This is a genomic window from Lentzea nigeriaca (assembly GCF_016907955.1).
Lineage (GTDB): Bacteria > Actinomycetota > Actinomycetes > Mycobacteriales > Pseudonocardiaceae > Lentzea > Lentzea nigeriaca.
On sequence record NZ_JAFBCX010000001.1, the window covers coordinates 1,094,248 to 1,149,966 of the forward strand.

Annotated in this window: 56 protein-coding genes and 1 pseudogene (2 of these 57 cut by a window edge); 30 read left to right on the plus strand and 27 right to left on the minus strand. The window is 69.6% G+C overall.

From position 1 onward, the window contains the following. Positions 1 to 796: the 3' portion of a M24 family metallopeptidase gene (locus JOD27_RS04300; RefSeq protein WP_204760735.1), read on the plus strand. It extends 326 nt beyond the left edge of the window; 796 of the gene's 1,122 nt are visible here — the last part of the coding sequence; its start codon lies beyond the left edge, outside the window; its stop codon occupies positions 794 to 796. Next, entirely contained in the window at positions 793 to 1,239 is a 447-nt protein-coding gene (locus JOD27_RS04305) for an Lrp/AsnC family transcriptional regulator (RefSeq protein WP_204760736.1), read from the plus strand. Before JOD27_RS04300 ends, JOD27_RS04305 begins: the two co-directional genes overlap by 4 nt. A gap of 4 nt (positions 1,240 to 1,243) precedes the next feature. On the opposite strand, the gene JOD27_RS04310 is transcribed toward JOD27_RS04305, so the two are convergent. Next, positions 1,244 to 1,807 carry a hypothetical protein gene (locus JOD27_RS04310; RefSeq protein WP_239566312.1) on the minus strand — a complete coding sequence of 188 codons (564 nt, stop codon included), beginning with the start codon at positions 1,805 to 1,807 and terminating at the stop codon, positions 1,244 to 1,246. 27 nt (positions 1,808 to 1,834) lie between these two features. On the opposite strand from JOD27_RS04310, the gene JOD27_RS04315 reads away from it, so the two are divergent. Continuing rightward, positions 1,835 to 2,227 carry a winged helix-turn-helix transcriptional regulator gene (locus tag JOD27_RS04315; protein WP_239566313.1) on the plus strand — a complete coding sequence of 131 codons (393 nt, stop codon included), beginning with the start codon at positions 1,835 to 1,837 and terminating at the stop codon, positions 2,225 to 2,227. Here JOD27_RS04315 and JOD27_RS04320 read toward each other — a convergent pair. Genes JOD27_RS04320 through JOD27_RS04370 form a run of 11 tightly spaced genes read right to left on the minus strand, consistent with a single transcriptional unit; the run spans position 2,218 to position 12,331 of the window. After that, complete coding sequence (locus tag JOD27_RS04320) at positions 2,218 to 2,838, minus strand: ATP-binding cassette domain-containing protein (RefSeq protein ID WP_307829883.1); 621 nt, start codon at positions 2,836 to 2,838, stop codon at positions 2,218 to 2,220. The two genes, JOD27_RS04315 and JOD27_RS04320, sit on opposite strands and share 10 nt — an antisense overlap. Next, on the minus strand, positions 2,814 to 3,413 hold the full coding sequence (locus tag JOD27_RS04325; protein WP_307829884.1) for an ABC transporter ATP-binding protein: 600 nt from the start codon (positions 3,411 to 3,413) through the stop codon (positions 2,814 to 2,816). Before JOD27_RS04325 ends, JOD27_RS04320 begins: the two co-directional genes overlap by 25 nt. Then, positions 3,410 to 5,854, minus strand: coding sequence for an ABC transporter permease (locus tag JOD27_RS04330; protein WP_204760738.1), 2,445 nt, complete (start codon positions 5,852 to 5,854; stop codon positions 3,410 to 3,412). Before JOD27_RS04330 ends, JOD27_RS04325 begins: the two co-directional genes overlap by 4 nt. 39 nt (positions 5,855 to 5,893) lie before the next feature. Next, entirely contained in the window at positions 5,894 to 6,544 is a 651-nt protein-coding gene (locus JOD27_RS04335; protein ID WP_204760739.1) for a VOC family protein, read from the minus strand. Beyond that, positions 6,541 to 7,401: a hypothetical protein gene (locus JOD27_RS04340; protein ID WP_204760740.1), complete on the minus strand. Its 861-nt coding sequence runs from the start codon at positions 7,399 to 7,401 to the stop codon at positions 6,541 to 6,543. Before JOD27_RS04340 ends, JOD27_RS04335 begins: the two co-directional genes overlap by 4 nt. Positions 7,402 to 7,418: 17 nt before the next feature. Then, positions 7,419 to 8,411, minus strand: a complete 993-nt coding sequence (locus JOD27_RS04345) for a proline racemase family protein (RefSeq protein WP_204760741.1) — start codon at positions 8,409 to 8,411, stop codon at positions 7,419 to 7,421. Then, on the minus strand, positions 8,408 to 9,316 hold the full coding sequence (locus tag JOD27_RS04350; protein ID WP_204760742.1) for a dihydrodipicolinate synthase family protein: 909 nt from the start codon (positions 9,314 to 9,316) through the stop codon (positions 8,408 to 8,410). Before JOD27_RS04350 ends, JOD27_RS04345 begins: the two co-directional genes overlap by 4 nt. Next, positions 9,313 to 10,503, minus strand: coding sequence for an NAD(P)/FAD-dependent oxidoreductase (locus JOD27_RS04355; protein WP_204760743.1), 1,191 nt, complete (start codon positions 10,501 to 10,503; stop codon positions 9,313 to 9,315). Before JOD27_RS04355 ends, JOD27_RS04350 begins: the two co-directional genes overlap by 4 nt. Next, positions 10,500 to 10,682: a 2Fe-2S iron-sulfur cluster-binding protein gene (locus JOD27_RS47115; protein ID WP_204760744.1), complete on the minus strand. Its 183-nt coding sequence runs from the start codon at positions 10,680 to 10,682 to the stop codon at positions 10,500 to 10,502. The genes JOD27_RS04355 and JOD27_RS47115 overlap by 4 nt, the downstream gene beginning before the upstream one ends. Next, the gene (locus JOD27_RS04365; RefSeq protein ID WP_204760745.1) at positions 10,679 to 11,758 is read right to left on the minus strand and encodes an NAD(P)/FAD-dependent oxidoreductase; all 1,080 of its coding nucleotides are present in this window, start codon (positions 11,756 to 11,758) and stop codon (positions 10,679 to 10,681) included. Before JOD27_RS04365 ends, JOD27_RS47115 begins: the two co-directional genes overlap by 4 nt. A 27-nt stretch (positions 11,759 to 11,785) precedes the next feature. Continuing rightward, complete coding sequence (locus JOD27_RS04370; protein ID WP_204760746.1) at positions 11,786 to 12,331, minus strand: helix-turn-helix domain-containing protein; 546 nt, start codon at positions 12,329 to 12,331, stop codon at positions 11,786 to 11,788. 30 nt (positions 12,332 to 12,361) lie between these two features. Here JOD27_RS04370 and JOD27_RS04375 point away from each other — a divergent pair, with 30 nt between their 5' ends. Next, positions 12,362 to 12,748: a TerB family tellurite resistance protein gene (locus JOD27_RS04375; RefSeq protein ID WP_204760747.1), complete on the plus strand. Its 387-nt coding sequence runs from the start codon at positions 12,362 to 12,364 to the stop codon at positions 12,746 to 12,748. Between the two features lie 38 nt (positions 12,749 to 12,786). Continuing rightward, entirely contained in the window at positions 12,787 to 12,981 is a 195-nt protein-coding gene (locus JOD27_RS04380) for a hypothetical protein (protein WP_204760748.1), read from the plus strand. A gap of 91 nt (positions 12,982 to 13,072) precedes the next feature. On the opposite strand, the gene JOD27_RS04385 is transcribed toward JOD27_RS04380, so the two are convergent. Together JOD27_RS04385 and JOD27_RS04390 are read right to left on the minus strand one after the other, a co-directional pair. Then, positions 13,073 to 14,404 (minus strand): tetratricopeptide repeat-containing protein, encoded by a 1,332-nt coding sequence (locus JOD27_RS04385; RefSeq protein WP_204760749.1) that lies wholly within the window; start codon positions 14,402 to 14,404, stop codon positions 13,073 to 13,075. Positions 14,405 to 14,414: 10 nt separating this feature from the next. Further along, complete coding sequence (locus tag JOD27_RS04390) at positions 14,415 to 15,281, minus strand: DUF4231 domain-containing protein (protein WP_204760750.1); 867 nt, start codon at positions 15,279 to 15,281, stop codon at positions 14,415 to 14,417. A 132-nt stretch (positions 15,282 to 15,413) separates the two neighbouring features. Between JOD27_RS04390 and JOD27_RS04395 the strand changes: the two genes are divergently transcribed. From JOD27_RS04395 to JOD27_RS04415, 5 genes are all read left to right on the plus strand, one after another. Continuing rightward, positions 15,414 to 18,077 carry a TIR domain-containing protein gene (locus tag JOD27_RS04395; protein WP_204760751.1) on the plus strand — a complete coding sequence of 888 codons (2,664 nt, stop codon included), beginning with the start codon at positions 15,414 to 15,416 and terminating at the stop codon, positions 18,075 to 18,077. A gap of 10 nt (positions 18,078 to 18,087) precedes the next feature. After that, positions 18,088 to 18,738 carry a hypothetical protein gene (locus tag JOD27_RS04400; RefSeq protein ID WP_204760752.1) on the plus strand — a complete coding sequence of 217 codons (651 nt, stop codon included), beginning with the start codon at positions 18,088 to 18,090 and terminating at the stop codon, positions 18,736 to 18,738. 102 nt (positions 18,739 to 18,840) lie between these two features. Then, on the plus strand, positions 18,841 to 21,729 hold the full coding sequence (locus JOD27_RS04405) for an alpha-L-fucosidase (RefSeq protein ID WP_372441664.1): 2,889 nt from the start codon (positions 18,841 to 18,843) through the stop codon (positions 21,727 to 21,729). Positions 21,730 to 21,775: 46 nt separating this feature from the next. Next, positions 21,776 to 22,732, plus strand: coding sequence for an ankyrin repeat domain-containing protein (locus JOD27_RS04410; protein ID WP_204760754.1), 957 nt, complete (start codon positions 21,776 to 21,778; stop codon positions 22,730 to 22,732). A 7-nt stretch (positions 22,733 to 22,739) separates the two neighbouring features. Then, positions 22,740 to 23,570, plus strand: a complete 831-nt coding sequence (locus tag JOD27_RS04415) for an oxygenase MpaB family protein (RefSeq protein WP_204760755.1) — start codon at positions 22,740 to 22,742, stop codon at positions 23,568 to 23,570. On the opposite strand, the gene JOD27_RS04420 is transcribed toward JOD27_RS04415, so the two are convergent. Continuing rightward, entirely contained in the window at positions 23,560 to 24,324 is a 765-nt protein-coding gene (locus JOD27_RS04420; protein ID WP_204760756.1) for an alpha/beta fold hydrolase, read from the minus strand. The two genes, JOD27_RS04415 and JOD27_RS04420, sit on opposite strands and share 11 nt — an antisense overlap. A 98-nt stretch (positions 24,325 to 24,422) precedes the next feature. Here JOD27_RS04420 and JOD27_RS04425 point away from each other — a divergent pair, with 98 nt between their 5' ends. Next, positions 24,423 to 25,889 carry a chitinase gene (locus tag JOD27_RS04425; RefSeq protein ID WP_239566314.1) on the plus strand — a complete coding sequence of 489 codons (1,467 nt, stop codon included), beginning with the start codon at positions 24,423 to 24,425 and terminating at the stop codon, positions 25,887 to 25,889. Between the two features lie 93 nt (positions 25,890 to 25,982). Here JOD27_RS04425 and JOD27_RS04430 read toward each other — a convergent pair whose 3' ends face one another. Next, positions 25,983 to 26,771 carry an SDR family NAD(P)-dependent oxidoreductase gene (locus tag JOD27_RS04430; protein ID WP_204760758.1) on the minus strand — a complete coding sequence of 263 codons (789 nt, stop codon included), beginning with the start codon at positions 26,769 to 26,771 and terminating at the stop codon, positions 25,983 to 25,985. A 107-nt stretch (positions 26,772 to 26,878) separates the two neighbouring features. Here JOD27_RS04430 and JOD27_RS04435 point away from each other — a divergent pair, with 107 nt between their 5' ends. Next, positions 26,879 to 27,478 carry a TetR/AcrR family transcriptional regulator gene (locus JOD27_RS04435; RefSeq protein WP_204760759.1) on the plus strand — a complete coding sequence of 200 codons (600 nt, stop codon included), beginning with the start codon at positions 26,879 to 26,881 and terminating at the stop codon, positions 27,476 to 27,478. Positions 27,479 to 27,510: 32 nt separating this feature from the next. Here the strand turns inward: JOD27_RS04435 and JOD27_RS04440 are convergent, their stop codons facing one another. Further along, on the minus strand, positions 27,511 to 28,152 hold the full coding sequence (locus JOD27_RS04440; RefSeq protein ID WP_204760760.1) for a thiaminase II/PqqC family protein: 642 nt from the start codon (positions 28,150 to 28,152) through the stop codon (positions 27,511 to 27,513). A gap of 70 nt (positions 28,153 to 28,222) precedes the next feature. Here JOD27_RS04440 and JOD27_RS04445 point away from each other — a divergent pair, with 70 nt between their 5' ends. Continuing rightward, positions 28,223 to 28,549 (plus strand): DUF6204 family protein, encoded by a 327-nt coding sequence (locus JOD27_RS04445; protein ID WP_204760761.1) that lies wholly within the window; start codon positions 28,223 to 28,225, stop codon positions 28,547 to 28,549. On the opposite strand, the gene JOD27_RS04450 is transcribed toward JOD27_RS04445, so the two are convergent. Both JOD27_RS04450 and JOD27_RS04455 read right to left on the minus strand, forming a co-directional pair. Then, positions 28,524 to 29,774, minus strand: coding sequence for an amidase family protein (locus JOD27_RS04450; RefSeq protein WP_204760762.1), 1,251 nt, complete (start codon positions 29,772 to 29,774; stop codon positions 28,524 to 28,526). The two genes, JOD27_RS04445 and JOD27_RS04450, sit on opposite strands and share 26 nt — an antisense overlap. A gap of 92 nt (positions 29,775 to 29,866) precedes the next feature. Beyond that, positions 29,867 to 31,990 (minus strand): pectate lyase-like domain-containing protein, encoded by a 2,124-nt coding sequence (locus tag JOD27_RS04455; protein WP_307829888.1) that lies wholly within the window; start codon positions 31,988 to 31,990, stop codon positions 29,867 to 29,869. A gap of 97 nt (positions 31,991 to 32,087) precedes the next feature. On the opposite strand from JOD27_RS04455, the gene JOD27_RS04460 reads away from it, so the two are divergent. From JOD27_RS04460 to JOD27_RS04470, 3 genes are read left to right on the plus strand one after another with little or no spacing between them, the layout of a single operon-like run. Then, a complete protein-coding gene (locus JOD27_RS04460) occupies positions 32,088 to 32,597 on the plus strand; it encodes an ArsR/SmtB family transcription factor (protein WP_204760763.1) in 510 nt (169 codons plus the stop codon). Then, positions 32,587 to 33,150: an SRPBCC family protein gene (locus JOD27_RS04465; RefSeq protein WP_204760764.1), complete on the plus strand. Its 564-nt coding sequence runs from the start codon at positions 32,587 to 32,589 to the stop codon at positions 33,148 to 33,150. The genes JOD27_RS04460 and JOD27_RS04465 overlap by 11 nt, the downstream gene beginning before the upstream one ends. Positions 33,151 to 33,180: 30 nt before the next feature. Beyond that, the gene (locus JOD27_RS04470; RefSeq protein WP_204760765.1) at positions 33,181 to 33,342 is read left to right on the plus strand and encodes a hypothetical protein; all 162 of its coding nucleotides are present in this window, start codon (positions 33,181 to 33,183) and stop codon (positions 33,340 to 33,342) included. Here JOD27_RS04470 and JOD27_RS04475 read toward each other — a convergent pair. Next, positions 33,315 to 34,517 (minus strand): FAD-binding protein, encoded by a 1,203-nt coding sequence (locus JOD27_RS04475; RefSeq protein ID WP_239566315.1) that lies wholly within the window; start codon positions 34,515 to 34,517, stop codon positions 33,315 to 33,317. The two genes, JOD27_RS04470 and JOD27_RS04475, sit on opposite strands and share 28 nt — an antisense overlap. Positions 34,518 to 34,613: 96 nt before the next feature. Here JOD27_RS04475 and JOD27_RS04480 point away from each other — a divergent pair, with 96 nt between their 5' ends. Further along, positions 34,614 to 35,594 carry a methyltransferase gene (locus JOD27_RS04480; protein WP_204760767.1) on the plus strand — a complete coding sequence of 327 codons (981 nt, stop codon included), beginning with the start codon at positions 34,614 to 34,616 and terminating at the stop codon, positions 35,592 to 35,594. A gap of 37 nt (positions 35,595 to 35,631) precedes the next feature. Next, the gene (locus JOD27_RS04485) at positions 35,632 to 36,966 is read left to right on the plus strand and encodes a hypothetical protein (RefSeq protein WP_204760768.1); all 1,335 of its coding nucleotides are present in this window, start codon (positions 35,632 to 35,634) and stop codon (positions 36,964 to 36,966) included. Here the strand turns inward: JOD27_RS04485 and JOD27_RS04490 are convergent. Next, positions 36,956 to 37,738: a siderophore-interacting protein gene (locus JOD27_RS04490; RefSeq protein ID WP_204760769.1), complete on the minus strand. Its 783-nt coding sequence runs from the start codon at positions 37,736 to 37,738 to the stop codon at positions 36,956 to 36,958. The genes JOD27_RS04485 and JOD27_RS04490 overlap by 11 nt on opposite strands. Continuing rightward, positions 37,735 to 39,993 carry an ATP-binding cassette domain-containing protein gene (locus JOD27_RS04495; protein ID WP_204760770.1) on the minus strand — a complete coding sequence of 753 codons (2,259 nt, stop codon included), beginning with the start codon at positions 39,991 to 39,993 and terminating at the stop codon, positions 37,735 to 37,737. The genes JOD27_RS04490 and JOD27_RS04495 overlap by 4 nt, the downstream gene beginning before the upstream one ends. Before the next feature lie 82 nt (positions 39,994 to 40,075). On the opposite strand from JOD27_RS04495, the gene JOD27_RS04500 reads away from it, so the two are divergent. The 4 genes from JOD27_RS04500 (at position 40,076) to JOD27_RS04515 (ending at position 43,989) form a co-directional block, all read left to right on the plus strand. Continuing rightward, complete coding sequence (locus JOD27_RS04500; protein WP_204760771.1) at positions 40,076 to 40,849, plus strand: TetR/AcrR family transcriptional regulator C-terminal domain-containing protein; 774 nt, start codon at positions 40,076 to 40,078, stop codon at positions 40,847 to 40,849. 46 nt (positions 40,850 to 40,895) lie between these two features. Next, positions 40,896 to 41,270, plus strand: coding sequence for a hypothetical protein (locus JOD27_RS04505; RefSeq protein WP_204760772.1), 375 nt, complete (start codon positions 40,896 to 40,898; stop codon positions 41,268 to 41,270). Between the two features lie 45 nt (positions 41,271 to 41,315). Next, complete coding sequence (locus tag JOD27_RS04510; RefSeq protein WP_204760773.1) at positions 41,316 to 42,368, plus strand: alpha/beta hydrolase family protein; 1,053 nt, start codon at positions 41,316 to 41,318, stop codon at positions 42,366 to 42,368. Positions 42,369 to 42,441: 73 nt separating this feature from the next. Further along, on the plus strand, positions 42,442 to 43,989 hold the full coding sequence (locus JOD27_RS04515; protein WP_204760774.1) for an outer membrane protein assembly factor BamB family protein: 1,548 nt from the start codon (positions 42,442 to 42,444) through the stop codon (positions 43,987 to 43,989). Here JOD27_RS04515 and JOD27_RS04520 read toward each other — a convergent pair. Next, complete coding sequence (locus JOD27_RS04520) at positions 43,969 to 46,578, minus strand: AfsR/SARP family transcriptional regulator (RefSeq protein WP_204760775.1); 2,610 nt, start codon at positions 46,576 to 46,578, stop codon at positions 43,969 to 43,971. The two genes, JOD27_RS04515 and JOD27_RS04520, sit on opposite strands and share 21 nt — an antisense overlap. 226 nt (positions 46,579 to 46,804) lie before the next feature. Here JOD27_RS04520 and JOD27_RS04525 point away from each other — a divergent pair, with 226 nt between their 5' ends. Further along, positions 46,805 to 47,449 carry a PP2C family protein-serine/threonine phosphatase gene (locus tag JOD27_RS04525; protein WP_239566316.1) on the plus strand — a complete coding sequence of 215 codons (645 nt, stop codon included), beginning with the start codon at positions 46,805 to 46,807 and terminating at the stop codon, positions 47,447 to 47,449. 8 nt (positions 47,450 to 47,457) lie between these two features. On the opposite strand, the pseudogene ku reads toward JOD27_RS04525, so the two are convergent. Next, positions 47,458 to 48,249, minus strand: a pseudogene (gene ku / locus JOD27_RS04530) (non-homologous end joining protein Ku); the annotation flags it as partial. Between the two features lie 56 nt (positions 48,250 to 48,305). Between ku and JOD27_RS04535 the strand changes: the two are divergent. Beyond that, positions 48,306 to 48,827, plus strand: coding sequence for a metallophosphoesterase family protein (locus JOD27_RS04535; RefSeq protein ID WP_204760777.1), 522 nt, complete (start codon positions 48,306 to 48,308; stop codon positions 48,825 to 48,827). Here the strand turns inward: JOD27_RS04535 and JOD27_RS04540 are convergent. Continuing rightward, on the minus strand, positions 48,719 to 49,501 hold the full coding sequence (locus tag JOD27_RS04540) for an alpha/beta fold hydrolase (RefSeq protein ID WP_307829889.1): 783 nt from the start codon (positions 49,499 to 49,501) through the stop codon (positions 48,719 to 48,721). The genes JOD27_RS04535 and JOD27_RS04540 overlap by 109 nt on opposite strands. A 259-nt stretch (positions 49,502 to 49,760) precedes the next feature. Here JOD27_RS04540 and JOD27_RS04545 point away from each other — a divergent pair, with 259 nt between their 5' ends. Continuing rightward, positions 49,761 to 50,003 (plus strand): hypothetical protein, encoded by a 243-nt coding sequence (locus JOD27_RS04545; protein ID WP_204760779.1) that lies wholly within the window; start codon positions 49,761 to 49,763, stop codon positions 50,001 to 50,003. On the opposite strand, the gene JOD27_RS04550 is transcribed toward JOD27_RS04545, so the two are convergent. After that, positions 49,993 to 50,604, minus strand: a complete 612-nt coding sequence (locus tag JOD27_RS04550; RefSeq protein ID WP_204760780.1) for a hypothetical protein — start codon at positions 50,602 to 50,604, stop codon at positions 49,993 to 49,995. The two genes, JOD27_RS04545 and JOD27_RS04550, sit on opposite strands and share 11 nt — an antisense overlap. A 19-nt stretch (positions 50,605 to 50,623) precedes the next feature. On the opposite strand from JOD27_RS04550, the gene JOD27_RS04555 reads away from it, so the two are divergent. Continuing rightward, entirely contained in the window at positions 50,624 to 50,788 is a 165-nt protein-coding gene (locus tag JOD27_RS04555; protein ID WP_204760781.1) for a hypothetical protein, read from the plus strand. Here the strand turns inward: JOD27_RS04555 and JOD27_RS04560 are convergent. Continuing rightward, complete coding sequence (locus JOD27_RS04560) at positions 50,733 to 51,665, minus strand: alpha/beta hydrolase (RefSeq protein ID WP_204760782.1); 933 nt, start codon at positions 51,663 to 51,665, stop codon at positions 50,733 to 50,735. The genes JOD27_RS04555 and JOD27_RS04560 overlap by 56 nt on opposite strands. A 40-nt stretch (positions 51,666 to 51,705) precedes the next feature. Here JOD27_RS04560 and JOD27_RS04565 point away from each other — a divergent pair, with 40 nt between their 5' ends. From JOD27_RS04565 to JOD27_RS04580, 4 genes are all read left to right on the plus strand, one after another. Further along, entirely contained in the window at positions 51,706 to 52,173 is a 468-nt protein-coding gene (locus tag JOD27_RS04565) for a MarR family winged helix-turn-helix transcriptional regulator (protein ID WP_307829890.1), read from the plus strand. Between the two features lie 273 nt (positions 52,174 to 52,446). Beyond that, positions 52,447 to 53,367, plus strand: coding sequence for an ArsR/SmtB family transcription factor (locus JOD27_RS04570; protein ID WP_204760784.1), 921 nt, complete (start codon positions 52,447 to 52,449; stop codon positions 53,365 to 53,367). Between the two features lie 15 nt (positions 53,368 to 53,382). After that, positions 53,383 to 54,768, plus strand: coding sequence for a tetratricopeptide repeat protein (locus JOD27_RS04575; protein ID WP_204760785.1), 1,386 nt, complete (start codon positions 53,383 to 53,385; stop codon positions 54,766 to 54,768). A 575-nt stretch (positions 54,769 to 55,343) separates the two neighbouring features. Next, a protein-coding gene (locus JOD27_RS04580; protein WP_204760786.1) for a hypothetical protein crosses the window boundary here: on the plus strand, positions 55,344 to 55,719 show its 5' portion. Its footprint extends 35 nt past the window's final position; 376 of the gene's 411 nt are visible here — the first part of the coding sequence; it begins with the start codon at positions 55,344 to 55,346; the stop codon falls past the right edge of the window.

Sequence of the window (55,719 nt, forward strand, 5' to 3'; positions counted from 1 at the left end):
GAGCACGGCCGTGGCGGACATGATGCCCGCCCTGCACACGATCAAGCTCGGCAACGCCATCGGCGGGCCGCAGAGCCTCGCGGGGCCCATCATCCGCGAGCTGCGCATGCGCAAGGACGCCAGTGAGATCGCGGCGTTGCGCAAGGCAGGCCAGGCGATCGACCGGGTGCACGCGCGCATGGGCGAGTTCCTGCGCGTGGGCCGCACCGAGCGCGAGGTCGCCCAGGACATCGCCGCCGCGATCGTCGAGGAAGGCCACACCGTCGCCGACTTCGTGATCGTCGGCTCCGGGCCGAACGGCGCGTCGCCGCACCACCGCGACTCCGACCGCGTGATCGAGGCGGGCGAGGTCGTGGTCATCGACATCGGCGGCCCGGTCGCCGAGGGCTACAACTCCGACTCGACCCGCACCTACGTGATGGGTGAGCCGACCCATGACGACGTGTGGGACACCTACGCCGTCCTGCAGGCCGCGCAGCAGGCCGCCGTCGAGGCCGTGAAGCCGGGCGTCACGTGCGAGGAGATCGACAACGTCGCCCGCAAGGTCATCACCGACGCGGGCTTCGGCGAGTACTTCGTGCACCGCACCGGGCACGGCATCGGCCTCGACGTGCACGAGGAGCCCTACATCGTCAGCGGCAACGCGCTGCCGCTCGAGGCCGGCATGGCCTTCAGCGTCGAGCCCGGCATCTACCTGCCCGGCCGCTGGGGCGCGCGCATCGAGGACATCGTCGTCGCCACCGAGCACGGCGTCGAGTCCTTCAACAACCGACCTCACGAGCTGGTGGTGCTTTGACCCTCGAGCAGATCGACCGAGCGATACTGAGGGAACTCGCCTCGGACGGCCGGTGCAGCTTCACCGACCTGGCCGAGCGGGTGGGCCTGTCGGTGTCGGCCGTGCACCAGCGCGTGAAGCGGCTGGAGCAGCGCGGCATCCTGAAGGGCTACGCCGCGCGGCTGGACGGCGCCGAGATCGGCCTGCCGATGTCGGCGTTCATCTCGCTCTTCCCGATCAACCCCGCCGAGCCGGACGACTACCCGAAGCGCCTCGAGCACCTGCCGGAGATCGAGGCCTGCTACTCGGTGGCGGGCGACGCGTCGTACGTGCTGCGCGTGCGCGTCGCCTCACCGACGGCGCTGGAGGAGCTGCTCCAGAAGATCAGGGAGTCGGCCAACGTGTCGACGCGCACGACGGTCGTGCTGTCGACGCCTTACGAGGACAGGCCTCCCGCGGTCTGAGCTCTCAGGTGCGGCGGTCGACCGCGATCCAGTTGGTCTCCCAGGACTTACCACCGTCCTGGGAGAACGCCTGCTCGAACGTCGCGCAGTCCTTGCCCTGCCGGTGGATGAGGAAACGCACCCTGATCGGGCGGCCGCCGAGCTGGTCGTCGCCGTAGAACTCGCCGACGCCGTCGTGGAACCCGCCGTACACCGACGGCGTGAGCAGGCCGTCGCGCATGTTGACGAACGTCAGGCTCCAGCGCTGCGCCTGCGGCTCGTGGAGGCGCATGTTGAGGCCCTCGATCCGTCCTGCCGGTCCGGTGACGTTCAGCTCGACGACGTTCGCCCGCCGGTCCATCAGCGGCCGCACGACCGACGTGCCGCTGAACTGGAGCCACTGGTCCTCGGTGTCCGACAACGGATCGGCGAGCACTCGCACGTCCGTGTGCCACGTCCCGAGCTCCCAGTCGAAGTCCCGTTGCCCGTCGGCGGTGTCCGCCGACGCAGAGCCGGTCAGTGTGAGAAACACGAGGCACGCGACCAAAACGCGGACGTGTGGCACGGTGAGCAGTCTGCGCATGTTCATGATTCGACTGTCGACGGAGCCACCACCATGAACAAGAAGGCACCTGCAGGTAACCTCGCGCGGCCCAACCCGCTGCCCGGCTGCCCGATGGCGGCGGCGTTCGCGGCGATCGGCGGGAAGTGGAAGCTGACGCTGGTGTACTGGCTCGCGCACGGCCAGTCGCACTTCGCCGGTCTGCGCCGCCGGGCCGAGCCGATCACGCCGAAGGTCCTCGCCGAGCAGCTGCGGGAGCTGGAGGCGGACGGGCTCGTCGAGCGCCTGGAGACCGGACCGGTGCCGGCGCCCGTGATCTACCGGCTCACGCCTTACGGGACAACGGTTCTGCCCGTCGTGGAGAGCGTCCGCGTGTGGGGCGAGACGCACCTGCAACACACCAACGGTGAAGTGATGAGCTGCGCACTGCCCACCGGTCAGCCCTGAACCTGACCGTCCACCAGCTCCAGCACCCGATCCGCGACGGCGTGCACCGCGTCGTGGTGCGTGGCGATCAGCACCGCGGCACCCTCGTCGGCGACCCGCCGCAGCAACCCCACCGCCGCCACCGCACTGGCAGCGTCCAGGTGCGCCGTGGGTTCATCGGCGAGCAACGCCGCGGGCCGTGCCACCACGGCACGAGCCAGCGCCGCCCGTTGCTGCTGCCCGAACGACACCTGCCCGGGATACCGCGCCCCCAGCCCGTCGATCCCCAGTTCGGCCAGCAGCCCGGACACCCCGTCCACCGCCCGTCCGGCCAACCGCAACGGCAGCGCGACGTTCTCCTCCAGCGTCAGCTCCGACGCGAGCCCCAGCGACTGCGGCAGCACAGCGCAGTCCGACCACGAGGCGAGCCCTGGCGAGACGGTCCCGCTGTCCGGGGAGTCGAAGCCGCACAACAACGACAGCAGCGCCGTCTTCCCTGACCCGGACGGCCCGCTCAGCGTCACGAGCTCCCCGGCGGACACCGCGAGATCCACCCCGCGCAGCACCGAAACGCCGTCGAAGGACCGGTGCACCCCGGCCGCCCGGATCACGACGCCACCAGCGGAACGCACAGATCCGCCAGCTCGACCAACCGCGGATCGTGCGACGCCACCACGGCCGGCACCGGCAACGACGCCAGCGTCTCCAGCACCAGGTCAGCGGACCGCACGTCCAGCTGTGAGGTCGGCTCGTCCGCAACGACCACGGAAGCCCCGCGCGCCAGCGCACAGCCGAACGCGAGCCGCTGCTGCTGCCCGCCGGACAACGCGCCGATCCGCCACGTCCCGGATCCGCCCAGTCCCAACCGGTCCAGAATGGACAGATCCGCCGCCCCGGCCGCCCGCAGGTTCTCCCCGACGGTCAGGTGCGAGATCAGGTTGTCGGACGGGTTCTGGAAGACGATCGCGATCTCCTTGCGCCGCAACGACCTGAGCTGCGCCCACGACAGCCCGGACGTCGGCCGGTCGTGCACGAAGACCTCACCCACCGAAGGCCGTTCGACCAACGACAGCACCCGCAGCAGCGTCGACTTGCCCGACCCGGATGGCCCGGACAGCACGGTGAGGCCGGGCGCGATCGTCAGCGACACGTCCGAGACGGCACGCACCGGCCCGTAGGACACCCCGACGCCATGAGCGCGGATCACCTGAGCAGTTCTCCCATCCGCGCGGTGCGGACACCCCGCAACGCCAGCCATGCCGCCACGACGACGACCACGAACCCGCCCAGCACCATCGAGCCCAGCAACGGTGTCAGGTCGGGCAGCATCGGGGCGGGGTTGAGCCACGGCGCGGGATCCAGCCGCGGCACCGCGAACCCGGCGCTCACGAACGAAGCCACCGCGCCGATCGCCACGGCCACCAACGCCAGTGCGCCCACCTCCAGCAGATGGCTCGTCCACAACACGGACGGCCGCATGCCCATCCGCGCCGACAACGCGCCGGAGACCGCGTTCTGCCGCCGCCGCACCTCGATCGCCAGCAGCAGCGCCACCGCGGCCACCACTGCCAGCACCACGCCGATCGCGGCCACGAAGGCGAACGTCCACTCCACGGTCAGGAACGGCAGCCCGTCGAGGACCCGCGTCCTCTCCTCGACGTTCGTGTAGTGGATGCCCGCCGCCTGCAACGAGGAAGTCAAGGCGGGCAACGGCAATGACGACCACAGGTGCCATGACCCCACCTGGTCCACCGCGGGCACGGACTCCCGCGCGACGACGTAGCCCCGTGTGCCCAGCTTCGGGAACGACGGCAGCGACGCCACCGGCTTCACCAGCGGCAGCCCCGCGATCTGGATCTCCCGGTCCGCCGCGCGCCCGATCCGCACGGCGGGAGCGACCTCGCCGGTGCGGCGAAGCCCGGACAGCAGCGAGCGCACCGAAGCAGCGTCGTCCACGAGCGCCGCGTCCGTGAACGTCGCGGGATCCACGATCAACGCGCCCGTGCTCACGCCCACGAGAGTTGTGTTGCCCCGCAACGACGACGGCAGCGCCACCCGTCCGAGAGCGATGTCCTGGGACACCTGCGCCGTGCTGTTGGCGCCGACGAACACACCCGACTTCGAGTCGAGCGCCGACTTCTGCGCCCCCGCCACCGCACTGCCCACCGCGATCGTCCCGACGGCCAGCACACCGACCAGCACCACACCGGTCACCGGGCCCACCGCGGCCGCGAGCCGGCGCAGCGCGAACTGCGCGGCGGGAACCCGCCACCACTGCACGCGATGCGACCAGGCGAGCGACCACCGCAGCAGCCGCGTCGCGACCAGCGCCGCCGCCAGCACGACCAGCAGCGGGAACGTCAGCGCGGCCACGTCGACCCGCGGCAGCTCGCTCGATTTCACCACCGTGCCCAACCCGTTGCGGGACAGGCGAAGCCACGCCAGTACAGCCAGTGCGACAACGACGAGTTCCCACGGCACCACAGAAAGCCGCCACGAACGGGCGCGCCGCTGGAACGTCCGGTGCACCCGCCAGGAGGCCACCAGCACCGTCACCGCCAACGATGCGACGACCACGGCGAGAACGAAGCCCATCGCCACCCAGAGCGTTCCAGGAGCCAACGCGACCCCGGGTGCGTAGAGCGGCAGCAACAGCCGAGCCGCCGCCAGCCCGAGCAACCCGCCCAGCACCAACGGCAAACCGAGCTCCGACACACCGCGCAGGCCGAGCGCGAGCGGTCCGGCCCCGCGCACCCAGAGCAGCCGCAGCTCGGAATGCCTGCGCTGAGCCCATTGCACGGTCACCGTGCCGACACCCGCGAGCCCCACCAGCACGCTGATGAGCACCAACGGCAGCAACGCCGACGAGACGTTGCGCTCCGAGGTCCTCGCCGCCGTGATCGCGGACGACAGCACGTCCGCCCGCGTCAACGGCAGCCCGAGCGAGGTGATGAGCGCGTTCCCCTTGTCCCGCAACACCTCCGCCTCGGCGAGCGTGGACACGGGTTCGGCGGGGAACCTCAGCGACACCGAAGCCCCGGACGAGAACTCCGGCGGCAGCGCGGAAAGGTCGGAAGGCTGAGGCACCCAGATCACCGACGTGCTGGCACCGTCGCCGCCCAACGGGTTCGGCACGACGGTCTTCGCCTCGGAACACCACCACCCGGACACCGGATGCGCCAGGTCGGCGTAGATCGCGCTCACCACGAGCGGCGACCCGGTCAGCCGATCACCGACCTTCACGTGTGCCGCGGTGGCGATCGTCCGCGGCACCCACAACCCCTTGCCACCGCCTTCGACGACCGTCAGGTGCGACAGGGCGTCCGGCCGATATCCGAAGCGGCCGTAGGTCGCGAGCCCGTTGAAGTCGGGGCGGCCGATCCGGGTGTAGACCGCGCCCAGCGGGCTGCGCGAGGACATCGTGACAGCGCCGGCGAGCGGCAGCCCGTCGCCGTCCAGCGACGGGTGCACGGACTGCGGGCAGATCCGGTCCCGCTGGTAGGCGAGAGCGGCGCTCCCGGCGGAGGACGAGTGCAGCACGGCCGCGGCCACCACGAAGCCCAGCAGCAACGTCGTCGCGATGCTCACCAGCAACGTGAGCGGGCTCGACAGCGCTGCCCTGGGCGCGGCTCTCCACGGCACCTGCACCAGCGCACGCTAACCGGCGTACCGCGATTTGGGGAGGCTTCAGGAGGTAACGGAACGCATGACGCCGAACCGGGCTCCGAACGGGTCGACGAGCACGGCGATCCGGCCGACTCCGTCCAGCTCGTAGGGCTCGACGACCTCCTCGGCCGCGCCGGCGGCCTGATCCACATCGGTCACCTCGAAGTACGGCAACCAGTAAGCCTCGGAGTCCCCGACCACCGCGCCGAACAACCGGCCCGCACCCGTTCCCGCGGGGCGGACGAATTCGCCGGGAGCGCCGGGAATCGTGATGGCGTCCCAGGAGAACACCGTGCGGTAGAAGGAGGCGTCGGCGGGAGAGTGGAGTTCCAGCCACGTCAGCGCTCCCGGAACCGACACGACGTCGAGCCCGGCGTGCGGCCACACCCCGAACTCCGCGCCCTGCGGATCGGCCATCGTCCGGTCGTGGATCGTGCCACCGGCCGCCACGACCGCCTGAGCAGCTTGATCGGCGTCCGCCACCGCGAAATGGATGGTCCACGCGCCTGTTTCCCGCGCCGCGTGTCCGGCGACCGTCCTGCCCTCGTGGGTGAACTGGTCGCCGAGGCCCCAGCCGAGCACGCGCCCGTAGAACGCCGCGGTGGCGTCGCGGTCCGGGCTGCCCAGTTCGATCCACGCCGGGGCGCCCGGCACGAAGTCGGTCGTGATCATGCCCACCTCCAGCGGATGCCGATCCAGTTCACCGACACGTCGGTCTCGAAGTGGTGCACCGAATTCGTGTGGTCCAGCGCCAGGTCGATCGTCCGATGCGGCTCGGTCTCCTGCCAGTCCTGCAGGTACACGTGCGGATCGGTGGGCAGCGCCGCCGGGTCGAAGTGCACCTCGATCAGGCTCTGCGGGAGGAAGCACCGCACGCCCTGCGCGTACTCGAAGCTGTCGACCTGCGTCGCGTCGTGGACGACGAACTCGAACACCCACGTCTCACCCGTCGCGAGTGGCCGGTCGAAGAGCAGCTCGTCCACCGTCACGTGCTCGGCCTCGTCGCGCGCGGACCGGCCGATCCGGCAGTTGCGGACCGCCTCGTGCCGGACCTCGTGCACGGAGTCGTCGCAGAAGTAGTGCGCGTAGAAGCGGTCGACGCCGTCGTGCCGCGCGCGGGCGACCATGCTCACGTGGATGCGTGACGCGTGCCGTCGGGCGTCGACGAAGATCCTGTCGTGGCGGGACACGACCTCCAGGTCGTTGGTGTTGAAGCCGGGCATCATGCCGGGCACGACGTCCGGCCAGCCGCCCGGATCCGCGCGTTCCAGGAGGCTGAGCAGCGAGCGGGACGGCACCTCCAGCAGTTCCTCGAGCACCGACACGGCCCTGAGCGACTTCGGCGAGATCGGGCGGACCCGGCCCTGCTGCCAGTCGCTCAGGGTCGACAGCGCGACCGCCACGTCCTGTTGCGCGAGGCGTAGCCGAAGCCGTTCCAGGGTGAGCCCGCGGCGGCGGATGGCCGCGCGCAGAGCCGCGTGGAACGGTCCGATGCGCAGCAGCGCTTCCAGACTTGGCGTCGTCGTCACGGCACAGAGCGTAACGACTAGAGCGAGAATCCCTCCGGGAAAGGATCGGTCGCGTCCAGCAGGTACTGGCCCATGCCGGTGATCCAGGCGCGACCGGCCACTGTGGGCACCACGGCCGTTCGGTCACCCAGCGGAACCTCTTCGAGCAACCGGCCGATGAACCTGGTGCCGATGAACGACTCGTTCACGAAGTCCGCACCGAGTCCGAGCTCGCCGCGCGCGTGCAGCTGGGCCATCCGGGCGCAGGTGCCCGTGCCACACGGCGACCGGTCGAACCAGCCGGGGTGGATCGCCATCGCGTTGCGCGAGTGGGCGCCGTCCTGGCCAGGCGCGGTGAACTGGACGTGCTTGCAGCCGCCGATCGCGGCGTCCACCGGGTGCACCGGGCGGTTCACCGCGTTGATCTGGTCCATGATGGACAGTCCGGCGGCCAGGATCCGGTCCTTCTCGGCCCGGTCGAACGGGATGCCGAGCTGCTCCAGCGGCAGGATCGCGTAGAAGTTGCCGCCGTAGGCCATGTCGTAGCGGACCTCGCCGAGGCCCGGGACCTCGACCGTCGCGTCCAGCTCGTGCGCGTAGGCCGGGACGTTGCGGATCGTCACGAGCTTCGTGCGGGTGTCGTAGTCGGCGAGGACCAGACCGGCCGGGGTGTCCAGGCGGACCGTCGTGACGGGCTCGGTCACCTCGACCATGCCGGTCTCCACCAGCACTGTCGCCACGCCGATGGTGCCGTGGCCGCACATCGGCAGGCAGCCGGACACCTCGATGTAGAGCACTCCCCAGTCCGCGTCCTGGCGGGTCGGCGGCTGCAGGATCGCGCCGCTCATCGCCGCGTGGCCGCGCGGTTCGTTGACCAGCAACCGCCGGATGTGGTCATGGTTCTTGATGAAGTCGAGGCGCTTGTCGGCCATGGTCTCGCCGGGGATCACGCCGACGCCGCCGGTGATCACCCGCGTCGGCATGCCCTCGGTGTGCGAGTCGACGGCGCTGAAGTACTTCGCGAACCTCATGCCGTGTCCAATTCTCGGGCAGCCAGCTTCATGTCGGCGTCGACCTGGGCGCGCTGTTCGGGCGACAACGGGCCGCGCGGCGGACGGCACGGACCGCCGTAGCGGCCCACGAAGTCCATGGAGTGCTTGATGGCCTGGACGAACTCGGTGCGCGAGTCCCAGCGGAACGCGGGCACGAGGCGTTCGTACAGCGTGCGGGCCTCCGTGAGCTTGCCCGCCAGCGCCAGCTCGAACAGTTCGGTGCACTCGGCGGGGAACACGTTGGGGTAGCCCGCGAACCAGCCCGTGGCGCCCATCAGCAGGCTTTCCAGCACCACGTCGTCGGCGCCGGCCACGACGGTGAGGTGCGGGGCGGCGGCCCTGATCTCCAGCACGCGGCGGACGTCGCCGGAGAACTCCTTCACCGCCACGACGTGCTCGATCTGGCCCAGCTCGGCGATCAGGTCCGGGGTGAGGTCGACCTTGGTGTCGATCGGGTTGTTGTAGACCATGATCGGCAGCCCGGCCTTGGCGACCTCGCGGAAGTGGTGCACGACCTCGCCGCGGTTCGCCCGGTACATCGTGGGCGGCAGGCACAGCACGCCGTCTGCGCCGTCCTCCGCCGCCAGTTCCGCCCAGTGCCGGGCCTGGTGCGCGCCCACGCCGTGGACTCCGATGACCGCGATGCCACGGCCCTTCACCGCCGCGATGGCGGTCTGGGCGACCTCACGGCGTTCCGCGTCGGTCAGCGACGAGTACTCGCCGAGCGAGCCGTTGGGCCCCACGCCGCGGCAGCCGTTCTCGACGACCCACTGGCAGTGCTCGGCGAGCTTGTCGAGGTCGGGGCGCAGACCGGCCGGGGCCTTCGGATCCTCGGCGTAGGGGAGTGCGGTGGCGACGATGACGCCGTCGAGACGTTCGGTCATGAGGTTTCCTCCGGGAGATCGGCGAGTTCGCCAAGGGGGATCGGGACCGCGATCACGCGGCGTTGCCCGTCGAACGGGATGCCGGTCAGGTCCGCCGCGTTGCGGGCGCAGATGCGGCCCTGGCAGCGGCCCATCGCGACGCGGCTGGTGAGCTTGAGCTCGCGCATGCTGGCGGCGTCGGTGAGGTCGGCGAGGCTGACCTTTTCGCACCGGCACACGGTGGTGTCGGGGTTCAGCCACGTCTGCCAGCCAGGCTGGACGGCGTGTGCGCGGGCCAGGGCCTGGGCGAACAGGCGGCCCCTGCGCACCGCTTCGACTGCTATGAGCGGCGGTTCCTGGTGTGCCGCTGCGGCTCCGGCGATGATGCCTTCCGCTTCGGCGAGGTCCGCGCCGCCGATGCCGGTGACCTCGCCTGCCGCGTAGACGTTCTCGACCGACGTCCGCTGGAGTTCGTCGACGTCGAGGAAGTCGTTGGTGCGCTTGGCGTTCGGCACGAGGTCGGTGCGCGGGAGGAAGCCGTAGCCGATGCACACCAGGTCGGCGTGTTCGGTGCGATGACTGACCGGGCGCCAGTGGCGGTCGAGTTTCGCGACCGTGACGCGGTCGCCGTGCTTGGCGATCACGGCCGTGCGGGTTTCCAGGTGGGACAGTGCTTTGCGGTAGCTCGCCAGTTCGGCGATCTTGTGCCGGTTGGCGAGCACGGCCTTTGTTTCGCGCGCCCAGGCGAGCGGGGAGTTCGCCTCGTACACGCCGACGAGGGTGGCGCCGAGGTTCTGCAGCGCGGTGGCGACGGGCAGCAGGAACGGGCCCGTGCCCGCGACGATCACGCGGTCGGCGAGGGTCACGCCCTGCTTGGCGAGGGCCTGGGCGGCGCCCGCGGTGATCACGCCGGGGCCGTCCCAGCCGGGGAACGGCAGGGGGCGGTCGTAGGCGCCGGTCGCGATGATCAGGGCGTCGAAGTGGAGTTGCCGGGGACCGCGCAGATGCAGTGTGTGCCCCTCGACCATCCAGGCTTCGGTGTTCTTCAGGTGCGTGACGCCCCTGTGCTCGAACTTCGCCCGGCCGCGCAGGAACTGGCCGCCCGCCTCGGGTTCCGAGTCGACCATCGTGACCTCGGCTCCCGCGTCGGCGGCTGTTCTGGCGGCGGCCATCCCGGCAGGGCCCGCGCCCACGACGACGATCCTCATCGTTGCGTCCTGATCTCGTCGCCGTCCCGCAGCTGGTGCCGGCACGCGCGGACCTCGGGCACGCCGTTGATCTCGGCGACGCAGCCGAAGCAGACGCCGATGCCGCAGAAGAACCGTCCTGGCAGCAGTTCGGCGACGTGCGAGACCTCGCGGTCCCGGCCGTTGAACGTGACCTTCACACCATCACCTCCTGGCGATCGACGCGGAACGGGTGGGGATCGACGAGCGGGGTGGAGCCGGTGAGCAGGTCGGCGAGCAGGCGGCCGGTGGCAGGGGCGAGACCGACGCCCGCGCCCTCGTGGCCCGTGGCGTGCCACAGACCCGGCGTGCGCGGGTCCTCGCCGATGATCGGCAGGTGGTCCGGCGCGTACGGACGGAACCCTCCGTACGCACGCATCACCGGGACGCCGGCGAGCATCGGGAAGAGCGCGATCGCTTTGCGTGCCAACGCTTTCAGCACCTTGCTCTCGATCGTGCCGTCGAAGCCCTTGCGCTGGCGGCTCGACCCGATCAGCACCGTGCCCGCCTGGGTCGACTCGACGACGCCGGACGTCTGCAGGTCGGCGTCACCGCTCGCGACCGCGCCGACGTAGTCCGCGTCGTAGACCTTGTGCCGGATCGTGCCGGGGATCGGGGTGGTGACCAGGACGACGCCGCGCCGGGGCAGCACGTTCACGCCGAACTGACGTGCCCACGGGCCAGTGGCGTTGACGACGGCGCCGCAGCTGATCACACCGTTGGTCGTGGTGACACTGCGACCGTCCGTTGTGGACACCTCGGCGTCGATGATCCTGATGCCGCGCAGCAGGGCCCTCGTGGCTTTGACCGGGTTGAGCTGCGCGTCCTGCAGGTAGTGGACAGCCGCCGTGATCTCCGGGTTGAGGTGCGGCTCGTGGGCCAGGGCCTCGTCGGCGGTGAGCTCGCAGGCGTCGATGCCCGCCGCCCGTTGCTTCGCGGCGAACGCCTCGAGGGGCTCGCAGGCCTCCTCGGTAGTGGCGACGACCAGCCCGCCCTTCTCCTCCCACTCGGCGTCCTGGGCCAGTTCGGGCCACAGCTCCCGGCTGGCCTTGGCCAGTTCGAGCTCGGGGCCGGGCTCCTTGTCGCTGACCAGGACGTTGCCCTCACCGGCCGCACTGGTGCCCGACGCCGCTCCGCTGCGGTCGATGACGACGACGTCGAGCCCGCGTGCTCGCAGCGCCTGCGCGCACGCGGCCCCGATGATGCCCGCTCCCACGACCACGACGTCCGGGTGCATCGCCACCTCCGTTCATTAGAATGAACGTTAGTGCTTCGGATACTCCAGCACCAGTACCGAGCTCACTTCTCCGTCGAGAGTCTCGTACAGGTGCGGGGTCGAGCCGGGGAAGCACACGTAGTCGCCTGGCCCCAGCTCGTACGGCCCGTCGGTCGGCCCCACGCGCAGCCGGCCACCCGTGACCAGCACGTGCTCCTTGCCGGGATGACCTTCGCTGGTCTGCACGGCACCCGGCCGCACCCGTTGGTCGTAGATCTCGATGACGGTGTCGGCGATGTCCATCCGCCGCATCAGCCGCAGGTCGACGGCATTGCTGCTGAGCACCTCGACGTCCCGCGCCCGCACCAGCACGACGTCCGGCGGCGTCCGCTCGGTCACGAGCTCCGACACCGGAACGTCCAAAGCGTTCGACAAACTGAACACTGTTTCGATGGTCGGGTTGCCCGACCCGCTCTCCAGCTGGGACAGCGTGCCCTTGGCGATGGACGACCGCCGCGCGAGCTCCGACAGTGACAACCCGCGCTGCTCCCGGAACGCCCTGATGTTGGCGCCGAGCACCTGACCCGCACTCATAACCACTGATCGTTGCATAGGCTTGCGCCCATGACTGCGTACACGGAGGCGGAGGGGCAGACCCTCCGCACAGCCGTTTTCGGTGCAATGGTGCTGGTGTCCACGGCGGACCCCGGCTCGGTCGAGGAGGAGAGCCACGCCGGTATCAGGGCGATGACCCTGCTCTCGGACGACCTGCGCGCCGTCATCGCCGCCGCCCCGCCCTCGCTGCCGAAGGGAACGGCGTCCGATGTGGAGGTCGGCGTTCTCGCCGCGCTGAAGGAAGCCGTCCAGATCATCAACGCCCACGAACCGCGCGACGTCGAGATCTTCCGCGCCGCCGTGACGGAGATGTGCCGCTCGGTGGCGGGCGCGGACGGCGAGGTGGCCGCGACCGAGAAGGAGATGGTGACCCGCGTCGTCGAGGCGCTCGCCTGACGGAGCCTCGTCACGAACTCTCCGGCCAGGTCGACGAGGTGCTGCTCGCCGGCGGCGGTGAGCTGCAGGTCGATCAGCACCTCGTCCACGACTTCGCCCGCCTGCTGTGGACGGTGCCGGAGTCGATGGTCGAGGTGGCCGCGTTCATGCCGCAGGAGCTCGAACGGATCGCGCGGAAGGCCGACGGTGGCTCGGGGTCGGGCTGCCGTTGCCCATGCTCACGGCGACTGTGACGGCGTTGCGGCAGATGACTCAGCGAGAACCGCGGACGCCGATGTGGCGGGAACCCCGGTGCGAGGCCGATGCGCATGACCTCCGACTCGATCACAGGTACGACTCGTACTCCTTCAGCATCCTGCTCAGCGCGTCCGAGACGGTGGCGGGCAACGTGCCCGCGCCGAGCATGTCCTGGATCGGCTCCATCGCGGTCCGCGCCGTGGTGGCCCGGTGTTCCGGCTCGAACCGCTCCATGCCCCGGCGCACCGCGTCCAGGGCGGCGGTGGTGTCACCGGAGAACGCGAACGTGTCCGCGAGGTCCAGCCACTCCCAGTCCGCCTTCGGGTTCTTGGTCTTCCACGTCGCCAGCGGGTTGAGGTCGCGGAACGTCTCCACGGCCGCCTCCCGCTCGTCGTCGGTCGCGGCGAGCTGGACGTCGAGCCGCGCGGCGTTGGCGCGGGCGTAGAGGTCGTCCTCCGCGATCTCGCTGGCCTTGCGGTACGCGTCACGGGCCTTGCGCAGCTCGGTGCTGTCGCCGGTGGCACGAGCGAGCCGCCGGTGCGCCCCGCCCAGGCCGGAGAAGGCCTCCTTGTCCGCGGCGTTCAGCTTCACCGCCTCGGTCAGCGAGTAGATCGCTTCCGGCAGGTTCTCGTTGCGGCTCTGGGCGATGCCGAGCTCCCGCCACCAGTGCGCGCCGCGGGACTCCAGCCGGGTGGCGAGCCCGAGGTGGTGGATGGCACCGGAGAAGTCGCCCTGCTTGCGCAGCGCCTTGCCGAGCTCGCCGTGCACGTCGGCTCTCGTGTCGTTCAGCAGCAGCACGCGGCGCAGCTTCGCGACGCGTTCCTCGTGCGGTGCGGCCATGGCCTCGTTGAAGAGGTCGTCGCCGCGGGCGTGCTCCAGCTCCGCGATCTTCGCGTGGAGCTCGTCGATCATGCCGGTGGGCACAGTGGTCAGCCCGCTGCCCAGCCGCACGGGGCTGTCGACGTTCTTCCTCGTGAGGCCGTGCATGATCATGCTGAGGATGACCTCGTGCGCCTCGGCCAGCTCGTCGTAGCGGTTGCTGTAGGGCACGACCCTGTTGCCGGACACGTTGAACCGCACGTCGTCCTGGTTCTGGCTCACCAGCACCGTCACGTTGTCCCGCACGGCCCAGCGCACGCCCAGCTCCAGGTACACGTTCGGGTTGGCGCCGGTGAGGTCGGCGATGTAGACCTCGGCGTTGAACGCCTCGGCGAACATCGTGTGGTTGATGGGACCGGACTCGCGCCGTTCCTTCTCGATCTGGACCTGCACCGGGCGGCCGAGCCGTTCCTGCAGCTTCGCGGCCAGCGGGTCGTACAGGCCCGCCTTGATCTGCTTGATGTCGGTCCACTTCGCGCGTTCGCCGAGCGTCGTGCCCGGCATCGCGACGAAGATCGTCATCGGCTCGTCGGTCGTCACAGTGGTCCTCTCAGGTCGTGCTGGGGCGCGACGCGAGCCACGCGGCGTGTTCGGTGCTGATCACGGCCTCCGCCTCGGCGACGGTGGTGGGCCAGTCGCTCTCGTCGGTGCGCAGGAGCCGTTTGTGCATGCCGGCCAGCTCGCCGGCGGCCGCCGAGTAGGCGACCTTGAGGTTCTCGTACTGCCGCAGCCCTATCCACGCGGCACCGCCCGCGACCGCCGCGGCCATGACACCGGACAGGTCGACGTCCCACGCGCCGGTGATGCGCAGGATCGCGAACAGGATCGCGATGAACTCACCCGCGAACAGCAGGACGCGCGCGACGTTCGCCCTGATCTCGTTGGATGCGGCCTTGTCGTGGTACCAGTCGAGCTGCCTGCGCACGCGGTTGTCGCAGTAGGCGGTCCTGCGTTCGGGGAAGGGCTTGTCCCGCAACCCGGTCATCACGACCTCGCCCGCCGGGTTGTCACCGGTGAGCAGCAACGTCCCGCGGTGCTCCGCCGCCGCGTCGATGACGGCCTTCTCCAGGTCGCCGCGGGCGTCGGGCGAGGTGAGCGGGAACGGGTCGCCCGCCACGGCGTAGCGCCAGCCGAGGGACTTCACGCGTTCGGCCACCGCGCGGCCCGCGTTCCACTTCAGCTCGGGGTGCATGACCCAGAGGAGGAACTCGCCGAACAGCGCGATGAGGAAGCCGATCAGGGCCACCCAGGCCCACACGTCGACGCCGCCGCCCACCTTCCACTTGAACGCGCCACCCACCGCCGCGACCACCGCGCCGAGGAGCCGGACCCGGCTGAGCAGCAGCGTCGCGCGCTGGCCGCTCCGGGAGGCCTCCTCGGCGTCGTGGTAGAAGCCGGGCAGGTGCTGGTCGTCCATCAGAGTTCTCTCTTCCTCGTCCGACAACGCTGATCGTGCGCCACCAAACGTGTGTTACCACGACGGAGCCCTAACGGTGGTCTCTTCGGGGGCGATGTAGAGGTGTTCACCCGTGCAGCGGAGAGGTGGGGCATGCCTGGCGAGAGGACGTACGCGGCGTTCATCTCGTACAGCCACGAAACGGACCACGCGCTGGGGCCGTTGCTACAGGAGGGGATCGAGAAGTTCGCGAAGCCCTGGTACCGGCCGCGGGCGCGGCGGGTGTTCCTCGACAACTCCGTGCTGGCCGCGGAACACGACCTGACCGAGGCGATCCTCGACGGCCTCGCGCGGTCGGACAACTTCCTGCTGCTGGCCTCGCGGGCCTCGGCGCGGTCGCGCTGGGTCGGCAAGGAAGTGGCGTGGTGGCTGGAGAACCGCGACCGGCGCAAGCTCTTCGTGCTGCTCACCGACGGTGACGCGGTGTGGGACGACGGGGTGCTGGACCGGCAGCGCACGAACGCCTTGCCGGAGACCCTGCGCGGCCTCCCCGAACCGCGCTGCGTCGACCTGCGCGGAGTCCGCGACGTCGAGCTCGACGTGCGCAACCCGGAGTGGGAGTCGGTGCTCGCGGACGTCGTGGCGCCGTTGGACGGCATCGAGAAGACCGAGCTGATCGGTCACCACCTCCGGGAACGCCGTCGCACCAGGCGAACCGTGCTCACCACGATCTCCGTGCTGGTCGTGCTGCTGGTCGCCGCGGTGATCTTCGCAGTCCGTTCGGAGCAGCAGAGCAACCGGGCGCGGCAGCAGACGCTGGTCGCCACGTCGCGGCAGCTCGCGGCCCAGGCGGCGGCGATCCGCGACGCGCGACCGGCAACGGCGCGGCAGCTGCTCGCCCAGGCCTACCGGATGGCGCCGACCGCGGAGGTGCTGGGGGCGCTGATGGACAGCGCGTCGATCCCGCGCGTCGTGCCGGGAGCGGCCGTGGACGTGGCGTTCGGCCCACGCGGTGATGTCATGGCTGTGCTGCGCAAGGACGAGCTCGTCCTGTACGAGGGCACGTCCGAACGCGCGAAGATACCGCTGCCCGACGCCGCCGCGGTGCTGTTCAGCCCGGACGGGACCTTCGTCGCCGCCACGTCGATCCGGGGCGGCGTACTTCTCGCCCAGGTCGCCGACCCGGCGAAGCGATCGACGTGGGACGCCGGCACGACCGGCATCAGGTCGCTCGCGTTCGTGCCGGGCAAACCCGTTCTCACGATGACCGCCAGCGGCGGGCACACGTGGCTGCTCGACGTCACGGATCCCCTGGCGGCCAAGCTGATCACCGAGTTCGCGCCGGACAGCGACTCGATCTTCACCGCGAGCGCGGTGAGCGCCGACGGGACCACACTCGCGTTGTCCGGCTCGGACGGCACGATCGAACTGTGGGACATCACCGCCACACCGACCAGGCGCGCGGTGCTGACCGGCCACACCATGGAGGTGTCGGTCCTGCGGTTCGCCCCGACCGGCTCCCTGCTCGCCAGCGGCTCGAAGGACGACACGGTGCGGCTGTGGAACGCCGCGACGTCGCAGCTGTACGGCGTGCTCACGGGTGCGAGCATTTTCGTGACGTCGGCGGCCTTCGCCCCGGACGGCGGCACGCTCGCGTTCGGCGACGGCAACGGCACGGTCCACCTGTGGGACGTGAGCGATCCGATCCGGCCGAAGACCGCGCAACCGCTGCTGGGCCATGCCGACGGCATCAACGGGTTGTCGTTCGCCGCGGACTCGCGCACGCTCGCCTCGGCAGGGGAGCACGTCCGGCTGTGGAACGTGCTCGGCGCGAGCAGGTCGTCCGCCGTGACGGTGCTGCCCAGCGGTAGCCACACGTTGGCGTTCGGAGCGAACCATCGGCTGGCCACGGGGTTTCCGACGAAGCTCTACGACCTGACCGACGTCGTGCACCCGCGCGAGATCCGCGCGCTGCGGACGTTCAACCGCGGCGGCAGCCCGCAGCTCGCGTTCAGCCCGGACGGCACGCGACTGGCCAGCGGGTTGCCCGTGGCGCTCACCGATCCTGAGGCCGGTGAGACGCCGGTGCACGAGGAACGCGCGGACAGCGTGGTGTTCAGCCCGGACGGCCGGTTGATCGGCGCGGCGGCGCATCCCGGCGTGTTCCGGCTCTGGGTGCGCGACGGCGACGGGGTGCGGGCCGCGGCCGAGCTGCCGGGATCGGACGTCACCCCGCACGGCATCTCGTTCGGTTCCGGCGGCCGCGCGGTGACGAAGGGGGAGAAGGGGGAGACGTTGCAGTTGTGGGACGTCAGCTCACCCGACGCGCCACGACTGGTCCGCACGCACGACACGAAGTCCGATCCGGTCGAGTCCGTGCTGTTCCGTCCCACCGGCGACACGGTGATCACCGGCAGCGCCACGGGGCTGATCACCGTGTGGGACATGGCGAACGGCAGCCGGGTCGCGACGGTGCGCCGGCACGTCGGCAGCGTCCGGCACCTCGCCCTGCACCCCGGCGGGGAGCTGCTCGCGAGCGCGGGGGAGGCGGGCGAGGTCGTGCTGTGGGACGTCGCCGACCCGTCCCGGCCGGTCGAGGTGTCGACGTTGCGCGCGGGCGGCCGCTACACCGCCGCGGCGATCGCGTTCAGCCCGGACGGCACGATGCTCGGCGGCGCGGACGGGATTCGCACGACCATCTGGAGCACCGACGTGGCGCGGTTGCTGGCGCGGTTGTGCGCGGACACGCGGCCCATGTCGGAAACCGAGTGGCGGCAGTACCTTCCCGACATCCCTTACGACCCACCGTGCGCGTGAAGGGAACCTCATGAGACGCGTTCTCCCGCTGGTGCTCCTCCTCGCCGCGTGCAGCGAACCGGGGACGGGGCCGAAGATCACCGGACAGCCGGAGCCGAACCAGACCGCCACCGCGACGACGGCACCGCCGTCCGCCGCCGCCAGGCCCACGCTCGGGCCGGCGCCGGAGAACCTGCGGTCGGTGGACTGGCGGCAGGCCACGCTGCCCGCCGGGTTCTGCGACGTCCGGGATCCCGTGCGGCTGCGGGACGGCACGGCTCGTGCCACGTCCACGTTGTGGGGTTCGGTGGACGTGTTCCTCGACGTCGACGTGCACTTCGGTGACGTCGACGGCGACGGCCGCGAGGAGGCGGCGATCTCGCTCGGCTGCGACAACGGCGGTGGCACGGCGTCGAGCCAGCTCGCCTTCGGGTTCGCGGTGGTGCGCTCGGAGCGGGGCGCGCTCGAAGTGGTCGGCGAGATCAAGCCGACCACGATGCGCGACGACGCGACGCACGTGCCGTTGCTGTCCGAGCCGAAGTTCGAGAAGGGCGTGATCACCGTCAGGGAGCTCTGGTACCGGCCGAGCGACGCGAACTGCTGCCCGAGCGGCGAGTCGCTGACCAGGTGGTGGCTGCGCGACGGCACGTTGAAGCCTGATCAGCCCATTCAGGTCTCGTAGTGCTCCGATGAGTCCGCGAAACACGAGCATAACGAAGGCTTGAACCTGGTAGTTCCGGATGCAATCATCGGATCTCTCGCCGCCGCCCCGACGAGAAAAGCGATGGTCATGGCACTACGACGTTTGTGTGTGGCCGTGGTGGCCGCGCTGCTCGCCGGCCTGGTCGCGGTCGTCCTGCCGGGCGCCGCGCAGGCCGAGGTGCAACATCCGAGACAGGAGTGGCTGCGCAAGTCGACCGCCGGGCTCTTCCTGCACTGGGGCATGTTCACCGCCCCGAAGCACCTCGACTGCGCCGAGTGGGAGCGCGATGTCACCGGTGGCGGGTGGACCCCCGGCTACTGGATCGACGAGGCCAGCAAGCTCGGCGCCTCCTACGTCGTGCTGGCGACGTTCCACTCCCGGCTCGGCTACGCGCGCCCGTGGCCGTCCAAGATCCCCGGCAGCTGCGCGACAGAACGCGACCTGCTCGGTGAGCTCGTCAAGGCGGGCAAGGCCAAGGGCGTCAAGGTGATCCTCTACATGACCGACGACCCGCAGTGGCACGCCGAGCAGGGCGTGGAGATGCTCGACTCGGCTGCCTACTCCGCCTACAAGGGAGAGAGCGTCGACCTCACGACGCGCGAGGGCTTCGGCAAGTACAGCTACGACCTCTTCTTCGAGGTCATGAAGAACTACGACGACCTCGCGGGCTTCTGGATCGACAACGACAACGAGTACTGGGAGCGCAACAAGCTCTACGAGCAGATCCGGCAGCTGCAGCCGACCTGGTTGTTGAGCAACAACAACGAGGACACGCCGATCATGGACACGGTCTCGAACGAGCAGAAGACCGGCATGTTCCCGTCCTACGACTACCCGGCGGCGACGTTCACACCGATGCCGCGGCTGTCCGAGGCCTGCTACAAACTGCCCACCACCGGCGACTGGTGGTACGACGGCGGCAGCCACGCCGTCGACACGCGCCTGAACACCGGCCGCTACATCACCAACGCGGGCTCCTCGATCAAGTCGCTGATGGCCGAGACGCCCATGGTGAACGGCCGGATGCCCGCGCAGCAGGAGGCGTACAACAACTTCATGGCCTCGTGGGTGCCGCCGATCCGCGAGTCGATCCAGGGCGTCGAGGGCGCCGGGTACATGTACGGCGGCATGCAGCCGGGGTTCTGGAACGACGGCGCCCACGGCGTGATCACCGTCAACCCGTCGACCGGCAAGCAGTACGTGCACGTGGTCACTCGTCCGCGTGCCGACTTCGTTCGCTTGCGTGACAACGGGTATCGAGTCTCTCGCGTCACGGATCTCCGCACGGGCGAGCGGATGAGGTTCTCGCAGTCCGCCGGGCACCTGACGATCGAGGGCATCACGGCGTGGGACGAGTACGACACCGTGTTCGCGGTGGAAACGGCCGGGCAGCAGGGCTTCCACGACGGTGTCAAGGCGTACGCGACGTCCTCGAAGGACGGTTTCCCCGCCTCGAACCTGACCGACGGCAGCTACGAGAAGTACTGGGACGCCGACGCGGCCCAGCCCGTGTCGATCTCGCTGGACCTCGGCCGCCGCAAGGAGGCGTCGTTCCTCGCGATCAACCAGCGCGAGTCGTCGCCGACGCATGCCCGCGTGTCGTTCGGCCGGCCGGAGGACTCCTCGCGGATCAAGGACTACCAGCTGACGGCTTCCGACGACGGCCGCAACTGGTGGCACGTCCGCAGCGGCGCGTTGCCTTCCGCGCGCGGAACCCAGTTCATCGACATCGGTGCGACTCAGGCCAGGTGGCTGCGGCTGACCGTGCTCAACACGTGGGGTGGCCCGCAGGCTCCGGTGTACTTCAAGGACCTGAAGATCGACGAGATCCGGGTCGGCCACGGCTATCCGAGATCGCTTCAGGGCGGTGCGCTGGAGGCCGAGAACGCGGCGCGGTCGGGTTCGGCGCGCAACGCGTTCTGCGAGGCCTGCTCCGGCACGCGACAGGTGAGCGGACTCGGTGGTGGTGACGCCAACGCCGTGACCTATCGCGACGTTTCCGTTGCCACGGCTGGCACTTACAGCCTGCAGCTTTCTGTGACCTCCGCTGCCGCCTCGTCCGTGTCGGTGTCGGTGAACGGGGCGGCGCCGATTTCCGTCGCCGTGCCCGCGGATCGTGCCGACGTGCCGAGCCCGGCTGCGCTCGCGGTGCCGTTGAACGCCGGACGCAACACGGTTCGCGTGTTCAGCACGGGCAAGTCGCTCGGTCTCGACCGGATCTCGGTCGGCGGGCTGCCGCCGTCGACCTACACGCCGAAGACGACCCTGACCGTGGAACCCCATGGCGTGCAATGGGTTGCGCCGGGTCAGCAGTCGGTGAAGATCACCGCACGGCTGCGGCTGGACGCCGACGACCAGATCGACAACGTGTCGCTGGCACCCGTGCTTCCGGCGGGGTGGACGCTGACCGGCTCGCCTGCTGTGCGGCAGTCGATGCGTCTGGCCGGTGTGCTGGAAGGGGTGTGGACGGCGACCTCGCCCGCCGGGGCGGACGTGGGCTCGGTCAGCATTCCGGTGAACGCGTCGTTCCAGCTGCTCAGCTCGGACCGCAAGGTGTCGGGTTCGGTGCCGGTGCGGACCAGGCCTGCTGACCGCGTGTTCGTGCGCGAGGCGGAGGACTCGGCGAACGTGTTCGGCAGCACCGGTTTGTCGAGCTGCGGGTCGTGCTCCGGCGGGGAGAAGGTCCGCAACATCGGTGGCAGTCCGGACGCCACGGTGACGTTCCCGAACGTCGTCGTGCCCGAAGCGCGCGCGTACAAGCTGTTCATCCAGTTCACGGTGAACGGGCCGCGGTCGTACTTCGTGTCGGTGAACGGCAATGCGCCGGTCGAGGTCAAGCTGAACGGGGTCGGGAACAACACGCCGTACGTGGCCGAGATCCCGGTGACGCTGAACGCCGGGGCGAACACCGTCAAGTTCGGCAACGACACCGCGGGCGCGCCTGATCTGGACCAGATCGCGCTCGCCTGAACCCGTTGCACGGAACGGCACCCCGCCTCGGTAGGGTGCCGTTCTCGTGGGGGAAGAAGTTCTCGAGGGCTGGCGGGGATTCCCGGTCACCGGCTGGCGGAGTGTCGAGGCCGTGCGGCGCAGGCTCGACGCGGGCGCCGACCCGAACGTCGGCCCGTTCTGGATGACGCCGCTGCACTCGGCAGTGGAGTTCGGCACGGCCGAGACCGTGGCCGAGGTGGCCGCTCGGGTCGACGACGTCGATCAGCTGGGCGACGGCCGGAGCGCGTTGTGGCGGGCCGTCTACGAGGGCAAGGCCGACATCGCGAAGGCGTTGCTGGCCGCCGGGGCGGATCCGGTGCGCCCCATGATGTCCGGCTGGTCGCCGGCCCGGCTGAGCCGCGCGACCCGGCACGTCATCCCGTCCGGCGAGGTGCTGACCGAGGACGAGCAGCTGGCGGTCAGCGAGGCCGGCCGCCTGGTGCACGCGCTGAAAGACTTCCCCTTCTACGACGGCTACAGCCTCGCCTGCGTCGCCGGCATCGACGCCGAGGAGGCGACCCGCAGGCTGAACGCGGTCGTGGTGCCCGCGGCGGACGTCCCGGACTCGGTGCCGACCGGGTGGCCCGGCCCGTTCGGCGAGGACACCGAGCGCGCTCTCGGCGTCACGACCGTGCCGGGCGGCTGCATCCTGTTCCAGCCCTGGTACTTCGCAGTCCAGCGGCCGGAGGCGATGAAGCCGCTGTCGGCGGGCACCGTCGCGTACGGCATGTACGCCAACCCGAAGAGCGGCAACCAGGGCAACGTCCACCGCGACGGCGAGACCATCGGCTGGGACCTGCACCCCGGCGGCGGTCCGAACGAGCGGGACAGCACGGCCGAGGTGCTCCTGGCGTACCTCTACGCCCACAAGGCCGTCGCCTACTGCTGCGCCTACGCGGGGCTGCGGCCCAAGAACAGCAAGGCGTTCACTGAGCCGGACCAGTGGGTTCTCCTTCCCGCTCTCAGCGACGGGCGCGCATGATGGGTGCATGCTGGAGGCACTGCGGCGGCAGCTGAGCGACGGGCTGTTCGAGAAGGTCGCCGGACCGGAGCGGGAGAAGCACGCGCGGCGGATCCACGACGCGCCCGGCCCGCGCATGTTCGCGGAAGACCGGCCGATCCGGCACGTCCACGCTGATCACGCCATGTTCATCGGCGGGCTGCGGGCGTTGCTGCTGCAGTCGTTGCACCCGCTCGCGATGGCCGCGGTCGCGCAGCACTCCGACTACCGCGCCGACCCGTGGGGACGGTTGCAGCGCACCAGTCTGTTCGTCGGCGTGACGACGTACGGGACGGTCGAGGCCGCGCACGAGGTGATCGAACGGCTCGCGCGGGTGCACTCGTTCATCCACGGCACCGCGCCGGACGGGCGGGCCTACCGCGCCGACGACCCGCACCTGCTGGGCTGGGTGCACGTGGCCGAGGTCGACAGCTTCCTGCGCTGCCACCAGAAGTACGGCGAGAAACCCCTCGACGACTACGACGGCTACGTCGCCGACATGGCGGTGATCGCGGACGCGATGGGCATCCCGGAACCGCCGCGCACGACCGCGGAGCTCGACGCTCGGCTGAACGCCTACCGCGCCGAGCTGAAAGGCACAGCCGAGGCCAGGGAAGCGGCGAAGTTCCTGCTGCTCAAAGCCCCTCTGCCGATGCTGGCGCGCGGTCCGTACGCGGTGCTCGCGGCGACCGCGGTGGCGAGTTTGCCGCTGTGGGCGCGGATTCCGTTGCGGCTGCCGTACCTGCCGATCGCCGAAGCCACCGGGGTGCGGTTCGCGGGCCACGCGTTGATGCGCGGCCTGCGCTGGGTCACCGGCTGAGGAAGTCCATCACCAGTGGCGTGGCTTCTGAGCGAAACTCCTCGAAGTAGCCATGCCGCGCGCCCTCGATGAGGTGCATCCGCGCGCCGGGAATCCGCTCGGTGATCAGGGGAGCGTTGGCCGTGGGGTTGAAGATGTCCTCGGTTCCGTGCACCACCAGAGTGGGTGCGGTGATCGACGGCAGCACGTCCCACGCGTCATGCTCGGCGCTCGCGAACAGGTGCAGCTTGCGCGCGTAGGGCGGCATGTCCGGGTCGCCGAGCGTGTTGAACGGTCCTTTGTAGGCCGGTGTGTACATCAGGGCTTCCAACGCCCGGCGTGCCTTCATCGGGTCGATCTGGGCCAGCGACCTGCGCACCTCGGCGCTGCGCTCGATCGCGTGCGGCCCGCCCGGTGACGTGCAGCCCAGCACCAGTCGTTCGACGCGGTCGCCGTGGGACGCCGCGATCCACTGGGCGATCCGGCCGCCCATCGACGTGCCGTAGACGTGCGCGCTGCCGATGCCCGCGTCGTCGAGGATCGCGACGCAGTCCGCCGCGAACAGCCTGGTGCTGTAGGGGGTTTCCGGCTTGTCGCTGGAACCGGTTCCGCGGTGGTCGGTGACGATCGTGGTGAACCGCCGGGCGAAGTCCGGCCGCACCTGCCGCCACCACTTCGACGAGTTCGACTGGCCCGCGATCAGCAGCAGCGGTGGCCCGGAGCCTTCGATCGAGTAGAAGAGCCTGGTTCCGTCGGAGGCACGAGCGTGGGGCACGACCGGACAGTCTAGGACCTTGACTCCGCGATAGATGGTCTAGTCCAATCTGGGGTGACCCCCTGCCGGCCGCCGACGCGTGTGGGATGGAGCAGCCCATGTTGTTGTTCGCTCGAATAAGCGCGGTGGCCGCACTGGTGCTCGGCACCGTGATCGTGAGCCTCGCCCCTGCCAGCGCCGCCGGTGTCACGGCGACGTTCGCCAAGCAGTCCTGGGACACCGGGTACACCGCCACGGTGACGATCAAGAACGAGACCAGCGCGGCCATCAGTTCCTGGAAGGTCGAGTTCGACTACCCGGCGTCCACGACCGTCGGCGCGTACTGGGACTCGCTGCTCACCAAGAGCGGCAACCACCACACGTTCGTCAACCGCGAGTACAACGGCTCGGTCGCGCCCGGCGCCAGCGTCACGTTCGGCTACAACGCGAGCGGCACCGCCGACCCGGTCAACTGCACGATCAACGGGGCGGCCTGCGCCGGCGGCACCTCACCAACGACAACCACCACGACGACCACGACCACCACTACGACCGGGCCGCCGCCCACCGGCAGCCTGCCGCGCAAGGTGCTCGTCGGGTACCTGCACGCCAGCTTCGCCAACGGCTCCGGCTATCTCCGGATGAAGGACGTGCCGGACGAGTGGGACGTCATCAACCTGTCGTTCGCCGAGCCGACCAGTTCGACGTCGGGTGAGGTGCGGTTCGCGCAGTGCCCGGTCGCCGAGTGCCCGAACGTCGAGCCGGAGGCCGACTTCATCGCGGGCATCAGGGCCCAGCAGGCCAAGGGCAAGAAGGTCCTGATCTCCATCGGGGGCCAGAACGGCCAGGTGCGGCTCGAGACCGCGGCCGCGCGGGACGCGTTCGTGCGGTCGGTGGCGGCGATCATCGACAAGTACGGCCTGAACGGGCTCGACGTCGACTTCGAGGGTCACTCGCTGTCGTTGAACGCGGGTGACACCGATTTCAGGAACCCGACCACGCCGGTGATCGTCAACCTGATCTCCGCCCTGCGGTCGCTGAAGTCCCGCTATGGAGCCGACTTCGTGCTCACGATGGCGCCGGAGACGTTCTTCGTGCAGGTCGGCTACCAGTTCTACGGCGGCGCGGGCGGCGGTGACGCGCGCACGGGCGCCTACCTGCCGGTGATCGAGGCGATGCGCAACGACCTGACGTTGCTGCACGTGCAGGACTACAACTCGGGACCCGTGATGGGCCTGGACAACCAGTACCACAACATGGGCGGCGCGGACTTCCATGTGGCGATGACCGACATGCTGCTCGCCGGGTTCCCGGTGCGCGGCGACACGTCGAAGGTCTTCACGCCGTTGCGGCAGGAACAGGTCGCGATCGGCCTGCCCGCCGCGCAGTACGCGGGCAACGGGTTCACGTCCGTCGCCGACGTCCACACCGCGCTGGACTGCCTGACGAAGGGCTCGAACTGCGGCAGCTACAAGCCGAAGGGCGTCTACCCGAACCTGCGCGGCCTCATGACGTGGTCGATCAACTGGGACAAGTACAACAACTACGAGTTCTCCAAGTCCCACCGCGCCTACCTCCCCCGTTAAGAACGATGAAGGGAACTTCCTCCACCTCAAAGTGGAGGAAGTTCCCTTCATCGACCTCGGACGAGGGTGGACGGCCCAGGCTTCCCCCTGGAGTCAGGCGGACTTCATCGCTCCGCCGTGGACGGTCCAGTTCGACCCGATGGCACTCGGCATGGTCGGGGAAGCGAGCAGCACGACCGCCCTGGCGATCTCGTCCGGGTTGATCAGGTCGTCGGTCAGCATGCCGATCTGCTGGGGCAGAGTCGCGACCAGGTCGCTGAGCTCCATGCCCATCCGTGCCGCGATGTCCGCGACGTACCCGTTCTCGCCCACCAGCAGCTCCGTCCGCGTGGCGCCGGGAGTGACCGTGTTCACCCGGACACCCATCCGTCCCGTCGCCTCGGCGAGGCCGCGGGTGAAGGTGTTGAGCGCGGCCTTGGCCGCCGCGTAGGGCAGCGGCGCGGTGTGCGGGTCGCGTGCACTGCTGGAGCTGATGTTCACCACGGCGCCCCGTGCCTTCGCGAGTGCCGGCAGTGCGGCCCGCGTCATGCGCACGGCGGCGTTGAGGTTCAACGCGAACACGTCCGTCCAGACATCGTCGTCACCGCTGAACGGATCCTCGAGGATCCCCTCCGGCCGGTTGCCTCCGCCCGCGTTGTTGACCAGCACGTCGAGCTGCGGATTCTGGGCGAGTGCGGTCTCCACGACCCGCGCCGGTCCGTCCGATGTGGACAGATCGGCCGGGATGAAGACGGCTCCGGTGCGCTCCAGTTCGGGGGTCGAGCGGCGTGCGGTGGCGACGACGGACGCGCCCTCCGCGGTGAAGGCCTCGACGATCGCCAGTCCGATGCCCTTGCTGGCTCCGGTGACCAGCACGCGCTTGCCTTCCAGTTGCAGATCCATGATGTGGCTCCTCCTCAGGTCCCCATTAAGTGATACACGCCTGTCGCAGTTAAGGCAATAACTGAGACGGCGATGTATCATTTACGGGGGCAAGGGTTGGAGGAGAGATGAGCACGTCCACCGGACGGCGACTGCGGGCGGACGCGGAGCACAACATCGCGCGCATCCTCGCGGCCGCCGAGGAGGTGCTGGCCGTCGACCCGGCCGCGTCGCTGGAACAGATCGGCGAGGCCGCCGGGCTCACCCGTGCCACCGTGCACCGCCGGTTCGCCTCGCGTCAGGCGCTGCTGGAGGCGTTGACCGAGCGGCTCAACCAGCGCTACCTCAGCGCACTCGACCAGTCGAAGGCCGAGACTGCGCCACCGCTGGTGGTCCTCCGTCGCCTCACCGAGATCGTCTTCGAGCTCAAGATCAGCCACCGGTTCACGATGGAACTCATGAGCGCCAGGGACGGGTGCCGTTCCGGGCTGAGTCCCGAGGTCGAGGCTGGGCTCGAGCAGGTCTTCGTCCGGCTGCGTGAGGCGGGGGAGATCACGGCCACCGGTGCGGACTGGTGCCGCCAGGTCTACCTGGCCCTGCTGCACGAGGCCCACGAGCTGCCGGACGACGCCGCTGATCTCGTCGCGGCGGGGAGGTCCAGGGCCGAGCTGGTGGTACGTGCTGTGGTGGGAGCGCTGGGTGGTGCGCCTTCCCCCGTTGGTGGATGAAGGGCGCCTTCATCCACCTCAGGCGAGGGAGGTCAGGCGAGGGTGGACCAGAACTCCAGTTCGTAGGCCTGGAGGAGCCGGCCGTAGCGCCAGGCGTGCTTCGGCTGCCAGCCGGAGTCGAGGGCGGCCTGAACGGCGGCGATGGCGCGTTCCTCCAGCTGCGGGGCGGGCGTGGCGAAGAAGTCGACGAACGCGCACGCCTCGTCGTCGAAGCCGTAGTGCTCACGCAGGCCCTTGGCCATGCGGGCGCAGTAGCCGCCCCACGCGGTGAAGTTCGCGAGGATCGCCAGGATCACGTCGGTCGGCTCGCCGTTCAGCGCCATCCACGCCTGGAACGCCGGGTAGGCCTGGCAGCCGGGGAAGGGCTCGTAGCCCTGGAACTCCTTGGACGACATGCCGGCGGCGTTCGCGAGCGGCTCCAGCATCGGCAGCACGAGCTCCTCGCCGCCTGCCAGCAGCGTGAAGAACGCCCGCGCGTTCGGCTCCTGCGCCTTGGCCGCGAGGGTGAGGAATGTTCGCCAGTCCGACGACACGATGTGGTTCTCTTCCGCGGCGAACGTGGCGATCACGGCACGCGGCGCCTGGCCGGTTTCGATCAGCTTGACCACGAGGTTGTCGTGCTCACCGGGGTGCAGCTCCGTCCGGATGCGCGTGACCAGCTCTTTTGCGTTCATGGATCACGATTCTTCCGCACAGCAGAAATCGTTCGCCAGACCGGCGGGTGGTCGGCCACGATGTTCGCTCGTGCCTGAACACACCTACCGAGTACTCGTCCGCGGCCGATTCGCCGACCTGACCGACGACCAGCGCGTTTCGTTGCGGGAGCATCTGAAGGGCTTCGACTTCCTGCGCAGCGGCGGGTTCCGCGAGGAAGGCGCGCTGACGTTCGACGAGAAGCTCGACTTCTTCAGCTACCGCGTGATCCTGACGGCCTCGGAGAAGCCGGACGAGGCGGGACTGCGGCGCGCGACCGCGGCCCTCGACGCGCTGGGCGTCGACTACCGGGGTCTGCGCGCCACCGTCACCGACATGGACGAGATGAAGATCAACCGGCCGAAACGCTTGGCGTGAGCTGAACTTCGAGCACCTCCGCGGCGTCCAGGGCCAGGTCCTCCCGGTACATCCGGGAGATCACCTGGACGCCGGTCGGCAGTCCGTCGCGCAACCCGGTCGGCACCGCGACCGACGGCAGCCCGACGAACGACGTCGCCTCGCACAGCTTCATCGCCTCGAAGTACTCGGCGAGCGCTTCGGGGCTGCGGCGGTCCTGGTCCGGTTCGAACGACGGCGTCGTGCTGACCGGGCCGATCACCACCGGGTACCGGTCGAGCAACCGCGCCCACTCGCGCTGGATGGCGAGCCTGGTGCCGGTGAGCGCCAGGAACTCGCCGATGTCCAGACCAGGCCGGACCGCCAGCAGGTTCCGCGCGTACACGGCGAGGTCCTCGCCGGCGAACGCGATGAAGTCGTCGAACCCGAGCGCGATCGGCGTGGCGACCATCCGCATCGCGAGCTCCGAAGCCTCCTCGACGCGTGGCGGCGAGATCTCCGCGACCGCGTAACCCGCGTCGACCAGCCGTTTCGCCGCCTCTTCCACGGTCGGGTCTCCCGGCACGAAACCGGCGATCCTGGCCACCGGCGAACCCACCGCCGGTACCGGGACCGTGCGCGGGTCGGACGGATCCCAGCCGCACACCAGCTCGTGGACAAGGCGCAGGTCGGCGACGGACCGGGCGAGCGGACCCTCGACGGTCAGGACCTGCACCGGGAACGACGGTTCCTGCTGTCCGTAGGTCGCGGCCTGCGGATACCGGCCGTAGCTGGGTTTGAGGGCGCAGACGCCGTTCAGAAACCCCGGCAGCCGCAGCGAGCCACCGCCGTCGTTGCCGATCCCGATGCGCACCATGCCCGTCGCGACGGCCACCGCGTCACCGCCAGAGCTGCCACCTGGCGATTTCGTGGCGTCCCACGGGTTGATGGTGTGCCCGGCCAGCTCGCTGTACGTGTGCATGCCGCGGGCGTTCAACGTCGGCATGTTCGCGTGGGCGATCGGCGTGGCCCCGGCGGCCCGCAGCCGTGCCACGATCGGTGCGTCGGCGGTCTTCACGTTGCCGGTCAACGACTTCAGGCCGTGCGTGGTGGCCTGGCCGGCGACGTCGATGTTGGCCTTGACCGAGAACAGGACTCCGGCGAGCGGGCCGGTCGGCTCGTCCGGTTCGTCGAACACGGTGGTCAAGGCGTTGTACACGGAGTTCAAGGACTCGATGCGCTGCAACTGCTCGGTGAACATCCCCATGCTCCAGTCTATGCGAACCGGAGCACGGGCATGCGCAGTTCAAAACCGCTCAGTGGAACACTATTTTCGGGGAATCATTTTTTCGGGGAGCATCACGGGTAATTGGCCAGGTAGGCCTCGGTGGAACCCGCGGTCACCCGTCCACCCGAGTTGTTGATGATGTGCTCGATGGTTCCCTTGCCGCCCAACGAGATCGTCACCATGCTGTGGAACTTGACCTCTGGGGTGTTCGGCACCTCGAACGCCCGATCGGCGACCACGCTCGGGTTGGCGTTGGCGAAGATGTAGCTGCCCAGGCCCCAGGCCTCGTGCGTCGTGACGTTGTCGGAGACCTTGTAGGCCGCGTAGCCGCGGGTCGAGCCGTTCATCCACGCCGCCTGGTTCGGCGCCTCGTACGGCATCTCGTTCTGGTAGAAGTACGTCCGGCCGCCCTGGCCGTTCCAGATGGTCTGGTACTTCTGGTAGTGCTCCACGAAGAGGCCGTACATCGTCACGTTGTTGCCGTTGACGATCAACCCGGTGTCCGCCTTGTTGACGTCCCAGCCGACACCGTAGGAGTGGTCACCGCGCCACAGCCAGAGGTGGTCGCCGATCACGTCGTGACTGTTGATCACGAGCGAGGTCGTCGCCCGCCCGACCGCCGAACCGCCGATGCGTACGTACACGTCGTGGATCGACGTCGGGTTCGCCGCGTGGCCGGCGTTGCTGCCCGGCTGGCCGAACCGCATGAGCTGTGGCGAGTTCGTCGGGGCCGCGTCGATCAGCAGACCCGCGACCTTCACACCGTCCACATCGGCCACATCGAGCGCCAGGTTTCCGTTGGTGGGCCTGACGGTCGCGAGGCCGAGGCCGAACACCACGGTGTCCGGACGCGTGACGCGGATCGGCTCGCTCACCTGGTGGACGCCCGGCGTGAGCATCAGGTGCTTGCCTGCCGCGAGCTGCTGGTTCATCGTGGCGGCCGACGTGCCCGGCTTCGCGATGAAGAAGTCCGACAGCGGGATGTTCGTGCCCTGCTGCTGACCGCTCGCCCACGTGGTGCCGCTGGAGCTGGTGCGCAGCGACGGCACGAAAACGCTGTAGTTGCCGCTGCCGTCGATGTTCAGGAACGGCTTCTCGCGCACGACAGGGGTCTGCGCGACGGTCGTGTACGGCGGCTCGGGGAACGTGTTCTGCGGGGCGTTGCGGGCGCCGACGAACACCATGTTCCAGTTCTCGCCGGTCCACGAGCCCCACTCGGTGTTGCGCGACAGCCACTGCTGCTGGCTGCCCGACCGCACCTGGCCCGTCACCACGGAATCGGCCAGGAAACCGCCGCTGGACCAGCCGTTGTCGTCGAGCTGCATGTCGCCGTAGACGTGTGTGCGGCGCATCGCGGAGGCCTGCGAGACCGCCCACGTGTTCGTGCCGCCAGGTGGCCGGATCGCGAGGTTTTCCGCGCCACGCCAGAAGTTGTGCGTCGCGTTGCCCTCGAACCAGTCGGCTTCGACGTGCACCTGGCCGTTGATGTTCACCGCGTCCGGAGTCAGGCCGAGGCCGAGCACCTGGGTGAAGAAGCCGATGTTGACGTCGACGTCGTAGCTGCCCGGCTTGAAGAAGATCGCGAACCGGCGCGCGTCGTACTGACCCTCCTCCTGCTGCCTGAACACGTCGTTCAGCCGCGCCTGGATCGTGCTCGCGGGCATCGACGGGTCGAAGACCAGCACGTTCGGGCCGAAGTCGGGCTGGCGGGGGTTGGGTGTGGTGAGGCGGAAGGCCTGGGCGTTGGTGCCGTTGCAGGTGTACTGCACCAACTGGACGTCACCGGTCGACGCGCCGGGCACGTCGAGGCACTTGCCGCTGTGGCGGCTCACGAACCGGTAGGTGTCGGTCCCCACCTGTTCCGGGCGCCACTGCTGGTTGTCGGCGCTGAAGTTCTGCCACATGTGGATCAGCGCGTTGTCCGCGGTGGACACGGCGGAGACGTCCCAGACAGCCCCTTCGCCGACGGTGAAGTAGCCGTCGCTCGTGGGCGTGAACTTCCAGGTCTGCCCGGAGCAGGCCTGTTGGCGGAGCTGTGCGCCGTTGGTCGATCCCAGCGATTCGACACACTTTCCGCTGCCGACGTTCGTCACTTGATAAGCGGTTCCGGGCACCACGCCGGCCTGCGCCGCGACCGTCCACACAGGAACGATCGCTGCTGCTGCCAACGCTGCCACCAGCAGGGGTGTTCTCACGGCTCACAGGGTGGAGCCGGTTTGTTGCAATCGTCAACGAACCTTCCTGTTTCCGGTCGAGTTCCGGTATTGACAAACGAATTTGTCAAATGAGAGCGTGTTGGGTGTGGAGCTGTCGCCGCTGCGCCGATCGCTGCTGGAGCTGCTGAAGTCGCCCGCGTCGGCGACCCAGCTCGCGGCCGCGCTGGACCTGCCGCGCCAACGGGTCAACTACCACGTGCGAGCGCTGGAACAGGCAGGCCTCGTCGAGCTCGTCGAGGAACGCCAACGCCGCGGCTGCGTCGAACGCGTGCTGCGCGCCCGCCCGGGCCGCGCGGTGGACGCGGGCGTCCAGGACCAGTTCGCCGCAACGCATCTGGTGTCGGTGGCGGCGGACGTGGCCCGCGAGGTCGACCGGATGTCGGGCGCCGCGGCCTCCGCTGGAAAGCGCTTGCTCACCTTCACCGTGGAGACGACCGTCCGCTTCGGCGCACCCGGCGACCTCCACGAGTTCACGAGCGACCTGGCCGAAGCGGTGCGGCAGATCGCGCTGAAGTACGACACCGAGTCAGGCCGCCCGTACCGGGTGGTCGCGATGGGCCATCCGGGAGTGTCCGATGAGCGATGAAGTGCGGGTCGAGATCACCGTGGCCGCGCCGGTCGACGAGGTGTGGCAGTCGTTCCGCGACAAGCAGAAGATCCTGCACTGGCACGGCTGGGAGTACGACGGCCTGGAGCAGGAGATCGACGGCACCTTCTTCGAGGATGCCGAGGAAACGGGCGAGCGCACCCTCACGCTCCACGGACACGACACGTTCACCCTCACCCCGGTCCCGGAGGGCACTCGCGTCGTGCTCACCCGCGCGCCCAAGGGCACGCTGCCGGAGTGGGACGAGTACTACGACGACATCACCGAAGGCTGGATCACCTTCCTGCACCAGCTGAAGTTCGCGCACGAGTTCCACCCCGGAGCTGCCCGGCGCACGTTGTTCTGGCCGCACGAGGTGTCCCTCGACGTCTCTGGCAAGCCGTTCTTCGAGTCTGCCAACCAGCGTGGCCTCGTGGTCGAGGAGTGGGGGCCGGGGCTCTTGGTCACCTGTCCGAAGATGACCGTGGTGACGACCTACGGGTTTTCGGACGCCGAGCTGGAGGCGTTGCGCCAGAAGGGTGACGCCTCGTAATGCCGGTTCGCAAGATCCCGATGTGAGGGCGTGGGCTACGAGTACGACGTCTTCCTGAGCTACACGCGCCAGGGTGGTGGTGACGTGTGGGTGCGGGAACACTTCTACCGTGCCTTGCGGGAGTGGAACGCGGTTGCGCGGGCCGGAAGCCGACTCCTGCGGCGTCAGCTCGACGCGCTGGAACCGAAGTAGCGGGTCAGGAAGTCGTTGCGGAACACGCCTTTCGGGTCGTGCTCGTTCAGCAGCGCCTTGAACGTGTCCCACTGCGGGTACCGGGCGGCGAGCAGCGTCGGCGGCACCGTGAAGAGCTTGCCCCAGTGCGGCCGTGGCGCGATGGCCTCCTCCAGGCGAGGCAGGAGGGCGAGCACCGCCGGGGTGTTCGGGACCCACGTGAAGTGGATGGCGAGGCTGTCGCGGTCGGCGGCCGGGCTGAGCCACTGCGGTTCGGCGGAGATCGTGCGGATCTCGCAGGCTTGGACGAGCGGTGAGATCACGGTGGACATCTCGGCCAGGGCGCGCAGGGCGGTCACGGCGCGGGTGCGGGGGACGAAGTACTCGGTCTGCAGTTCCTCGCCGACGGACGGGGTGAACTCCGCCTTGAAGTGCGGCAGGCGGGCGTGCCAGGGGCCTGGGACGCCGTCCTGCTCGGTGCAGTGGGACGGGGGCTGGCCCACCACCGGGTGTCGAGGGCCGTCGGCGGGCTGGCCGGGGAACCGGAACGGGGCGTCGCCCACGCGGTGCTTCACCCAGAGCGTGGCGCCGCCCTGCCAGTCGACGAACGCGCTGACGCTGTAGGCGCCGTCGAAGATCTGGTCGAGCTGGCTCAGGAGGGTCGTCCAGGCGACGTCCTCGTAGACGGTCTGCGCGACCTGGAACGACGGCACGACGTCGAGCGTTACGGCCGTGACGACGCCAAGGCCGCCCATCGACACGACGGCGCCCGCTGATGTCAGTTCGACGATCGAGCCGTCTGCGCGCATGACCTCTATGGACCGCACGGCGCCTGCGAGAGAGCGGGCACCCGAGCCGTGGGTGGCCGTGGCGATGGCGCCGGCGATGGTGATGTGCGGCAGCGACGGCAGGGTGTGGAGGGCGAGGCCCGCCTCCTCCAGTCGCGGGGCCAGCTCGGCGAGGGTCGCGCCCGCGTTCACGCGGACGGTGCGGCCGGCGGGTTCGAAGACCTTCGGCATCGCGGCCAGCGAGAGGAGGGTGCCGGTGGTGTCGGCGATCGGGCTGAACGAGTGCCCGGAGCCGACGACGTGCACCGCGGACGAACCGCGGAGGATCGCGCGCAGGTCGTCGGCCGTGGTCGGCGTGACGGCCTGGGCCGCGGAGAACGTGATGTTGCCGGCCCAGTTGGTCTTCATACGCACACCGTAAGCGTCCGAGCGCTGGAAGTTGTTCTCTCTATAACTTCAGTGTGGACAAAAATTAAGTTGCCCGAGGTGGAAGGGTGGATCCACATGGGGAACGACGTGCACAAACTCCGTGAAATGGCAGGGCTGGTCACCCCGATGGCGTTGCGGGTCGCGGTGACCCTCGGCCTTCCCGATCGCCTGAGAACCGCCGCCGCCGTCGACGTCCTGGCCGCCGAGCTCGACGTCGACCCGACCGCCCTCGAGCTCCTGCTCGGCCACCTCGTCATCCTCGGCGTCGTCGAACGCGTCGGCGACGGCTGTCGTACCACCGAGTTCGGCGCGCAACTCTGCGCCGACGCCGGCAACGGGCTGCACAACCTTCTGCACCACGACACCGCCGCCGGGCGCGCCGACCTCGCCTTCGTCGATCTCGCCCATAGCGTGCGCACCGGCGAGCCCGCCTACCCGCTGCGTTACGGCACGGACTTCTGGACCGACCTCGCCGAGCACCCCCACCTGCGCGACGCGTTCGACCGGCAGATGACCTGGCGGATCCGGGAGCGGATCCCGGACTACGTGGCCGCCGTGGACTGGGCGCGGTTCCCGCTGATCGTCGACGTCGGCGGCGGGCCCGGCGATCTGCTCACGGCAGTGCTGACCGCTGATCCCGGCCTCCGCGGTCATCTGGTGGACCTGGAAGTGGGGCCCGCCCTGCAGAACTTCAGCGGGCTCGGCGACCGGGCGACCGCCACCGCGGGCAGCTTCTTCGACCCGCTTCCCTCGGGCGGCGACGCCTACCTGCTGTTCAACATCCTGCACGACTGGGACGACGAGCAGTGCCACCGCATCCTGGCCCGGTGCGTCGAGGCCATGCCGGCCCACGCGCGGCTCCTCGTCGTCGAATCCATCCGAGGTATGGGCATCAGCACCGAGATGGACCTGGTCATGCTCGTGCACTTCGGCGGGCAGGAGCGGAGCCTTGAGGAGTACGAGAAGCTCGCTGAGCCACATGGTCTGGTGCTCGACGGGGTGACGGAAGTGGCCAACGATCGGTCCGTACTCGAATTCCGGAAACATCCGATCTAAAGTCGAACCTTGCCGCCGCACGGACGAAGGGACTCCCATGCGTCTTGCAGCGGCCGCCGCGGCCCTGTTGATCGTGTTCACCGGCATTCCCGCGCACGCGGCGCCGGAGGTGAGCGTGCGGGTCGACCCCGCGAGCACCAGTCACGTCGGCAGGGACTTCGCCGGCTTCAGCTACGAGAAGGACCGGATCGGCGCGCGGATGTTCAACGCGCACAACGCCGACCTGGTCCGCCTCTTCCGCCTCCTCGGGCCGAGCCTGCTGCGCATCGGCGGCAACCTCGTCGACATGACGACGTGGAACCCGCGGGGCGCGGGCGGCAGGGCCGACGAGGTCGCGCCGTCCGACCTCCGGGAGCTGGCGCTGTTCGCCGAGGTCACCGGCTGGAAGGTCGTCTACGGCATCAACCTCAAGACCAACACGCCCGAGAACGCGGCTGACGAGGCCGAAGCCGCGGCCAAAGCGCTCGGCGAGGATCTGGTGGCGTTCGAGATCGGCAACGAGCCGAACGTCTACGTCAAGACGTGGCCGGAGTACGAGGCGCTGTTCACGAAGTTCGCCGACGCGATCAAGGCGAAGGTGCCGGACGCCGAGTTCGACGGCCCTGGCGAGGCCAACAAGACCGCGTGGGCCATGGACTTCGGCCGCACGCAGAAACAACGCGGCGCGACGATCCTTTCCACGCACCAGTACATCGCCCGCAACGACAAGGCGTCGATCCCGGACATGCTCGCGTCCAACAAGTCCGGGCGGTTGCCCACCGCGAGCGCGGCGATGCAGAAAGCCTGGCAGGACAACGGCATCAGGCAGTGGCGCGTCACCGAAGCCAACAACTACTACCATGGCGGCGCGGCGGGCGTGAGCGATGTGCAGGCGGCGGCGCTGTGGGCGCTGGACTACCTGGCGGGCGTCGCAGCGCGGCAGGGTTCGGGCGTCAACTTCCACGGCGGCACGTCGGTCCAGTTCCCGCTGCACTACTCGCCGATCAAGTACGACGGGCTGAATCCCGTTGGTGTGCAAGGGGTTTACTACGGCGAGCTGCTGTGGAAGCTGGCCGGGCCCGGCGGCTACCACGCAGCGAGCGTCACCGGTGCGGACGAGGTCACGGCGTGGGGGATCGGCGACAACGCGTTCGTCAACAACAAGAACACGACCGCGGTGACGGCGACGATCACGTTGCCGAAGAAGGCCCGCCACGCCAGCGTCTACGTGCTGACGGCACCGAAGCTGGACTCGACGGAGATCACCATCGCGGGCTCGAACGTCGGGAAGGACGCCAAGTTCACGCCACGGCCCAAGAACCTCAGGGTGGCCGGCACGAAGACCACGGTCGACGTGCCGGCCAACAGCGCTGTCCTGGTGGTCACTCGCTGAGCGCGGCGATCCGTTCTTGCGCCTCGGCGAGGTCCTCGGCGGTCGGAGCGTCGTCCTGGGTGAAGGTCCGGCGCCAGTAACCGGAGAACTCGATGTCCTTTTTGGACACCCCGAGTGCGACGAAGTGCCTCCGCAGTGCCCGCACCGCGGACGCCTCGCCGCCCAGCCACGCCCAGACGGACGACGGCACCTCGACCGCGGTCACCACCGACACCAGGTTCTCCCCGGCGCTGCGGTGAACCCACCGCACGCCGGGGATGTCCTGCTCCTCCATCGGGTCCGCGACCTCGACGAAGGCCAGCCGCTGCTGCGAGGAGGGCAGCAGCTCCAGCAACGAGGCGATCGCGGGCAGCGCCGTCTCGTCGCCCGCGAACACCAGCACGTCCGCGCCCCCGAGCGGACGGGCGTAGTCGGGCGACGGCCCGAACCTGCCGATGACGTCACCCGGCTTGGCGCGAGCGGCCCACGCCGAGGCGGGCCCGCTGTCGCCGTGCAGCACGAAGTCCACGGTCAGCACGTCGTCGGCCAGGGACCGCACGGTGAAGCTGCGCATCCACGGCCGCGACTCCTCGGGGATCGCGAGGTAGGCCTGGTACCAGACGCCGACGTCCGGAGACTCCGACACGAACGCCGAACAACCAGGCTTGGGGAACAACAGCTTCAGCTGCTGGTCCGGCCACGTGCCGATGTCGGCGAGACCGTCGCCGGTGAACGTCATCCGCACCATGCGCGGCGTCAGCGGCTGCACGGAGGTGACCGTCAGCAGGCTCATGACAGGTACTCCTTCAGGTGCTGGCCGGTCAGGGTGGCCGGGTTCGCGACGAGATCGCCCGGCGTGCCGGTGAAGACGACCTGGCCGCCGTCGTGGCCCGCGCCGGGACCCATGTCGATGATCCAGTCCGCGTGCGCCATCACGGCCAGGTGGTGTTCGATCACGATGACCGTGTTGCCGGCGTCGATCAGCTGGTCGAGCAGGCCGAGCAGCTGGTCGACGTCCGCGAGGTGCAGGCCGGACGTCGGCTCGTCGAGCACATAGGTCGAGGCCTTCTCCGCCATGTGGATGGCGAGCTTGAGCCGTTGCCGTTCACCGCCGGACAACGTGGTGAGCGGCTGGCCCAGCGACAGGTAGGCCAGGCCGACGTCGTGCAGGCGGCGCAGGACGGCGTGGGCCTGGCCGGACGGGAAGAACTCGCACGCCTCGGCGACGGACATGCCGAGCACCTCGCTGATGTTCTTGCCTCGCAACGTGTAGCGCAGCACCTCGGGCGTGAAGCGCTTGCCCTCGCACTTCTCGCAGACCGTCGCGACGCCTGCCATCATCGCCAGGTCGGTGTAGACGAGGCCGATGCCCTTGCAGTGCGGGCAGGCGCCTTCGGAGTTCGCGCTGAACAACGCCGCCTTCACGCCGTTGGCCTTGGCGAAGGCCGTGCGGACCGAGTCGAGGAGACCGGTGTAGGTGGCGGGGTTGGACCGGCGCGACCCGCGGATCGCCGCCTGGTCGACCGTCACCACGTCCGGGCGGCCGCGCAGCGAACCGTGGATCAGCGACGACTTGCCGGACCCGGCGACGCCCGTGACGACGGTCAGCACCCCGAGCGGGATGTCGACCGAGACGTCCTTCAGGTTGTTCTGCCTGGCACCCTCGATCGTCAGGAAACCCTTGGGGGAACGGAACTGCGGCCGCAGCTTCGCCCGGTGGTCGAGGTGCCGCCCCGTCAACGTGCCGGAGGCCCGCAACCCGGCCACGTCACCGGAGTAGCAGACGTGGCCGCCGTTGACCCCGGCGCCGGGGCCGAGGTCGACGACGTGGTCGGCGATCTCGATCGTTTCCGGCTTGTGCTCGACGACGAGGACGGTGTTCCCCTTGTCGCGCAGGCGGAGCAGCAGGTTGTTCATCCGCTGGATGTCGTGGGGGTGCAGGCCGACGGTCGGCTCGTCGAACACGTAGGTGATGTCGGTGAGCGACGATCCCAGGTGCCGCACCATCTTCACGCGCTGCGACTCGCCGCCGGACAGCGTGGCGGACTCGCGGTCGAGCGAGAGGTAGCCGAGACCGATCTCGACCAGCGAGTCGAGCGTGTCCCGCAGGGTCGCGAGCAGCGGTGCGACGGACGGGTCGTCGATCGAGTGCGCGAACCGCGCCAGGTCGCTGATCTGCATCGCGCAGCAGTCGGCGATGGTGACGCCGCGGATCTTCGAGCTGAGGGCGGCGGGGTTCAGCCGGGCGCCGCGGCAGTCGGGGCAGGTCGTGAACGTGACCGCGCGGTCGACGAACGCCCGGATGTGCGGCTGCATCGACTCGCGGTCCTTGCCGAGGATCGTGCGTTGCAGCTTGGGGATCAGGCCGTCGTAGGTGACGTTGGTGCCGCCGACGTTCAGCTTCGTCGTCGGCTTGTGGAGGAAGTCGTGCAGTTCCTGCTCGGTGAACTGCGCGATCGGCTTGTCGGGGGAGTAGAGGCCGGACTTGGCGAACACCTGCCAGTACCAGGTGCCGACGCCGTAGTTAGGTGCGTCGATCGCGCCCTCGTTGAGCGACTTGCTCTTGTCGACGATCGCGTCCACGTCGATGGTGGTGACCTTGCCCAGGCCCTCGCAGGCCGGGCACATGCCCTCCGGCAGGTTGAAGCTGAACGCGCCGGACGTGCCGACGTGCGGCTCGCCCAGGCGGCTGAAGACGATCCGGAGCATGGTGTGCGCGTCGGTGGCAGTGCCGACCGTGGAACGGGAGTTCGCGCCCATCCGTTCCTGGTCGACGATGATCGCTGCGCTCAGGTTGTGCAGCGCGTCCACGTCCGGCCGCCCGATCGACGGCATGAACGACTGCAGGAACGCGGTGTAGGTCTCGTTGATCATGCGCTGCGACTCGGCCGCGATCGTGCCGAAGACCAGCGAGGACTTGCCTGAGCCGGACACGCCGGTGAAGACGGTCAGACGGCGTTTGGGGACGTCGAGCGACACGTTCGCGAGGTTGTTCTCCCTGGCCCCGCGGACCTGGATCACGTCGTGGCTGTCGGCGACAGCATTCATCGCGGCTTCTCACCCCAGTTGATTCTTTATGCCGTAAAGTATTGGCCAACGAGGTTACTTTACGTCGTAAGGAGTCGCAACCGTGGTCGTCTACGCAGGTCAGGGCGACCCGCGCCGGTCCATCGAGCTGCTCTGGCGCGGGTCCGTCACGGAGAACCGCCCCGGTCCGAAGCCCGGCCTGAGCGTGGACGCGATCGTCGACGCGGGCATCGCCGTCGCCGACGAGCAGGGCCTCGCGTTCTCGATGCGCGCGGTGGGGGAGCGCCTCGGTCGCACCGCCATGGCGCTCTACACGTACGTGCCGGGCAAGAACGAGCTGGTCGACCTCATGTACGACCGCACGATGGCCGAACTGCCCACGTCCTACCCGCTCGACGACGGGTGGCGCCCCGCTGTGACGCGGTGGGCGCACGACCTGTGGGAGTGCTACGGCCGCCATCCGTGGGTGCTGCAGGTGTCGCAGGCACGCCCGGTGCTCGGCCCGCACGAGTTCGCCGCGACCGAGGCCCTGGCGGCGATCCTGGTCTCCACCGGCCTGCCCGGCCGCCGGCTGCGCGGCATCGTCGGCGCGATCAACTACTTCGTGCGCGGCGCCGCCCAGACCGTCGTCGAGGCCCGTGCCGCCGGTGGCGCGACCGGCGAGGCGGACGAGGAGTGGTGGTACGCGCGGTCTGCCGTGCTGCTGGAGATCGAGCCCGACCTCGCGAGGAAGTTCCCGATGCTGCACCTGCTGGAGTCCGACCGCGAACCGGTCGACCCCTCGCTGCCGTACCTGGAGAACGACGCGCTGGAGAACTTCCGCAACGGCCTGGGCGTCCTGCTCGACGGCATCGAGGGCGCTGTGACACAACCGTGACACAGTCCGGACGTCCGGCGCACATAGGCCCTATGGGATCGCGTCCATGGCGATCGTGTTCAGAGTCCTCGGTGCCGTGGTGCTCGCGATGGTGCTGACCGCGCCGGGCACGGCGGCCACCACACAGGTAGGGGAGTACCGGCCGGCCGTGATGAGGATGGAGTACGCGGTCGGCGACCTGACCGCGGTGGTCCATTCACCGCGCACACTCGTCGGGACGCGGCCGCTGGTGTTCCACCCCCGCGGGTACGACTACAAGGCGCAGTCGTTGGCGCAGCAGGGGTTCATCGTCGTGCTGGTGAGCGATCGGGCCGCGATGGGCAGGCACGTGGAGCTGTGGCGGCAGCTGAGCGGGGCCGAGGGGCCGCTGGCGGAACGGTTCCGCGGGTTCGCCGGCCACTTCTCTGTGGCAGAACCGTGACACGACCCTCACAAGCCGCCCACATCCGCTCGTTTTGATCACGGCATGGCACTCACGCCCCGCAAGATCGGTGCGGTGACGGCCGCCGTCGCGTTCGCGATGGTGCTGACCGCGCCGCACACCACCGCAGCCCCCGACCACGGCACCGGCGTCAGAAGGATCGAGTACTCGCTCGGTGATCGCGCCTTCCAGGTGCCCGGCTTTCACACCGAACCGGATGGTCCGGTCGCGGACCTCGAGCTCACCGCCGTCGTGCACGCGCCGCGCACCCTCATCGGCAAAAGGCCGGTGGTGCTGCTGGCGCACGGCTATTGGAAGCCGTGCCAGGACGACCAGTGGGTCTGGCCCTGCCCGAGCGCAGCCGCGTTCCCGAGCTACCGAGGGTACGACTACCTGGGAGAGGAGCTGGCGCGGCAGGGTTTCGTGGTCGTGTCGGTGAGCGCGAACGGCGTCAACGCCGGTGAGATGGGCCAGGCCGCGGACATCGCGCGAGCCGCGCTGATGAGCAAGCACCTCGAACTGCTGCGCGATCTCGACAACGGCAAGGGCCCGCTCGCCGAACGGCTCAAGGGCTTCCGCGACCACCTCGACCTGACCAACGTCGGCACGCTCGGCCACTCGCGCGGCGGCCGCGGCGCCGTCTACCAGGCGGCGGACCAGCACAGCGCCGCACTGCCCGCCGGTGTGCGCATCAAGGCCGTGCTGCCGCTAGCGCCCGCCGAGTACTACGCGCCGGACCCCGAGGCCCCGGAGAACCTCGACTACCGGATCACGAAGATCCCGTTCGCGGTCATGACCGGCAGCTGCGACGGCGCGGTGAACGGCGGCTCGTACGTCGCCAACGCCAAGGGCCGCAACCTCGCGCCGATCCATGACGTGACCCCGAAGTACGCCAACCACAACTACTTCAACACCGAGTGGTCCTACGACAACGACAGCCGCTGTCCGGAGACCGGCCTCACCCCCGAACAGCAGCGGGAGGTCGCCACCACGTACATCCCGGCGTTCTTCCGGCAGTACCTGTACGGACTTCCGAACCCGATCGTCAGCCGCGGTTGTCCTGGCGTCGACGTCGTGACGCATCAACCGATCGGCTAAGCCACAACACGACTTTGGGTGGTCGCATCCCCCTTCCTCCACTGCCAGGGTGGTGGTGGAAGGGGGAAATTCCATGCTCAAAACCTCAGCGCTGCTCACAGCGGCGCTAGTAGTGCTGACCGCGTCACCCGCCACGGCGCACCCCGGCAGCGACTGGGCCGGGTGGCAGAAGGACCTGACCGGCTCCCGGCACAACGCCGCGGAGTGGCGCCTCGACCAGCACAACGTCGGCAAGCTCAAGCTCAAGTGGGCGTTCGCCTATCCGCTCGGTGAGATCAACCACGTCCGCAGCCAGCCGGCCGTCGTCGGCGACACGATCTACTTCGGCGGCCCGGACGGCAAGTTCTACGCCCGCAACGCCCGCACCGGCGCACCGAAGTGGGAGTTCACGCTCCCACCGGCCGCCCGGTACGCCTACAACTCCGACGGGCCGACTGTCAGCAACGGCAAGGTGTTCTTCGGCGACAGCGCGGGCAGGCTGTTCGCGCTCGACCAGCGGACGGGACAGCAGCGCTGGCGGGCGCAGATGGACGACACCATCGCGTCGATGGCCACCAGCTCGCCGATCGTCCACAACGGACTCGTGTACGTGGGGACGTCGAGCGGTGAGAACGTGCTGCCGCGCGACCACGCGTGCTGCACGTTCCGCGGTCACATCGACGCCTACGACATCGACACCGGCGCGCTGGTCTGGCGCCACTACACCGTGCCGGAACCGGTCGAGGTCGGCACGTGGCCCAACGGCGCCAAGCGGTTCGAGCCGTCGGGCGCCGGAGTGTGGAGCTCGCCGGTGATCGACCGCCGGACGGGCACGCTCTACGTCGGCACCGGCCAGAACTACACCGGCAAGGGCGGGCAGTTCGACTCGTTGCTCGCGCTCGACGCCCGCACCGGCGCGGTGAAGTGGGCCAACCAGGTCACCGACGCCGACACGTGGCGCGGGGCGTGCAACGATCCCGACCCCGAGGGGTACTGCCCCGGCCTGAAGGACAACACCAACCTCGACTACGACATCGGCTCGACACCGAACCTGTTCGAGGTCGACGGCCGCCAGCTCGTCGGCGTCGGCCAGAAGTCCGGTGTCTACCACGTGTTCGACGCGAGGACCGGCCAGGTCGTGTGGCGGCGGCAGCTGGGCTCTCCGTGGCCGAGCGGTGGCATCGGCGGCATCCAGTGGGGAGCGAGCTACGACGGCAAGCGGCTCTACATCGCGACGTACATCGCCGATCCCGGCAAGCTCCTCGCGGTGGATCCCGCCACCGGCGCCGTGCTGTGGGAGACCCCGGCACCCGCCGACGGCTGCTCCACCGGCGGCGCGGCCGGTCAGCCGGGATGCGCGCCGGCGCACGGCGTTCCGGTGTCCAGCACGCCCGGCGTGGTGTGGCTGGGCGCGCAGGACGGCAAGTTCCGCGCGTACGACGCGAAGACCGGCAAGATCCTCTGGACCTACGACACCGTCCAGGACACGCAGGGCGTCAACGGGGTGATCGGGCGCGGTGGCGTCATCGCCGGTCCCGGCTCGGGTGCGGTGGTGTCGAACGGCATGGTCTACGTCCACTCGGGCCACTGGGCGGGCTACCCGAGCCCGTACGGGCGCGTGCTATTCGCGTTCGGGCTCTAGTTTCCGGCGCACGGAGTCGGCCGACAGGCCGGCTCCGCTGCGCAGCTCGAACGACTTCTGCCAGGCACGACGGGCCTGCTCGGCGTCACCTGCGGCGAGGTGGGAGTCGCCGAGCTGTTCGTAGGCGGCGGCTTCCAGCGGGAGGTCGCCGCCCACCCGGAAGTAGGCGGAGGACTGGGTGAACGCGTGCGCCGCGCGCTCGTAGTCGCCGAGGCCGTAGTAGCCGGTGCCGAGGTTGTCCCACGTCTCGCCCTGGCCGATGATGTGGCCCATCGCCTCCCACATGGGCATGACGCGCTCGGCGTACTCGACGGCGGTGGCGTACTCGCCGATCCTGCCGTAGCCCCACGCCAGTCCGGTCAGCGCGTTGGCCTGGCCGTACTCGTCGCCGCACTCCTCGTACAACGCGAGGCCGCGCCGGGTGTACTCGAGCGCCTCGTCGATCCGGTCGTCCGGGCACAGCATCGCGATGTTCAGCAGCACGCCCGCCTGGCCCGCCGGGTTGCCCTCGTACACCCCGAGCGCCTGTTCGAACACCGCCCTCGACTCGTCGAGCCTGCCCATCCTGCCGAGGCCGCGGCCGAGGTTGATCAGCGTGCGGCCCAGCGCGTCGGTGTCGTCGAGGTGTTCCAGCGCGGCGATCGCGAGTTGTTGTGACGTCAGCAGATCGCCGTAGTGCGCCTGCCGGTCGAGGACGTCGGCGAGCGACCAGCCCATCAGCCACGTCTGCGTCGGGGTGCCGTGCGGCATCGCCGCCATCAGCGTCGGATGCTCGGCCATGAGCCACACCAGCGCTTCGTCGTGCGTGCTGAACCGCGTGACGATCACGCCTTCGGCCGGCTCCGGAGTGGACGGCCGGTGGCGGCTCGGCGTGAACACGACGGCCGCCTCGACGCTCGTGAGCGCGAGATGGTCGAGCAACCGGGTCAGCGCCTCGGCGCGTTCCTCCGGCAGAGCCAGCTCGGCCGCGTAGTCGCGCAGCAGGTCGTGGCACGTGAACCGGCCCGGCTCCGGCTCGTCGATCAGGTTCGCCCTGGCCAGTTCCGCGAGCAGCGCCTCGGTGTCCGGCAGTGCCAGGCCCGCGAGCGAAGCGGCGCCCGCGAGGCTGATGTCCGGGCCCGGCATCAGGCCGAGCAACCGGAACAGGCGCAGCGCCGGCGGGCTCAACGCCTTGCAGGAGTGGGAGAACACCGAACGCAGGTCGGCGGTGACGTCATCGTCGTCGGCGAACGCGTCGAGGTCGGCGAGCTCGTCCGCCAGCGCCGCCAGCGGGAACTCCGGCTGCGTCGCCGCCCGCGCCCCGGCCACCGCGAGCGCCAGCGGAAGACGCGCACAGCGGTGGACCACCGTGTCGACGGCTTCCGGTTCGGCTTGCGCGCGATCGCGGCCGATGCGGGACGCCAGCAGCTCACGTGCATCGTCGGGCGGCAGCAGGCCCAACGGCAGCGAACGGGCCCGGTGCGGGGGTTTCAGGGCGGTGCGGCTGGTGACCACCACGTGCGTGTTCGGCGTGCGCGGCAGCAACGGCTCGATCTGGTCGGCGTCGGTGGCGTTGTCCAGCAGCATCAGCACCCGCTTGTCCGCGAGTGCGTCCCGCAGCAGCGCCGACTGCCCCGCCAGGTCGTGCGGCACCTTCGCACGCGGCACGTCGAGGGCCGACAGGAACCGCAGCAGCGCGTCGCCGGGACTCAGCGCCGCACCGGACGGGCCGAAGCCGTGCAGGTTCACGTACAGCTGGCCGTCGGGGAACCGTTCCGCCGCCCGGTGTGCCCAGTGCACGGCGAGCGAGGTCTTGCCGACCCCGCCGGTGCCGGTGATCACGACGACGCCGTTCGGTGCCTGGTCCAGTTCGGCGAGCTCCAGCGCCCTGCCCGTGAACGGCTTGGGCGGAGCGGGCAGCTGCCGCGGCGCCGACGCGGTCTGCAACCGCCGGTGCAGGGTCACGAGGTGCCGCGAGGGTTCGGCGCCCAGCTCGGTCGCGAGACGAGCCCTGAGCACCTCGAAGTGCCTGATCGCGTCCGACGTGCGGCCGCTGCCGTGCAACGCCTCGATCAGCTGCGCGCCGATTCGTTCGTCCAACGGGCGTTCCGCGGCGAGCGCCCGCAACTCGGGCACCAGCGTCGCGTGCTCACCGTCGTTCAGCCGCGTGTCGACGTGGTCGAGCCGGGCGGCCAGCAGCTCGCCGGCGAAGTCCTGCCGCCGCTGCCGCGCCCACGGGGTGTCCAGTGTGGACAGCAGTTCGCTTTTCGCGAGCGCGAGGGCCTCCGCGGTCCGGCCGGCGCGCACGAGGTGGCGGAACAGGTGCAGGTCGATCTCCAGCGGGTCGACCCGCACCACGTACCCACCGGCCTCGCGCTCGACCAGGCCGGGCACCGTCTGCCGCAACCGGGTCAGCCACGTCTGCATCATCGCGCGGGCACGGGGCGGCGGCGCGTCACCCAGGACGCGCTCGACGAGCTCGTCGGCACCGACCACCTGACCGGCGTCGACGAGCAGCACACCGAGGAGGGCTCCCAGCCGTGTCGGACCGAACTCGGTCGCGCGGCCGTCCACCCACGCCGAGACCCCGCCGAAGACCGTGAACCGCACGATGATCACCGTAGTCGGGGCTGTCTCGGGATTCACGACACCGTCACAAAAGAAAGCCTTCTCGCAGTTCGTGGTGGTGTCCTTACTCACCCCGCGTAAACTTGTGTGACGGAGAGTGCTCGCTTCCCTGGGTTTCGTCGGGCAGCGAAATTCTAGAGCGTTTCTCAGGGTGCTGACAGCAGACTCCAAGGCACGCGTGGCTCAGTGGAGTGAGGGAGGCCCGCCAATGCTGATCGATCGCACCATGCCACTCGGTACCGCGCTGACCGTCACGGGCGCCTCAGACCGTGGACCGCGCACCCACAACGCCGACGCACACGCCTACGCACGCCGCACCTTCGTCGTCGCCGACGGGGTGGGCGACTCCGCGGCGGCCGTCGAAGCCGCGCACGCCGCCGCGCAGGCCGCGGCCCTGCTGACCGACCCGGTCGCCGCGATCCTGGCCGCCCGCGACGCCCTCCAGGTGCACACCGGGGACGCCGTGATCGTGGTGGCCGTGGGCAGGCCGGACGGGGGCTTCGACGTCGCGTGGGCAGGCGACGCCCGCGCGTACGCGTCTGACGGCGAGGAGCTCGTGCAGCTCACGACGGACCACACCGTGGCCGAGTACTTCCGCGAGCGCGGTGTCGTGCCGGAGCCGCGGCTGGAGCACGTCGTGACGAACACGGTCCGGCACGCCACCGCCGAGAACATCGGGCGGTCGACATCACGTGCGTCGCGGCTCGTGCTCGCATCCGACGGGGTGTACGGACCGTTGGGGCACAGCGGGATCGAGGCGATCATGGCCGGGCACGCGTCGGCGGAACGGCTCGTGCGAGCTGCCCTGTACGCGGGCGGCACCGACAACGCGACGGCGCTGGTCGTGGGCTAACCGGCCTTCTTGCTCCGCTTCTTCTTGCTCGCCTCGACGCTGCGCTGCAACGCCTCCATGAGGTCCACGACCCCTGTGGCCTCCGGCGGCTCGGCCTCGACGACGATCTCGCGGCCCTTCTGCTTGTCCTTGATCAGCTTGACGACCCGCTCGGTGTAGGTGTCGCGGTAGTCCTTGGGCCGCCAGTCGTCGGCCATCGACTCGACCAGCGACACCGCCATGTCGAGCTCCTTGCCGCGCGGCGCCCGTCCCTCGGGCGTCACGTCCAGCACCTTCTTCGGCTCGCGGATCTCGTCGGCGAAGAACAGCGTGTGCACGGCGAGAATCCCGTTGTCCTCCTTCAGCGCGGTGAGGTACTGCTTGCCGCGCATGACGAACATCGCGATGCCCGCCCGGTTCGTCTTCTTCATCGCCTGCGCCAGCAACAGGTACGGGCGCGAGAACTCGGGCTTGGCCGGGCCGAGCCAGTACGTCTTCTGGAAGAACACCGGGTCGATCTCGTCCAGGTCCACGAACGCCTCGATGTCGAGCGTCCGCGACCGGCCGGGCGCGATGTCGTCCAGTTCCTCCGGCTCGACGATGACGTACTCGCCGTTGTCGACCTCGTGGCCCTTGACGATCTTGTCGTAGGGCACCTCGCGGCCGGTGCGCTCGTTGACGCGCTTGTACCGGATGCGGTCGGACGTTCCGCGCTGGAACTGGTTGAAGTGCACCGTGTGGTCCTCGGTGGCGCTGAACAGCTCCACCGGGATGCTCACCAGGCCGAAACTGATCGACCCGCTCCAGATCGCCCGTGCCATGCGGGACGAGTACCCGCCTCCGGCCGCTTCGAACCGCGCGTTGCTACGGTCTTGGGGTGAGAGTGGTCGTGCTGTCAGACACCCACGCGCCGCGGTTCTGGAAGCGGTGTCCTCCCGACGTGGCCGCACACCTGCGATCCGCCGACCTGATCCTGCACGGCGGCGATGTCTGCATTGCCGGGGTTTTGGACGAGCTGGCCCAGTACGCACCCGTGATCGCGGTGTGCGGCAACAACGACGGCCCCGACGTGGTGGCGTGGGGCGCGCAGGAGACCGCGGAGTTCGACATCGACGGCCTGCCGGTCGCGATGATCCACGACAGCGGTCAGAAAACCGGCCGGCTGGCCAGGATGCGCCGCCGGTTCCCCGCTGCGCGGCTGGTCGTCTTCGGACACTCGCACATCCCGTGGGACGAGGAAGAAGACGGCTTCCGGGTGTTCAACCCAGGCTCACCCACGGACAAACGTCGTCAGCCGCACGGCACGATCGGGCTGCTGGACGTGGTGGACGGTGTCCTGCGGGACGCGCGCATACTGCCGGTCGCCCAGGCGGCGAGCCGCGGGCCGAGGACCTCGTAGACCTTCGGGTCGAACCCCATGCCCGTGTGCGTGCTGTGCACCTCGACGCACTCCGCGTACGGGTCCTGGCACAGCTGCCACGGCACGATTCCGTCCATTCGCGAAAAGATGGAGATCGCGGGCACCCGCAACGGTTCCGCGAGCGCCTTGACGTGCTCGTCGAAGCACGGGCCCTGCATGCAGTCGTCGTCCAGTAACCCGGGAACGCCCGCGGAAGCCAGGCGTGCCAGGAACTTCGCGATGCGCAGCACGTTGGGATGCGCGCCCATCGGGTCGAGGACGGGACTGCCCAGCATCACCAGGCCGTGCACGAGATCGGGGCGCCGGGCGGCGGCGAGGCGCGCGAGGCCGCCGCCGCGGCTCTGGCCGAGCAGCACCACCGGACGTCCAGTGCGCTCGACGTGCTTTTCCGTGCTGTGCAGGAGTTTCGCCAGCAGTTCCGCGGTGCAGCCGACGGTGAACCCGACGCCCGAGCGCGCCGGCACGTAACCGCGGGCGCGCAACCACGACGCGGCAGGAGCCAGGCTCACCTCGCCTGCTCCGAAGCCGGGGACGAGCACGACACCGAGACCGTTGCCCTGGCCCGGATCGGCGGTCCGCCACACCGGGTGACGCAGCAGCTTCGGCACGTCCCACATCGCCCTGACCACGCTCTCGCGTGCGGCGGATCGCAACCCGACGAACATGCCATTGGTTTGCCAGCCAAAAGGCGGCTAAACCCGTGGGATTCTCACGAAGCCTTCCCCTGCCCGCTCGAACGCGGCACCGGACGGCTCGCCGAACAGCGGTTCCGTGATCGGCGTCCTCCCGGTACAGCCACCCGACGGGTTCGCCATCGCACTACCCGCGCCGACGCGATGGCCGACTTCGCGAGATCACCGAACCATAGCCCGCTCGAACCCCCGCCTGCGCCCGCAACGCCTCCGGCTCCCCATGTCGCGCCCGCACCTCGTCCCGGGACAGGTCGGTCCACCAGAGCTGCGCGTCCTCAATGGACGGTGGCACCGAGACGCGCGTGCGAAGAAGCACGGCACGATCGGTGCCGACGCCCGTGTCAAGCACGACGTCGGCGTCGACACCTGCACGAGCGCCATCGCCAGAACCGCCGAGCTCCTCACCGACGCCAACGAACGCGCGGTGCGGCTGGCTCTCGCCGGCGCAGCCCTCACACGATGACCGCGATCTCCTTGCCCAGCTTGGCGCCGCCGAGCAGGTCGAGGTCGTCGCCGCTCCAGAACCGGCCGGGGTCGTACCAGTTCGGCCTGCGGTGGGGCAGCAGTCCCATCTCCGCGTACGTCACGGCGACGATCTCTGCGCAGAACGCGCTCTCCAGGGTGGCGTCGGCCTTGTGGCGCAACGGAAGCCGCCCGCGCAGCCACCGTGAGGCGAGCCGTGCGGTCGACGGGAACGGCGTGCCGTCGAGGCGGGCGACGGTCTTCAGCGCCGCGTCCTCCATCTCGCGCGTCACCGGGTGGTCGAGCTGCCGCAACCACGCCCGCTGCCTGTACTTCTCGCTCCACGTCACCACGGCGTCGCGCAGGTCGTGCAGCTGGGCGCCGCGCTGGTGCGTGCCGCTCCACATGTCCTGAAGGGACTTGCCGAGCTCGGCGTGCCACATCAGCGGCGGCAGGTCGTCCAGCACGATCGCCATGCCCACGTGGTTGACGGGGCTGTTCGTCATCGCCTGGATCGCCCTGTCCGCGGCGCTGCGGCCGCGGAACACCCACACGTCACCGGTGCGGGTCATGTCCACGGCTTCGTCCAGGGTTATCGCCATGACCCCGTAGCCTAGGCATATGAAGCTCTGGAAGGTGCTCGGCATCGCCGCGTTCGCGGGTGTCGCGGCGAGCGGTGTGGTCGTGGCCCGCAACCAGCGCCGCCGCGCCGCCTACACCCCGGACCAGGTCAGGCAACGGCTGCAGGAACGGTTCGCGGAGACCTCGCCCGAACGTTCTGGGTGAGGAAGAGCGCCGCGCGGTCGAGAGCGGCGTCCGCCTCCTCGAGCACGCCGGTGAACGCCTGGAACACGTGCGGCACGTCAGCGGTGACGTCGAGGACGACGTCCACCCCGGCCGCCAGGGCGCGGGCCGCCATCCGCGTGGAGTCGTCCAGCAACACCTCGTTGGTGCCGGCCTGGAGCAACATCGGCGGTAGTCCCGTCAGGTCGCCGAACAGCGCGGGGCTGATGAGCTCCTGCCGCGGATCCTGGCCCGCGAGGTAGAGCGCGCCGGTGCGCTCGAGCGTCTGACGCGTGAAGAACGGGTCCGCGTCCTCCCTGGTGTCCATGCTCTCGCCGGTGCGCGTGCCGTCCAGGCCGGGGGAGAAGGCCACGATCGCCGCGGGCATCGGGAGTCCCGCCGCACGGGCCGCCAGGCAGGTCGTCACGGTCAGGCCACCACCGGCCGAGTCGCCGGCGAACGCGATGGACTCGGGGTCCTCGCCGGAGTCGAGCAACGCGCGGTAGGCGGCCACCGCGTCGTCGATCGCGGCGGGGAACGGGTGTTCCGGCGCGAGCCGGTAGTCGAGCGAGAGTGCCCGGAACCCGGTCCTGACCACCAGGCTCCCCGTCAGCGACAGTGCGGTCTCCGGGGCGCCGACGACGTACGAGCCGCCGTGGAAGTACAGGATCGTGCCGGGTCGCCGGGTACCGGCCGGTTCGACCAGCAGGGCCCGGCGCGACCCGAGCACGGTGTCCTCGGTCGTGATCCCCTCCGGCACCGCCATCGTGGCCATCATCGCGGCGAACCCCATGCGCATCTGCTCGACCGGCTGCGGCCCCTCAGGCCACGGCCGGCTGCGCAGCATCGCGTCGAGCTTCTCTCGTTGTTCCCTGCCCATGACCATCCCCTCAGAAGTGTATGCCGCTACAGTATATGCCGTGGCATCTAAATCGAAGCCTGATCCGAGCACTCTGTTCGCCGACCTCGTGCGCTGCGAGACGCGGCTGTACAACGCGCTCAACGACCGGCTGCGGGAGCGGCACGGGATAGTGACCTCGCAGTACGAGTTCCTGCACTACCTGCGCGAGCACCCGGAATCGCGGGTCGCGGACCTCGCCACCGAGTTCGCGGTCGGCATCGGCGCGACCAGCAAGGGAGTCGATCGCCTCGAACGACACGGCTGGGTCGCCCGCAGGCCCAACCCGGCCGACCGGCGTTCCTCCCTGCTGGTCCTGACCGACGACGGCGTTCGCCTGGTCGACGCCGCCGAACAGACCTTCACCGACCGGGTGGCCGAACTGGTCGAGGGAGCCCTCGATCCCGTCCGGGCGTCGGCCGGCGCCGAGGTCCTGGCACTGCTGCGTGCCGCGCTGGAACGCGACCGGATCGGCATGCCCACCGGCTGACGACGGCCTCGCGATTCCGACGGGCTTCATCCACAACGCGCTGACCTGATTTCCGGTGCGCTCGACGGACTGACGCCGGCGGAGGAGCTCTGGCGTGATCAGAAGACGCCGGACGAGCGTGCGCACGTCCGTGACCTGCTGTTGAACCTCATGGCGCAAACCAGACCGATCGTGTGAGCGTTGTCCACCGATCGTTGTCAACCGGAACAACACTGACACCGGACAACGGAAGCTGCGTACCGTCGGAAGTGGTTGCACTCCGGGGGGAAGCAAATGCCGATAGTGTTGTCCGAGTCCGCGCCCAAGGGTCGCGGGTTGACGATTCTCTTCGAGTTGGAAGATCTCGCGCGCACGAGGTTCGCGTCGGCACCGCTGCCGATGTACGAACTGATCTTCACGGTGCACAGCGGTAGTTGGGACCGCCTGCTCCTGCCGCAGATCCGCCCGCTCGCCGAACTGGTCAGGCCGGGCAGGTTCATTCCCGACTTCTTCAACTCGGCGCGCCCCGACTTCGACGAGGCCGTGCGCCAGGTGCTCGAGGCGCCCTCGACGAGGGTGCGTGACCAGATCGCGAACATGCTGGGCACGACGTCGCCGTGGCTGCGGTCGTTCGCGGCGGGCACCCCGACCTCGCGGCAGGACCTGAGGTCGGCGCTCAACGCCGGTTTCCGCGACCTGCTCGGACGGAACTGGCCGGAGACGCGCCAGGCGTTCGACGCGGAGGTGCGGCTGCGGTCGTCCCAGGCGGTGGCGCGCGGGCTCGGCGATCTGCTCGGTAACCTGCACCCGTCGATCTCGTGGACCTCGCCCGCGCTGCACGTCGAGCTGTCCTGGGACACCGAGATCTCGTTGCGCGGCACGGGGGTGCTGATCGTGCCGGTGCTGAACGGGCTCACCCGCCCGGCGGTGGCGATGTTCGCCGAACCGCAGCCGCTGCTCTTCTACCCGGTCGCGGCACCGCAGCCGAGCGGCGCCAGCCTGGAGCTGGCCCTCGGCCGCACCCGGACGCTGGTGCTGCGGGCGCTGACGTCCGAACGCACCACCACCGAGCTCGCCAAGCACGTCGGCATCAGCCTGCCGACGGCGTCACAGCACGCGACCGCCCTGCGCACCGCGGGGTTCGTGTCGACCCACCGCAACGGCAGGTCCGTCCGCCACCGCCTGACCCGACGGGGCTGGGAACTGCTGAACTGAACCTGGGAGGCCCGCATGGCCGCGCTGCCGCGGTACCGCACCGACCCGAGCCCTCGCGCGCTGGCCACCCGGCTGCGCGCCCTGCTCACCGCCGGGGTTCCGGTCGCCTGCGGCGTCTACGCGGGACTGTCCGCTCCAGGACCCTCCTCGCCGGTGCACGCGAAGATCACCCACGCGATGGCCCGGGCTTTCGTGACGGGCGCCTCGGCGGGCGTGCCCCGGTTCGAACCGCCACCGTCGGCTCACCTGCGGTTGCTGACGGCCGCGAGCTGGGGGCGGCTCGACGGCGTCGGCGCCGACATGACGACGTTCCCGGTCGACCTCGCCTCCGAGCTGTGGTGGCGGGTGCACGAACGCGCGCTCGGCTCGTTGCGCACCGCCGAACGCCGTGTCGCGTGCGATCTGTTGCTGCGCCTGGGATATCCGCAGCGTGCGGCCTCGGTCATCGGGCTCAGCGTGATCGACGCGCGGCGCCACGTGCTGTCACCGGATCTCGCGATGGAACAGCTCGCGGTCCTGCGTTGCCACCTCCCGGCCTCCGCGGTCGAGGCGATGGCGTTGCGGGGCGCCAGGTCCGGGCTTCCTGCCGAGACGCGGCGCGACCTCGCGCTGTTCGTGGTGTTCCGCAACGCCGCCCGCGGCGCCGACTCGACGTCACTGCGGGCCGGTGCGGCGCTCGCGGTGAAAGCCTCGTCGGAGCTGCCGCACAAGGGGTTCACCGGCGCACTCCAGCGGGCCCGGCTGCACCGGGCCATCGCGGCTGTTCCGTTCGTCCGGCGCGACATCGGCGAGACGCACCTGCTGCTCGGCCGCGCGGTGGAGTGCCTGACCTCCGTCGCGCCGGGCTCGGCCGAGATGGACCAGCTCGCGTGGACGGACGAGGCCTACGCGCTGTACCGCCTCCTCGTGCAGACCCACCTGACCGTCGGACTGGCACAGCGCGCGCTCGGCTACGCCGACGAACTGGTCGAGCTCAGCCCCGGCGACGACAGGACGTGGGCGTTACGAGGCGACGCGCTGGCGGCGTGCGGCCGGTGGGACGACGCGATCGAGGCCTACAGCCGCGGCGTGGCCCTGGGCGGCTGGGGTGCGGCGCGTGCGAGTTACCTCCGGGGCTTCGTGCTGGACCGGCTGGGAAGGGTCGCCGAAGCCGCCGAGGACTACGTGCTGTCGCACCGCATCGACCCGACGGCGTCGGTCGTGTCAGCGCGCATCGCCGGTCACCAGCAGCCGGAGGTGCGCGCGGAGCCACGTGGCCGCGGCCGGACCGTCGGCGAACGCCGTGAGCTGGGCCGCCGCCGCGCGCAGCCCCGCGCGGTGCAGGTGAGCGCCGGCCTCGCGCACGCGGGCGACCAGGCTGTCCGTGACGTTGTCCAGGACTCGGTGCGCCGCATCGGCTGACACGGTGAGCGCTGCGGTCAGATCGGTCAGCCAGGCGTGCCGGACCGACCGCACTGACCCGCAGCTGCCCGGACAGCCAGCGTCCCGGCTGGTCGACGACGTCGTTACTCGACCGCTCGCAGTGAAGCCGGGAATCCGGGCCACGACTCAGCCTTGAACCCCGATCCGTCGCTCCTGCGCAAGGATCCGCTCCGGTGGCGCCGGCGGCTCCTGGCGCCGGTATCCGACAGTCATGGCGTCAATTCCAGCCTTTCATGGTGACGACGCCGCCAGGCATGGCGAACGCCGTCGTGGAGGTCCAGCGGGATTGATTTGGTCCGGGTGGCGGTGGGGTGAGCCGGACAGCTTCCACCGGATGATCTCAGCCCGGCGCTTCTCACACCGCCATCGGCCGGCCGAACTCGATCGAGCAGCGAGGCAGGCGGCACGAGACGACGAAGCTCGGTGTCCACTGTTCGGGGTGAATCTCAGCGCGGCGTTCGCGAGATCGAGTGAATGCTTGAGGCAATTGCTAACGTGATGCCGTCTGTTTCCGACGACTCGATGTGACTCGATTCGGGCCTTTAGTGGCGGTCTTGGTCGTGCTCGTGGTCATCGCGGGCTGCGGTAGCAAGGAACAGTCGACAGCAACAGAACACGTGATGCTTCAAGCGACTACGGCAGCGGCGCTCACATCGACAGAGGACTCGTCAGCAGAACTCGAAGCAGCGGTGCGCGCGTACTCCGACGCATTTCTCTCCGGGAACAGCGCGGCGTACGAACAGTTGTCGCAGCGCTGCAAGGACCGCATGCCGCGCGCCGGATTTCTGCAGGTCATCGCAGCGGCGAAAGACATGTACGGACCGCAGGAAATCGTGTCGCTCAAGGTCGACCAGATCGCGGGTGATCTGGGCCGGGTGACCACTACCTACGCCAAGTCCGAACTGAACCAGCGGAGTGAGCCGTGGGTTC

Bases quoted from the DNA above. Each gene is read 5' to 3' on its own strand.
- JOD27_RS04495 (WP_204760770.1), bottom strand. From the start codon at position 39,993: ATGAATGCTGTCGCCGACAGCCACGACGTGATCCAGGTCCGCGGGGCC.
- JOD27_RS04335 (WP_204760739.1), bottom strand. From the start codon at position 6,544: ATGATCACGACCGACTTCGTGCCGGGCGCCCCGGCGTGGATCGAACTG.
- JOD27_RS04465 (WP_204760764.1), top strand. From the start codon at position 32,587: ATGAGCGATGAAGTGCGGGTCGAGATCACCGTGGCCGCGCCGGTCGAC.
- JOD27_RS04395 (WP_204760751.1), top strand. From the start codon at position 15,414: ATGCCTGGCGAGAGGACGTACGCGGCGTTCATCTCGTACAGCCACGAA.
- JOD27_RS04475 (WP_239566315.1), bottom strand. From the start codon at position 34,517: ATGAAGACCAACTGGGCCGGCAACATCACGTTCTCCGCGGCCCAGGCC.
- JOD27_RS04390 (WP_204760750.1), bottom strand. From the start codon at position 15,281: ATGGACGACCAGCACCTGCCCGGCTTCTACCACGACGCCGAGGAGGCC.
- JOD27_RS04545 (WP_204760779.1), top strand. From the start codon at position 49,761: ATGTCGCGCCCGCACCTCGTCCCGGGACAGGTCGGTCCACCAGAGCTG.
- JOD27_RS04405 (WP_372441664.1), top strand. From the start codon at position 18,841: ATGGTCATGGCACTACGACGTTTGTGTGTGGCCGTGGTGGCCGCGCTG.
- JOD27_RS04510 (WP_204760773.1), top strand. From the start codon at position 41,316: ATGGCACTCACGCCCCGCAAGATCGGTGCGGTGACGGCCGCCGTCGCG.
- JOD27_RS04400 (WP_204760752.1), top strand. From the start codon at position 18,088: ATGAGACGCGTTCTCCCGCTGGTGCTCCTCCTCGCCGCGTGCAGCGAA.
- JOD27_RS04370 (WP_204760746.1), bottom strand. From the start codon at position 12,331: ATGAGTGCGGGTCAGGTGCTCGGCGCCAACATCAGGGCGTTCCGGGAG.
- JOD27_RS04345 (WP_204760741.1), bottom strand. From the start codon at position 8,411: ATGAGGTTCGCGAAGTACTTCAGCGCCGTCGACTCGCACACCGAGGGC.
- JOD27_RS04425 (WP_239566314.1), top strand. From the start codon at position 24,423: ATGTTGTTGTTCGCTCGAATAAGCGCGGTGGCCGCACTGGTGCTCGGC.
- JOD27_RS04490 (WP_204760769.1), bottom strand. From the start codon at position 37,738: ATGAGCCTGCTGACGGTCACCTCCGTGCAGCCGCTGACGCCGCGCATG.
- JOD27_RS04525 (WP_239566316.1), top strand. From the start codon at position 46,805: ATGCTGATCGATCGCACCATGCCACTCGGTACCGCGCTGACCGTCACG.
- JOD27_RS04570 (WP_204760784.1), top strand. From the start codon at position 52,447: ATGCCGATAGTGTTGTCCGAGTCCGCGCCCAAGGGTCGCGGGTTGACG.
- JOD27_RS04555 (WP_204760781.1), top strand. From the start codon at position 50,624: ATGAAGCTCTGGAAGGTGCTCGGCATCGCCGCGTTCGCGGGTGTCGCG.
- JOD27_RS04485 (WP_204760768.1), top strand. From the start codon at position 35,632: ATGCGTCTTGCAGCGGCCGCCGCGGCCCTGTTGATCGTGTTCACCGGC.
- JOD27_RS04505 (WP_204760772.1), top strand. From the start codon at position 40,896: ATGGCGATCGTGTTCAGAGTCCTCGGTGCCGTGGTGCTCGCGATGGTG.
- JOD27_RS04435 (WP_204760759.1), top strand. From the start codon at position 26,879: ATGAGCACGTCCACCGGACGGCGACTGCGGGCGGACGCGGAGCACAAC.
- JOD27_RS04480 (WP_204760767.1), top strand. From the start codon at position 34,614: ATGGGGAACGACGTGCACAAACTCCGTGAAATGGCAGGGCTGGTCACC.
- JOD27_RS04315 (WP_239566313.1), top strand. From the start codon at position 1,835: ATGAACAAGAAGGCACCTGCAGGTAACCTCGCGCGGCCCAACCCGCTG.
- JOD27_RS04575 (WP_204760785.1), top strand. From the start codon at position 53,383: ATGGCCGCGCTGCCGCGGTACCGCACCGACCCGAGCCCTCGCGCGCTG.
- JOD27_RS04415 (WP_204760755.1), top strand. From the start codon at position 22,740: ATGCTGGAGGCACTGCGGCGGCAGCTGAGCGACGGGCTGTTCGAGAAG.
- JOD27_RS04350 (WP_204760742.1), bottom strand. From the start codon at position 9,316: ATGACCGAACGTCTCGACGGCGTCATCGTCGCCACCGCACTCCCCTAC.
- JOD27_RS04365 (WP_204760745.1), bottom strand. From the start codon at position 11,758: ATGCACCCGGACGTCGTGGTCGTGGGAGCGGGCATCATCGGGGCCGCG.
- JOD27_RS04515 (WP_204760774.1), top strand. From the start codon at position 42,442: ATGCTCAAAACCTCAGCGCTGCTCACAGCGGCGCTAGTAGTGCTGACC.
- JOD27_RS04550 (WP_204760780.1), bottom strand. From the start codon at position 50,604: ATGGCGATAACCCTGGACGAAGCCGTGGACATGACCCGCACCGGTGAC.
- JOD27_RS04430 (WP_204760758.1), bottom strand. From the start codon at position 26,771: ATGGATCTGCAACTGGAAGGCAAGCGCGTGCTGGTCACCGGAGCCAGC.
- JOD27_RS04560 (WP_204760782.1), bottom strand. From the start codon at position 51,665: ATGGGCAGGGAACAACGAGAGAAGCTCGACGCGATGCTGCGCAGCCGG.
- JOD27_RS04310 (WP_239566312.1), bottom strand. From the start codon at position 1,807: ATGAACATGCGCAGACTGCTCACCGTGCCACACGTCCGCGTTTTGGTC.
- JOD27_RS04355 (WP_204760743.1), bottom strand. From the start codon at position 10,503: ATGAGGATCGTCGTCGTGGGCGCGGGCCCTGCCGGGATGGCCGCCGCC.
- JOD27_RS04450 (WP_204760762.1), bottom strand. From the start codon at position 29,774: ATGGGGATGTTCACCGAGCAGTTGCAGCGCATCGAGTCCTTGAACTCC.
- JOD27_RS04440 (WP_204760760.1), bottom strand. From the start codon at position 28,152: ATGAACGCAAAAGAGCTGGTCACGCGCATCCGGACGGAGCTGCACCCC.
- JOD27_RS04375 (WP_204760747.1), top strand. From the start codon at position 12,362: ATGACTGCGTACACGGAGGCGGAGGGGCAGACCCTCCGCACAGCCGTT.